This window comes from Pantoea sp. EKM20T (assembly GCF_011800485.1).
Lineage (GTDB): Bacteria > Pseudomonadota > Gammaproteobacteria > Enterobacterales > Enterobacteriaceae > Pantoea > Pantoea agglomerans.
The window spans coordinates 343,541-401,211 of sequence record NZ_JAALFW010000004.1; the positions used below are offsets into that span (position 1 = coordinate 343,541).

General features: G+C 55.2%; 52 protein-coding genes (1 of these 52 cut by a window edge). 19 read left to right on the forward strand and 33 right to left on the reverse strand.

The genetic code is table 11. The features are described from left to right. Positions 1-45 precede the first annotated feature (45 nt). Both HFD94_RS09875 and HFD94_RS09880 read right to left on the reverse strand, forming a co-directional pair. A complete protein-coding gene (locus HFD94_RS09875; RefSeq protein WP_033760282.1) occupies positions 46-1,983 on the reverse strand; it encodes a methyl-accepting chemotaxis protein in 1,938 nt (645 codons plus the stop codon). Between the two features lie 345 nt (positions 1,984-2,328). After that, the gene (locus HFD94_RS09880; protein ID WP_122889343.1) at positions 2,329-3,219 is read right to left on the reverse strand and encodes a LysR family transcriptional regulator; all 891 of its coding nucleotides are present in this window, start codon (positions 3,217-3,219) and stop codon (positions 2,329-2,331) included. 121 nt (positions 3,220-3,340) lie between these two features. On the opposite strand from HFD94_RS09880, the gene HFD94_RS09885 reads away from it, so the two are divergent. Continuing rightward, the gene (locus HFD94_RS09885; protein WP_167433085.1) at positions 3,341-4,882 is read left to right on the forward strand and encodes an MFS transporter; all 1,542 of its coding nucleotides are present in this window, start codon (positions 3,341-3,343) and stop codon (positions 4,880-4,882) included. A 334-nt stretch (positions 4,883-5,216) separates the two neighbouring features. Here the strand turns inward: HFD94_RS09885 and HFD94_RS09890 are convergent, their stop codons facing one another. Both HFD94_RS09890 and HFD94_RS09895 read right to left on the reverse strand, forming a co-directional pair. Then, on the reverse strand, positions 5,217-5,663 hold the full coding sequence (locus HFD94_RS09890; RefSeq protein WP_157353375.1) for a GNAT family N-acetyltransferase: 447 nt from the start codon (positions 5,661-5,663) through the stop codon (positions 5,217-5,219). A gap of 335 nt (positions 5,664-5,998) precedes the next feature. Further along, the gene (locus HFD94_RS09895; RefSeq protein WP_167433086.1) at positions 5,999-7,222 is read right to left on the reverse strand and encodes an MFS transporter; all 1,224 of its coding nucleotides are present in this window, start codon (positions 7,220-7,222) and stop codon (positions 5,999-6,001) included. 108 nt (positions 7,223-7,330) lie between these two features. On the opposite strand from HFD94_RS09895, the gene HFD94_RS09900 reads away from it, so the two are divergent. Beyond that, positions 7,331-8,281, forward strand: coding sequence for an AraC family transcriptional regulator (locus HFD94_RS09900; RefSeq protein ID WP_031592446.1), 951 nt, complete (start codon positions 7,331-7,333; stop codon positions 8,279-8,281). 187 nt (positions 8,282-8,468) lie between these two features. On the opposite strand, the gene HFD94_RS09905 is transcribed toward HFD94_RS09900, so the two are convergent. The 7 genes from HFD94_RS09905 to malT all read right to left on the reverse strand — a co-directional run bounded on the left by HFD94_RS09905 (position 8,469) and on the right by malT (position 15,339). Then, the gene (locus HFD94_RS09905; protein ID WP_167433087.1) at positions 8,469-8,954 is read right to left on the reverse strand and encodes a GNAT family N-acetyltransferase; all 486 of its coding nucleotides are present in this window, start codon (positions 8,952-8,954) and stop codon (positions 8,469-8,471) included. 384 nt (positions 8,955-9,338) lie between these two features. Beyond that, the gene (locus HFD94_RS09910) at positions 9,339-9,695 is read right to left on the reverse strand and encodes a hypothetical protein (RefSeq protein ID WP_167433088.1); all 357 of its coding nucleotides are present in this window, start codon (positions 9,693-9,695) and stop codon (positions 9,339-9,341) included. Between the two features lie 642 nt (positions 9,696-10,337). After that, complete coding sequence (locus tag HFD94_RS09915) at positions 10,338-10,583, reverse strand: hypothetical protein (protein ID WP_232526482.1); 246 nt, start codon at positions 10,581-10,583, stop codon at positions 10,338-10,340. A 152-nt stretch (positions 10,584-10,735) separates the two neighbouring features. Next, the gene (locus HFD94_RS09920; protein WP_167433089.1) at positions 10,736-10,975 is read right to left on the reverse strand and encodes a hypothetical protein; all 240 of its coding nucleotides are present in this window, start codon (positions 10,973-10,975) and stop codon (positions 10,736-10,738) included. 116 nt (positions 10,976-11,091) lie between these two features. Further along, positions 11,092-11,514 (reverse strand): hypothetical protein, encoded by a 423-nt coding sequence (locus HFD94_RS09925; RefSeq protein ID WP_010247334.1) that lies wholly within the window; start codon positions 11,512-11,514, stop codon positions 11,092-11,094. A 48-nt stretch (positions 11,515-11,562) separates the two neighbouring features. Further along, positions 11,563-11,715, reverse strand: a complete 153-nt coding sequence (locus HFD94_RS23015) for a hypothetical protein (protein WP_232526453.1) — start codon at positions 11,713-11,715, stop codon at positions 11,563-11,565. A gap of 921 nt (positions 11,716-12,636) precedes the next feature. Then, a complete protein-coding gene (malT, locus tag HFD94_RS09940) occupies positions 12,637-15,339 on the reverse strand; it encodes an HTH-type transcriptional regulator MalT (RefSeq protein ID WP_167433090.1) in 2,703 nt (900 codons plus the stop codon). Positions 15,340-15,621: 282 nt separating this feature from the next. Between malT and malP the strand changes: the two genes are divergently transcribed. Together malP and malQ are read left to right on the forward strand one after the other, a co-directional pair. Beyond that, complete coding sequence (gene malP / locus HFD94_RS09945; protein WP_167433091.1) at positions 15,622-18,024, forward strand: maltodextrin phosphorylase; 2,403 nt, start codon at positions 15,622-15,624, stop codon at positions 18,022-18,024. A gap of 8 nt (positions 18,025-18,032) precedes the next feature. Then, positions 18,033-20,108 carry a 4-alpha-glucanotransferase gene (malQ, locus tag HFD94_RS09950; protein ID WP_167433092.1) on the forward strand — a complete coding sequence of 692 codons (2,076 nt, stop codon included), beginning with the start codon at positions 18,033-18,035 and terminating at the stop codon, positions 20,106-20,108. 189 nt (positions 20,109-20,297) lie between these two features. Here the strand turns inward: malQ and HFD94_RS09955 are convergent, their stop codons facing one another. From HFD94_RS09955 to malK, 6 genes are all read right to left on the reverse strand, one after another. Further along, the gene (locus HFD94_RS09955; protein ID WP_064690735.1) at positions 20,298-20,768 is read right to left on the reverse strand and encodes a type II toxin-antitoxin system YhaV family toxin; all 471 of its coding nucleotides are present in this window, start codon (positions 20,766-20,768) and stop codon (positions 20,298-20,300) included. A 6-nt stretch (positions 20,769-20,774) separates the two neighbouring features. Then, a complete protein-coding gene (locus HFD94_RS09960) occupies positions 20,775-21,119 on the reverse strand; it encodes a type II toxin-antitoxin system PrlF family antitoxin (protein WP_033773852.1) in 345 nt (114 codons plus the stop codon). 99 nt (positions 21,120-21,218) lie between these two features. Beyond that, positions 21,219-21,434 carry a type II toxin-antitoxin system Phd/YefM family antitoxin gene (locus HFD94_RS09965; RefSeq protein WP_167433093.1) on the reverse strand — a complete coding sequence of 72 codons (216 nt, stop codon included), beginning with the start codon at positions 21,432-21,434 and terminating at the stop codon, positions 21,219-21,221. Between the two features lie 188 nt (positions 21,435-21,622). Further along, positions 21,623-22,561 (reverse strand): maltose operon protein MalM, encoded by a 939-nt coding sequence (malM, locus tag HFD94_RS09970; protein WP_167433094.1) that lies wholly within the window; start codon positions 22,559-22,561, stop codon positions 21,623-21,625. A 102-nt stretch (positions 22,562-22,663) separates the two neighbouring features. Next, a complete protein-coding gene (locus HFD94_RS09975) occupies positions 22,664-23,965 on the reverse strand; it encodes a maltoporin (protein ID WP_033760237.1) in 1,302 nt (433 codons plus the stop codon). A gap of 43 nt (positions 23,966-24,008) precedes the next feature. After that, entirely contained in the window at positions 24,009-25,118 is a 1,110-nt protein-coding gene (gene malK / locus HFD94_RS09980) for a maltose/maltodextrin ABC transporter ATP-binding protein MalK (protein WP_010247360.1), read from the reverse strand. A gap of 362 nt (positions 25,119-25,480) precedes the next feature. Here malK and malE point away from each other — a divergent pair, with 362 nt between their 5' ends. The 3 genes from malE to malG all read left to right on the forward strand — a co-directional run bounded on the left by malE (position 25,481) and on the right by malG (position 29,293). Beyond that, the gene (gene malE, locus HFD94_RS09985) at positions 25,481-26,671 is read left to right on the forward strand and encodes a maltose/maltodextrin ABC transporter substrate-binding protein MalE (RefSeq protein WP_167433095.1); all 1,191 of its coding nucleotides are present in this window, start codon (positions 25,481-25,483) and stop codon (positions 26,669-26,671) included. Between the two features lie 57 nt (positions 26,672-26,728). Beyond that, on the forward strand, positions 26,729-28,252 hold the full coding sequence (malF, locus tag HFD94_RS09990; protein ID WP_167433096.1) for a maltose ABC transporter permease MalF: 1,524 nt from the start codon (positions 26,729-26,731) through the stop codon (positions 28,250-28,252). A gap of 150 nt (positions 28,253-28,402) precedes the next feature. After that, positions 28,403-29,293 (forward strand): maltose ABC transporter permease MalG, encoded by an 891-nt coding sequence (gene malG / locus HFD94_RS09995; RefSeq protein WP_158149937.1) that lies wholly within the window; start codon positions 28,403-28,405, stop codon positions 29,291-29,293. An 86-nt stretch (positions 29,294-29,379) separates the two neighbouring features. On the opposite strand, the gene HFD94_RS10000 is transcribed toward malG, so the two are convergent. From HFD94_RS10000 to HFD94_RS10050, 11 genes are all read right to left on the reverse strand, one after another. Next, positions 29,380-29,988, reverse strand: a complete 609-nt coding sequence (locus HFD94_RS10000; RefSeq protein WP_022624730.1) for a TetR/AcrR family transcriptional regulator — start codon at positions 29,986-29,988, stop codon at positions 29,380-29,382. Beyond that, positions 29,978-30,580 carry an NAD(P)H-dependent oxidoreductase gene (locus tag HFD94_RS10005; protein WP_050679403.1) on the reverse strand — a complete coding sequence of 201 codons (603 nt, stop codon included), beginning with the start codon at positions 30,578-30,580 and terminating at the stop codon, positions 29,978-29,980. Before HFD94_RS10005 ends, HFD94_RS10000 begins: the two co-directional genes overlap by 11 nt. A gap of 97 nt (positions 30,581-30,677) precedes the next feature. Further along, positions 30,678-31,748 carry an iron-containing alcohol dehydrogenase family protein gene (locus tag HFD94_RS10010; protein WP_167433097.1) on the reverse strand — a complete coding sequence of 357 codons (1,071 nt, stop codon included), beginning with the start codon at positions 31,746-31,748 and terminating at the stop codon, positions 30,678-30,680. A gap of 9 nt (positions 31,749-31,757) precedes the next feature. Then, entirely contained in the window at positions 31,758-32,426 is a 669-nt protein-coding gene (locus HFD94_RS10015; protein WP_022624728.1) for a methionine ABC transporter permease, read from the reverse strand. Continuing rightward, entirely contained in the window at positions 32,414-33,202 is a 789-nt protein-coding gene (locus HFD94_RS10020) for a methionine ABC transporter ATP-binding protein (RefSeq protein WP_050498567.1), read from the reverse strand. The genes HFD94_RS10015 and HFD94_RS10020 overlap by 13 nt, the downstream gene beginning before the upstream one ends. Continuing rightward, a complete protein-coding gene (locus HFD94_RS10025) occupies positions 33,195-33,998 on the reverse strand; it encodes a MetQ/NlpA family ABC transporter substrate-binding protein (protein WP_010670746.1) in 804 nt (267 codons plus the stop codon). The genes HFD94_RS10020 and HFD94_RS10025 overlap by 8 nt, the downstream gene beginning before the upstream one ends. Before the next feature lie 22 nt (positions 33,999-34,020). Further along, complete coding sequence (locus tag HFD94_RS10030) at positions 34,021-35,040, reverse strand: isopenicillin N synthase family oxygenase (RefSeq protein ID WP_167433098.1); 1,020 nt, start codon at positions 35,038-35,040, stop codon at positions 34,021-34,023. A gap of 131 nt (positions 35,041-35,171) precedes the next feature. Next, the gene (locus tag HFD94_RS10035) at positions 35,172-37,487 is read right to left on the reverse strand and encodes a molybdopterin-dependent oxidoreductase (protein ID WP_167433099.1); all 2,316 of its coding nucleotides are present in this window, start codon (positions 37,485-37,487) and stop codon (positions 35,172-35,174) included. A gap of 3 nt (positions 37,488-37,490) precedes the next feature. Beyond that, positions 37,491-38,159 (reverse strand): methionine ABC transporter permease, encoded by a 669-nt coding sequence (locus tag HFD94_RS10040; protein WP_010670743.1) that lies wholly within the window; start codon positions 38,157-38,159, stop codon positions 37,491-37,493. Beyond that, a complete protein-coding gene (locus HFD94_RS10045) occupies positions 38,143-39,177 on the reverse strand; it encodes a methionine ABC transporter ATP-binding protein (RefSeq protein WP_167433100.1) in 1,035 nt (344 codons plus the stop codon). The genes HFD94_RS10040 and HFD94_RS10045 overlap by 17 nt, the downstream gene beginning before the upstream one ends. Continuing rightward, positions 39,174-39,986 carry a MetQ/NlpA family ABC transporter substrate-binding protein gene (locus HFD94_RS10050; protein WP_010247400.1) on the reverse strand — a complete coding sequence of 271 codons (813 nt, stop codon included), beginning with the start codon at positions 39,984-39,986 and terminating at the stop codon, positions 39,174-39,176. Before HFD94_RS10050 ends, HFD94_RS10045 begins: the two co-directional genes overlap by 4 nt. Positions 39,987-40,205: 219 nt before the next feature. Between HFD94_RS10050 and HFD94_RS10055 the strand changes: the two genes are divergently transcribed. Continuing rightward, a complete protein-coding gene (locus tag HFD94_RS10055; RefSeq protein ID WP_167433101.1) occupies positions 40,206-41,384 on the forward strand; it encodes an aminotransferase class I/II-fold pyridoxal phosphate-dependent enzyme in 1,179 nt (392 codons plus the stop codon). Positions 41,385-41,693: 309 nt separating this feature from the next. Continuing rightward, on the forward strand, positions 41,694-43,160 hold the full coding sequence (gene proP, locus HFD94_RS10060; protein WP_010670739.1) for a glycine betaine/L-proline transporter ProP: 1,467 nt from the start codon (positions 41,694-41,696) through the stop codon (positions 43,158-43,160). 53 nt (positions 43,161-43,213) lie between these two features. Here the strand turns inward: proP and HFD94_RS10065 are convergent, their stop codons facing one another. Next, entirely contained in the window at positions 43,214-43,801 is a 588-nt protein-coding gene (locus tag HFD94_RS10065; RefSeq protein WP_010670738.1) for an ABATE domain-containing protein, read from the reverse strand. 176 nt (positions 43,802-43,977) lie between these two features. Here HFD94_RS10065 and HFD94_RS10070 point away from each other — a divergent pair, with 176 nt between their 5' ends. After that, positions 43,978-44,844, forward strand: a complete 867-nt coding sequence (locus HFD94_RS10070) for an alpha/beta fold hydrolase (protein ID WP_010247407.1) — start codon at positions 43,978-43,980, stop codon at positions 44,842-44,844. Between the two features lie 50 nt (positions 44,845-44,894). Here HFD94_RS10070 and HFD94_RS10075 read toward each other — a convergent pair whose 3' ends face one another. After that, positions 44,895-45,443, reverse strand: a complete 549-nt coding sequence (locus tag HFD94_RS10075) for a YbhB/YbcL family Raf kinase inhibitor-like protein (RefSeq protein WP_010247409.1) — start codon at positions 45,441-45,443, stop codon at positions 44,895-44,897. 257 nt (positions 45,444-45,700) lie between these two features. Between HFD94_RS10075 and HFD94_RS10080 the strand changes: the two genes are divergently transcribed. Continuing rightward, positions 45,701-46,579, forward strand: a complete 879-nt coding sequence (locus HFD94_RS10080; protein WP_010247411.1) for a LysR family transcriptional regulator — start codon at positions 45,701-45,703, stop codon at positions 46,577-46,579. A 5-nt stretch (positions 46,580-46,584) separates the two neighbouring features. On the opposite strand, the gene HFD94_RS10085 is transcribed toward HFD94_RS10080, so the two are convergent. After that, entirely contained in the window at positions 46,585-48,222 is a 1,638-nt protein-coding gene (locus HFD94_RS10085) for a dihydroxyacetone kinase subunit DhaK (protein ID WP_060679055.1), read from the reverse strand. Between the two features lie 258 nt (positions 48,223-48,480). Between HFD94_RS10085 and fucO the strand changes: the two genes are divergently transcribed. From fucO to glsB, 5 genes are all read left to right on the forward strand, one after another. Beyond that, positions 48,481-49,629 (forward strand): lactaldehyde reductase, encoded by a 1,149-nt coding sequence (fucO, locus tag HFD94_RS10090; RefSeq protein ID WP_010247415.1) that lies wholly within the window; start codon positions 48,481-48,483, stop codon positions 49,627-49,629. 320 nt (positions 49,630-49,949) lie between these two features. Further along, positions 49,950-50,123, forward strand: coding sequence for a GhoT/OrtT family toxin (locus HFD94_RS10095; RefSeq protein WP_010247416.1), 174 nt, complete (start codon positions 49,950-49,952; stop codon positions 50,121-50,123). Positions 50,124-50,227: 104 nt separating this feature from the next. Continuing rightward, on the forward strand, positions 50,228-50,398 hold the full coding sequence (locus HFD94_RS10100; RefSeq protein ID WP_010247418.1) for a hypothetical protein: 171 nt from the start codon (positions 50,228-50,230) through the stop codon (positions 50,396-50,398). A 175-nt stretch (positions 50,399-50,573) separates the two neighbouring features. Further along, positions 50,574-51,773 carry an MFS transporter gene (locus tag HFD94_RS10105; RefSeq protein ID WP_167433102.1) on the forward strand — a complete coding sequence of 400 codons (1,200 nt, stop codon included), beginning with the start codon at positions 50,574-50,576 and terminating at the stop codon, positions 51,771-51,773. An 82-nt stretch (positions 51,774-51,855) separates the two neighbouring features. Then, entirely contained in the window at positions 51,856-52,782 is a 927-nt protein-coding gene (gene glsB / locus HFD94_RS10110; protein ID WP_010247422.1) for a glutaminase B, read from the forward strand. Between the two features lie 138 nt (positions 52,783-52,920). Here glsB and HFD94_RS10115 read toward each other — a convergent pair whose 3' ends face one another. Both HFD94_RS10115 and HFD94_RS10120 read right to left on the reverse strand, forming a co-directional pair. Beyond that, positions 52,921-53,850 carry an Rpn family recombination-promoting nuclease/putative transposase gene (locus HFD94_RS10115; RefSeq protein ID WP_010670735.1) on the reverse strand — a complete coding sequence of 310 codons (930 nt, stop codon included), beginning with the start codon at positions 53,848-53,850 and terminating at the stop codon, positions 52,921-52,923. Between the two features lie 214 nt (positions 53,851-54,064). Further along, positions 54,065-55,003, reverse strand: coding sequence for a D-2-hydroxyacid dehydrogenase (locus HFD94_RS10120; RefSeq protein WP_167433103.1), 939 nt, complete (start codon positions 55,001-55,003; stop codon positions 54,065-54,067). Positions 55,004-55,224: 221 nt separating this feature from the next. Here HFD94_RS10120 and HFD94_RS10125 point away from each other — a divergent pair, with 221 nt between their 5' ends. The 3 genes from HFD94_RS10125 to HFD94_RS10135 all read left to right on the forward strand — a co-directional run. Next, positions 55,225-55,644 (forward strand): DUF2946 domain-containing protein, encoded by a 420-nt coding sequence (locus HFD94_RS10125; RefSeq protein WP_033768568.1) that lies wholly within the window; start codon positions 55,225-55,227, stop codon positions 55,642-55,644. Positions 55,645-55,689: 45 nt separating this feature from the next. Continuing rightward, the gene (locus HFD94_RS10130; protein ID WP_167433104.1) at positions 55,690-57,420 is read left to right on the forward strand and encodes a DUF2534 family protein; all 1,731 of its coding nucleotides are present in this window, start codon (positions 55,690-55,692) and stop codon (positions 57,418-57,420) included. Between the two features lie 126 nt (positions 57,421-57,546). Continuing rightward, a protein-coding gene (locus tag HFD94_RS10135) for a pirin family protein (RefSeq protein WP_158132261.1) crosses the window boundary here: on the forward strand, positions 57,547-57,671 show its 5' portion. 553 nt of this gene lie beyond the right edge of the window; only the first 125 of its 678 coding nucleotides appear in the window; it begins with the start codon at positions 57,547-57,549; the stop codon falls past the right edge of the window.

Consider the following 57,671-nt stretch of genomic DNA (forward strand, 5'->3'; position numbering starts at 1 on the left):
AGCACGCCGTTTACAGACATATAAAAGAAGCACTTAACGGAAATTTTAACCAGCGTTTGTGCGGAACACGCTAACAGCGTCCCTCAGATTAGCGGCTCGACTTGCAAGTTCATCAGCAGACGATGCTGACTCTTCAACGAGCACGGCATTCTGCTGTGTGACCTGATCCATCTGAGTAACGGCAATATTTATCTGCGATACGCCTGCACTTTGCTCTTCTGAAGAAGATGAAATTTCTCTCACCAGCTGTGCTGTCTGTTCAATCGCATCCATACTCTCCTTCACTTTTTCACCTGCATCCCGGGCCATCGAAATGCCCTGCTCAGCATTCTCCACAGACTTTTCGATCAGTCCTTTAATTTCTTTCGCCGCGCCAGCCGAGCGCTGTGCCAGCGACCTGACTTCCGCCGCAACAACGGCAAAGCCTTTACCGTGCTCACCGGCCCGGGCAGCTTCAACAGCCGCGTTTAACGCGAGAATATTCGTCTGAAACGCAATCCCATCAATGACAGAAATGATTTCCTTAATCTGCCCTGCACTGCTGCTGATTTTCTCCATGGAACCCAGCACTGATTCCATTGCCTGACCGCCACGCAATGCCGCGCTGGTAGCCGAGCTGGCCATTTCTGCAGCATGGCGGGTGTTTTCAGCATTGTTGCCGATGATCGAAGAGAGCTGTTCCATACTGGCGGCTGTTTCAGCCAGTGATGCAGCCTGTTCTTCCGTCCTCGCAGAAAGATCGCCGTTACCGCGGGCAATCTCCTCAGATGAGGTGGCAATGGTGACGGCATTAGATTTAATGTTTTCTACCGTCACCGTCAGGCGCTGACTCATCTGCAGTAATGCCTTAAGCAGACCGGCTGTTTCATTGCGTCCTGTCACGGAAAAAGATGCTGTCAGATCGCCTTCTGCTACTTCAAGCGCAAGCTTTGACGCGGCACCGATAGGTCGTGTAACAGAACGGATAATGATCAATGCGAAAAAGACAGAAAGCAGGACCATAAAGAGAAGAACGCTCAGCAAACCATACTGTGCATTCCGGTGGTCCGTAATCTGCTGGTTCAGCATGTCATTCAGTTCATTACCGCCCGCAATCGCGTAGGTGCTGAATCTGTTAATCGCGCTGGTAAAAATTGCGGCATAGTCCTGAGGATTCTGATTCGTCATACTGCGGCTAATAAATAACGCCCCTGCAGTTTTCAGGGCATTTTGGGCTTCCTGCACGGCCGCGTCTGCATCGGCACTGAATTTCTGCTTCAGCCCTGTATCAGACGAAAAAAGCTTCTCTGAGTCCTGAGCAAACATATCCAGATTATAGGCACCCGTGCTGATTAATGATTCCATACGGACAGAGTCAGCCTCACTAACGGCTTCTTTCCTGGCAAGCAGTGAAGTCCCGAACGCACGAATTTTACCCAGACTTTCGGTAAGCTCAGGCAATGATGAGAAATTGCTGATAATCAGGCGGTACGTACTGATATCTGAATCAAGCGACAAACCGTAAAAATCCAGCACGTCGCGGTTTGTGTTAAGAAGTTTGCGGATGAGTTGCGCATGTGCGTCAAGACTGGTCGTTTGATTCAGTTTCGAAGCATCAATGTCCTGCTGCAGCGCGTCCCACTGTGCACGCACCCCATTGATTTTTTCGATTAAACCCGCACTGCCTTCTGTCTGCGCCATCTCTTTCTTGATGGCATCGGTGATAGTAACAATGTCATCTCTAACACTTAGACGCGATGAGGTGGCAGGATTTTTTTGCGCAATAGCGAGGGCTGTTTCAGCGCGATGGCGCTGTATCAGATTCAACAGGGCAAGGATTTTGTTTTCAGCAGGCACTCCTGTTACTTCTTTCTGCTTGTCCTGAATATATTTATTACCTTCTGACACAAAAAGCACGGTAGGAACTGAAAAAAGAACAAGGCAAAACAAGCCCAGAATTGCAAACTTAGCGGTAAGATTAATATTGTTAAGAATATTACTCATTTTTACACCCTGCTGAATTAATTTTTATAAGAACACAAATAATGCAGATTAAAAGCATCTTAATCATCATTATCGGTTAACTATTCATTAACTTTATAGCAGGCGTAAGAAAGAGAATATTTAGGTTGAATCGCAACAAGGTCTAACCTGTTACCCAGTAATTAGACAATACTGATGTTAACAATTACCTCATAAGAGGTAGGAAAGATTGTTAATATCTACTTCTCTCTTAACGAATTTTATACATGATTCATGTCCACTTTGTGCCAGGAGCGGACGTTCATGATTTTGAGATAAACATAAAAGTGCATACGATTTCAGAAAGCATTAACTGCCTGGTACAGATTACAGAGACAGGCCGGACTCACCAATAAAATCGACAAAGCAGCGTATTCTCGGTGAAAGATACCGGCTGGCTGGCCAGAGTGCCGAGAAAACCCCCTGCCTGGTACAGCTACCTGGCAATACCTCTTTCAGTTGCCCCGTGTTCAAAGATTCGCGAACGACAAAACCGGGCACATAGCAAATCCCCATACCTGACAGGCTCAGGCGAACAGAAGCCTCTATATTATTTACGGTCAGAACAGAGGCTGTCCTCAAATCAGCACCCGGGCACATACCGCGCAGTTCCCAGGGCTGGAGCAGCCCCGTTGAGGGAAAACGAAAAGAAATGCACCTGTGCATCGTTAAATCCGCTGGCGAGCCGGGTACGCCATATTCATTCAAATAGGAAGGGCTGGCGCAGAGCACAAAACGAAAATCACCAACCTTTTTAGATTTCAGTCGGGAGTCCGTCAGTTCACCGCTTCGTATGGCTACATCAAATCCTTCATCAATGATGTTTACCAGCCGGTCGCTGAAATCGAGATCGAGTTCTACATGAGGATAACGGCGGGAAAAGTCCGGCAGAAGAGGAAGGATCAACCTGTAGCCAATGACAGGAAGTGAAACCCTGAGCTTCCCGGCAGGCTGCGCTAAGCTGCTCGTCAGTTCTGACTCCGCCTCCTGTAATTGCTCAAGAATCTGCTGGCAGCGGATTAATAAAGCAGCCCCCTCCGCTGTCAGACTCACGTTTCTGGTGCTGCGATTTAAGAGACGTACGCCCAGTTTATGCTCAAGTCTGGCGACATTCTTCCCGACCGCTGAGGCCGAAATCCCAAGCAACCTTGCGGCCTGTACAAAACTCAGCGTCTCCGCTGTCCGGACAAACGAAGTAAGAGAGGTCAGACTGTCCATTAATTATAAACTTAATGTCCGTTAAGAAGAGATTTTCAGTGTATTTATTCACTCTGATGTCTGCAATAACATTGCTGAAGTTTGTTAACCCATCCGCTTTTCGGAAACATAAGGTCACCCAATGGCAACTTCAGCCAGAACACCCAGTCCATATGCCAGGGATATGGCAGCCTTTTCTGTCTATCTGGCGGCTGTATTGCTGCCGTTAAGCTTTACCGGTGGTGTAATCTCCACGCCGGCAATACAACAGGCTCTTGGCGGCTCGCCTGCCGCGCTGTCATGGCTGACGAATGGATTTATGCTGACTTTCGGCAGTTTCTTGTTGTCAGCCGGTGTTGCTGCGGATGTTACTGGCAGAAAGCGCATTTTTACCGCAGGCTCAGCCCTGTTTTGCCTGAGCAGCGTTATGATCTGCCTGACACAGGATATCTTTATGGCTGGGTTGTTCAGGTCACTGCAGGGTCTTGCGGCGGCCTTGATATTGGCCAGCGGCAGCGCTGCACTGGCCCGTCTCTATGAAGGTACGGACAGGACACGGGCCTTCAGCGTACTTGGCACTATGTTTGGCGTGGGCCTGGCGTTCGGCCCTGTGTTGATGGGTTTCATTACGGATGCTTTGGGCTGGAGATGGTTGTATGCCATGTTAGCTCTGCTTTCAGGCATTGTAATTTTGACTGGTGCTGCGTTTCTGCCAGCATCAGAGGAGAGCGGACATCAGAAACCAGACGGCACAGGATTAATCATGTTTACTGCAGCCCTGATGTTATTTACATCAGCGGTGATGCTTATACCTGCCTTTGGGTTTTTATCGTTTCCCACATTCGCCCTTTTCATTTCCGCCATGCTGCTTTTCAGCGGGTTTGTAGTGCGTTGCCTGGGGGTTGAAAATCCTGTTCTGGATATCTCTCTGCTGCTGCGCCCGCGCTTTTCCGGCGTTCTGCTACTGCCGATAGCAACATGCTATTGCTATGTTGTGCTGCTGATTATTATTCCGCTGCATTTTATGGGCGGTGACGGGATGAGTGAGTCCCGGAGCGCTTTTTATCTTATGGCGCTGACGTCTCCAATGCTGGTTTTCCCGTCGATTGCCGCACTGCTGACAAGGTGGTTTTCTCCGGGAACCGTTTCAGCTGCGGGACTTATTATTGCATCAGTCGGGCTGCTTTTCCTCGGATACGCACTACCGGGTAACAGCAGTAATTTTCTTGTGCTTTCACTTATTATGACGGGTACCGGCGCTGCGCTTCCATGGGGACTGATGGATGGTCTGGCACTTTCAGCTGTATCTGTGGAGAAAGCGGGCATGGCCGCAGGCCTCTTTAATACCGTTCGCGTTGCTGGAGAAGGGATCGCTCTGGCGATGGCGTCAGCATTTTTAACAGAAATGAATGATTTGAATCTGAAAAACACCGTTCACGGGTATGCGCCAGAGGTCATTCACCAGGCTGCCGCATGGCTGGGGGGCGGCAGTACTGAGCAGGCCGCTGCGATGTTACCCGGTATTTCACGATTATTGCTTCAGGACAGTTATGACACTGCGTATACGTTTCTTTTTAGAGTTCTGGCTGCTGTCACGCTGATTTGCGCGCTGATGGTCTGGATCACGCTGGGTCGGCAGAGGCAAGGCTGTGCTGCAGGCAATACGCTGGCCAGAGATGAGTGAAAAATCGTGATCGAATAAGGTCGTAAGCGTTCATTTCATCACGTCCGCTTTTCGCTCATAGCGGGTATTATCCGATGTCAGACTGCTCTATGCCAGGAGCGGCCCCTTACAAAGCTGATTCTTTTCACGGGACAAACTTAGTCAAAATCACCCATGAGGTAACGGTTAAACCCGTTGTGATTAAGAGGCCGTTCTTTGCTCAGCGGGTTATGGAGAATAATGCATTGTGTCGTAAAAAATATTTCCTCAAATGTGTATTATGAGGCGCTGCACGGCGGGGTCTTTAAAAAAGATATTCTCTTTGGCTACTGGTAAGAACGCTTTATTAAATTATTTATTTTAAATTTTGAGACATATTGATGCCGGTAATATGAAAGCCATTCTTCTGATACAGTGCTTTGGCTGAGGCATTATTCGGAGCTACCCTAAGTCCGACTTCATCGATGTTCATTATTTTTAGCAATCTTTTCATTTCGCATAAGGCCAGACCACCGAATCCACGGCCGCGCCAGTCAGGATAAATGTAGAAATCACTTATCCAGGCTGATGACCCGGTGATCGACAGCCAGAGGATGCCAATAACGTCCTCTGGTTCATCAGGCTGTTGGATACACCACAGCTGATTAGCCGGGGTCACAACTCCCTTTGTTAACACTGTATCAATAGATTCTATGGCTTTGATTCGTGCTTTTTCGGAAAGATATCCGCGATTGTTTTGCAGATCCTGCGAATATTCATGGATGAAAAGAGAACGATAATTTACGAATTCTTCTTCATTCATATTCCTGAGAGTAATCACACTGTCTTCCTGATTAGGTAGTTATGTGTTGAAGATATCACCTGGAAACTGTTTTTCAAGCTTCTCTGTTAAGGAATGTTTTCTCTGCACGTTTGAATCACCACTGAGAATGGTGATATTTCAGAATAGCGAGTAAACGGCACTTACTGATTATTGCTAAGCTCCGCTCCTCGCTCAAAACGCATTTAACCAGCTTCAGCAGTTAACGCGCCCCTTTACCAACAGACTCAGCCAGCAGGCCCGGAACGCTGTGCGGTCCGGGGATGTTAAGCTGTTCGATTGAGGTGTCCTGACATCTTAAAATGTCACTGAAATGGTCAGTTTTGCGTTCCTTCAGCTGATGACGAGACTCTGACCCGGAATGCAATAACCAGCGCGGCAGTGAGCATGATACAGGCAGCTGTAATGAATACCCCCGTCACCCCGTTGAGGCCATATATCAGACCACCTATTGCTGCACCCGCGGCAATGGAGGATTGAACGGCGGCGACCACCATACCCCCTGCGCTCTCGGCCTCATCGGGAAGAGTCCGGGCGACCCAACCTGACCACGCCACCGGTATGCCACCAAATGCCAGCCCCCACAGCATGACCAGCGCCGTAAGCCCGGCGATTGATAACGGCAGAGTGATCATACCCAGTGCCGCTGCTCCCACCAGAGCAGGCATAATAATCAGCGTAAAACGCAGGCTGCGTTCCATCAGCCATCCTGCCGACAGTGTCCCGATAAAGTTAGCAATGCCAAACACCAGAAGTATTAATGCCAGCCCTTTTGCGTCTATGTGTGCGAGCCCTTCCAGCGCAGGCCGTATATAGGTAAACAGCGCATACTGGCCGGTGTGTGCAAGCACGCACCCCAGCATGCCCACGCTCACGCCCGGCCTCTGGAGCAGAGAAAATACGGATGCCGTCCTGGTCCTGACTACCGGCGGCATTCCGGGCAGCGTCAGCCACTGAAAAATGAAAGAGAGTGCGCCAACCGCAGCAGCGGCAATAAACGCGCTACGCCAGCCAGACATCTCGCCCAGATAACTTCCCAGCGGTACGGCAACAACAGTACCTACCGCGATTCCACTAAAAATGATCGACAGCGCCCGCGGTACCAGCCTCTCCGGCACTAGCCTCATCGCAACCGCCGCTGCCATACTCCAGAATCCACCCAACGCGATACCCAGCAGGATGCGCATTGCCAGCAGCATGACAATACCTGAAGAGAGCGCCACGAGCAGATTTGAGAAGATCATAAGGGCGGTAAAGCTCAACAACACGACGCGCCGGTCCAGCGCACGCGTTAATCGCGGTATCAGTAATCCGGCAAATAACGCAATCACCGCCGTCACTGTTACGGCCTGTCCTGCAAGAGATTCTGACACACCCAAATCCCGTGCAACAGGCGTTAATAAGCTGGCAGGCAGGTACTCTGCGGTGAGCAGGCCAAAAACACCCATGGTTAACGAAAAAACCGCAAGCCAGGCTGGCTGGATTTTCTCATCTCTTTGCACTCTTTCTTTGTGAACCCTGATAGAAGTTTCATCCGTCATTTCTAAGTCTCCTGGAAAGTCGTTTCAGGAGAAGAAGTCTATTCAGGCGCAGCTGGATGATCTATGCTCTAAAACCCTCACTTTTTTACCCAGAACCCGGAAAGGCATATGACTTCATCCTTCGCTCTGTCATCAGAACTCATCAGCGAGTTGCTTTCCGGCCTGCGGCTATACGGCGTGCGATATCAGCGTATCCAGACGGGAGATACGTTTGGCCTGAACTTCGCAAGCAGGCCCGGTCATGCTTATCTGCACTACGTCGCTGTAGGTGAGATGGTGCTCCATAGTGCAAACGGCGAAGTTCTTACGCTTTCAGCCGGAGAGGCTGTATTTCTTCCCCACGGCGAACGGCATCAGCTTTTGTCGGCAACAGCCGCCGACGTGCTGGATATCGACAATATTGAAACGGCACCACTCGATGAAAAAGTGAGTGGGATTGATACCTGCCCGAGTACCCAGGAAACGCCAGGCGCTGTGCTGTTTTTTGGTTGCATGAAAATTGATCTGGGAAGCATGCAACGGCTGGCGGATGTGCTGCCTGAAATTATGCATGCCGATGCAAAGGGGATTCAGTGGCCGGGACTCATGCATATCCTTGATGCGATGAAGCGTGAGATATGCTCCGGACGCGTGGGCTATGCAGGTATTCTCGCCAGGCTTGCCGATGTGGCTGGAGCGATGTTTATCAGAGGATGGGTGGAAGACGGTTGCGGCAATAGCCCTGGCCTGGCTGCAGCACTGCGCGATCCGCGTCTGGCTCAGGCCATCCTGGCGATTCATCGCGAACCGGGCCGGGACTGGAGCGTGGCAGAACTCGCCGCCGAATCGCATATATCCCGCTCCGCATTCGCCGAAAGGTTTCAGACCACTATCGGCGTCCCACCGCTACGGTATGCAACAGAAGTAAAGATGCATCTCGCTGTCCGCTGGCTGTCGTCAGAAAATATTACCGTCGACACCGCATCGCAACGGTTAGGATACTCCTCTCAGGCTGCTTTCAGCCGGGCTTTTAAGCGTGTTACGGGCAAGTCTCCAGGCGCGGTTCGTTTGCTTAGCTAATGGGTTTTATCCCTGGCGGGGATAGCAGTAATCGCAACGTAGCCTGACTTCCTTTGTGCTCCAGCAAAGGCAGCATCAAATAAATAAATCACATTAAAAACAGTGTCCGTTTCTGGCATATAGCGGTCATCAGCCCGATGACAGTTTACTTTTTGACAGGAGCGGACGTCAGTTCCAATTAATATAGTCAGCGCAATGCCTTTGAGAAACAGATAGCTTCTGTCCTGCCTATATATGGGCCGTAATTCTCAATAGGGACATAACCATTTTTCATGTAGAAATTTACAGCACGATAGTTGATGTGGCGGGTTTCCAGCCTAACTTCGATATATCCCATCTCTTTTGCTGATTTTTCAAGGAAAGTGAGTAAAGCACCACCAATCCCTGACTCACTTCGGTCTGAAAACATTCTTTTAAGCTCGGCTATATTTTGGGTAAATGGCCGTATAGCACCGCATCCCACAGCTTTGCCTTGAGAATTCTTTGCTGATGCCCATAAAGCTTTGTCATCACCCATTGCTTGGGTGGTGAAATTGCTTTTGCCGTTATCACCAGTAATAGCGGCAAGTTCTGCTGATAGCATTTCGATTAAACGATGGGATTCTGAAGAGAATGGATCTGATTTTTCTACTTTTATCATGGTTATACCCTGCAGGATGAGTGTGACCAACATAAAGCATCCTGCTAAGAAAAGCATCAGCTCAAAACGGGTAAAGGGATATCACTTATTTAAACCATCCCTGGGGTCATGGCTGCTCCTCACTCATAGCGGACATAAATCTGAACTTAGTCTGGCCCGCCTCATTGCAGTTGCCAGAAATTAATACAAAGGTAATACAGCTTGAACGTTAAACTGGAAGGCATACGGACATGATAGCAGTTTAAATTGCTCATCGGCCGAATAGGTGACAGCAATTTGTCGAAGCATTTTAATCATAACATGGCTGCAAAGATATGAGGTTCACAATCAAGATAATATAGTAAACAGGGACTTTTAAAACACAATTAATTTAAAAGCCATCCTATACTAATGCTTAAAGCATCAGCGGAAAAAATATTAGTTTTTTTTGCAGTTTCTCATTTTATAAAAGAAGCCGGAATGCGCATTTTCGATGATAAAACGATCATCGTAATTAGGACGTCTTACGAAGGTTAATCCGTTAACAGTAGCCTGCTGTTTAATACCACCCATGACACTTTCAAGCGCTGGGGATGCTACCTCATTACCCAGCATTTTCACTTTGTAGTTACTTCCATTGTCTTCAACGACAGCAGCTTTTGGCAAAAGCTGCGTCTCTGTATGAGAGCTGGTTATCCGGACATCACATAAATATGTCCCCAAACCTAAACCTTCAGCTGCGGAACATAAACCGGAAAAACACACAGCAATCATACAATAAACAAATTTATTCATGTCTGTCTTCCAGGACTTTGGATCGTTAAAAAATCGTTATCGGCAAAATATTTTGTGACTTGAGGAATTGGTGATGTCATACGTGTATAGAGCTGATTTATGGATATTAATTTTTGTTGTGGGTAAGGTTGGATGAGCCGGGTGCTATGTTGGATGCAATGGTAACAGTCAGTCATTAAGAACGGAACGTCCGTTCCTCGCTTATAGCGGACACTCACCACATGTATCTTCTTTTTATGTTGCGATCCTTAATATCCTGGCCTGATAAGAACGGCTTTCAGATCTAATGCAACATAACATCCGTGACCAGCATGCCGCGATTCAACCCGTTCCCCTGCAGAAGAGGCTGGGGTTATGTCACAGGAGTCGGCAGAGGCCGGGCGGGAACTGGATGGTTGGGTGGTGCCGGATAAGCTGCCATCACTCAGGCTGACACTATGCCATGTCTTTTAAGGAAGATCGGGACTTGCAGGGACCGGTAAAAACGACTGATATGACTTCACCGGCTTTGCAGTTCAGGCCTGGCAACCCGGTGTCTCCGCATTGCCTTGCTGTCTGCTTAGTCTGTGTTTATGAGGTCGCCGGGGTCATCAACCTCCGGCAAACCACGTTAACTGCATAGGGATAACTATTTAGCTCCACTCATTCCGGGAGAACCATCATGTCCTCCCTCATTCCCGCCACTGCCACCCTGCCCGCCGACGCCGCCAGGACCCGCATCGCCTCCGTTTCCGCCATTACCTGATCCGTCACCATTACCGCCGTTCCCTCCATTTCCTCCGTTTTCACCACCATTACCGCCGTCGCCGCCATTTCCGTTGCTGCCAGAACCAGCATTCCCTCCGTCTCCCCCGTTTCCGTCACCGCCACCGTCACCACCGTCGCCACCGTCGCCGTCTGCCCATGCCGCAGTGCTGAATATTCCGGCCGCCAGAGAAGAGGTTACCGTGAGTACGACCATGAAAGGTCTCAGTAATGCTGAGGTGAGAATAATGAGATATACAGCTTTCATGAGAAGGTTTTTCATATCATCCTCTGCGCTATGACTTATATGCCGCCGCCGCTATCACCGCTATCACCGCCATCACCACCATCACCACCATCACCACCGGATGAGTTGTTCCCGCTTCCTCCGTTGCCACCATCCCCTCCATCGGCTCCGTTAGTGCCGCCATTTCCGCCATCTCCGCCATTTGAGTTGGAGCCTGTACCAGCATTACCGCCGTTACCGCCATCCCCTCCGTTTTCGCCCGGACCAGCGTCCCCGCCGTTTCCACCATCAGAAATCAGTGATAAGGAATCAGGAAAAGGAATCGGGGAGGCCGGAGAGGCATAACCGTAGTGTGTAAAAATCACCAGTATCAGAGTGGAGCACCTTAGTAGGGTACGGTATCGTTTACAGATGTTCTGACTGGTCATTGTTACCTCCATCACCGCCAGCACCTCCGGGCGCATTGTCAGTTGAACCACCATCACCCCCGTTGCCACCATTGGCGCTACCCTGTCCATTTTTATGATGTTTGTGGTGTTTATGGTAGGGTTCAGTCGCGGCGCCTGCCCCATTTCCCCCATTTCCGCCGTTACCACCTGTAGCAGAACCGTTACCGCCGTTACCTCCGTTCAGACAGCCTGTACCGGGCACGCCGTCTTTACCACTTTCTCCATCAGGCGAACTGCCGTTCCCATCTTGTCCGTTCAGGCTCTCACAGGCAGACAGCTGAATAGTGTCCTGCGGGAGTGTCTGACTGAATACCGGCAGGGAAAGGAGCAGCCCTGCAGATAGTGGAAAAAAAATCAGCGTGTTGTGTAGCTTTGACATAGAAGTTTCATCCTTTAATTAATGGCCGCCTTCATGAGGCGACCATTTTTAGTTAGATTCTGCAGCCTGATTACGCACCGCCGCCATCACCACCACCACCATCGCCACCGCTATCACCACCATCACCGCCGCCGTCACCGTCTCCGGAACCATTACCGTTAGCGGAGCCGTTGCCAGTGCCGTTATCATTACCGCTGCCATTCCCGTTACCGCTGGCGCTGTTATTTCCTCCATCGCCGCCAGGGCCACCAGGAGAATTAGAACCAGAACCCCCGTTGCCGCCGTCACCTCCATTAGCATCGCCGACAAGTAAGAAGGTCTGTGGGGAGTGATTCGTAAACGGTTGGTTATGTAACGGTGCAGCGACTGCAAGTCGCGCCGCAGAGAGAACAAAAACAGCCAAAGCAAGCGTTAATTTTTTATGTCTCATAATCCATCCTTAAAGATAATAAATACATGAGATAATCGCTGGCCCACCCCATAGCTAATGAGCTATTTCATTAAAAGTAAATTATCTAAAAAATAAAAACTATGGAGTGTAATGAAACGTTTTTCGTTGTTTTAGAATGTTTTCGTTTAATTTTAAAAAAAATTTTCGGGGATGCTATTTTTTAACTAACTAGTTAATAGCTAATGACATTAAAGGCTAACAATCACCCTGCTAACAATTTACTCTTTTCATGAAATAATACATATTGCATTTTTATTAAGGCACTTTTTTCATAAGCAGGGAATGACAATCCTGAACTCAAAAAAAAGCAAAAGCATATATCATTTTCTATAATTCATCTGACTTTTAAGAGGTATGGTAAGGGGACACTGTTTAACCACTCAGAATTAATTTTCCTGAACCTCAGAAATCCGTAATTTCAGGAAGCACTACCCTAACTGCTGCAGGCGGGACCTCGCGGGGCTGAATAAAGGTGAAGCCCGTAACGCGCTGATGCATGCGATATTTATGCACCGGCTGGAAGAAATCAGGGCCCGAAATCCGGCAAATCAGAGCTGCATGTTGCGCAGTAAAGTAACTGCCCCGCTTCCCATTGATAAAGACCGCCTGTTTCGATGGTGTGCTGACATGCGGCAGAGCGGGCTGAAGCCCGCCCCTGTAAACGCCTGTCGTCAGACATATCCCATCATTTTCAGCAGCGACTGCACCTGATTCATCGCTTCGCTGCGATGGGTGACGCCCAGCTTCTGATAGAGATTACGGATGTGGGTTTTGATGGTGGTGGAGGCCACCGCCAGCTCACCGGCGATTTGATCGTTGCTGTAGCCCGAATAGATCAATCCCAGCACCTGCCATTCACGCTGCGTCAGCGGACTGGTTCGGATCAGCTCCGGCACGTCAGGATGGTTAAGCAACCGGCTGACAAAGCCTTCATCGAAATGAGCGAACTTGTGACGGTGATATTTGTTGATCTCCAGCAGGATGCGCCGGGCGCGGTGGCTGTCCAGCTCATTCAGGGTATTCAGCTGAATCAATTGCCGCAACTGCTGCGCCATCATCTCGCCTTCAATCACAAAATGGCTGATAAAACCGGTGCTGCGCGCCAGTTTCAGCGCCTCAATCAGGACACGCTGCGCCTCCGCTTTTCGGTCGGTCTGCCAGTAGATCTGATTCAGCAGCAGCAGATTACGGTTTAAATCGCTCATCAGGCGCAGGGCACGGGCATTCTCATTCAGCTCCTCCAGCACCACTTCCGCCTGGCTCACATCACCCAGCAGGATCTGCGCGCGGGCGATGTTCCGCCACTGCCCCTGCAGAAAATGGTTGTTGGCGAAGGCGGGTTTAGGCGTCTGCCGCATCCAGTCACGGGCGTTCTGGCTGTCGCCGGTCAACTGCCAGTAAATGACCCGGACTTTGTCGGCATTGGCTATCCAGTCGCTGTGCCAGTTGCCATTGTTCAGCAGGTTTTCCAGCCGGTTCAGGTAGCTGCGGGCGTTATCCAGATTGCCGCGTGCCAGTGAGCACTGCACCAGCAATCCCAGACACTGAATCTGCTGCTGCGGCTGGAAACCGTTCAGCACTTTGATGCCTTCCCGGGCTGCCTGCTCCGCCTCTTCAAGCCGTCCCCAGGCCCACAGCAACTGAGCGCGGATGCGCAGCAGAAACTCATGCAGCGGGAACTGCGCCAGGTGCTGTTCGTCGACCAGCACAAAGGCGCGGCTCTGGATCTCATACGCTGCCTGCAAAAAGCCCTGAGCAAACAGAATCTCGCTCTGCTGAATCAGGCTCCAGAGGGCGTAGTGCCACACTTCATCGCGCCGCGCCATCTGTTCGGTCTGCCGCATCAGTTTGAGTGAATCATCCAGCTCGCCTTTGCAGTGCATCACTTCACCATGCACTGAGGTTGCCACAATGCGGCTGTAGTGACGGCTCGCTGGCAGGGTGTCGAGCGCCACTTTCGCCAGCCGCTCCGCTTCATCGGTATTGCCATCGTTAATCGCCACCTGGGCGCGCAACGCATTAAATTCACCGCGCAGTGCTGCATCGATCTCGCAGCGGCTGGCCTGTTCAAAACGCGCCAGCAGACTGTCGACTTCGGAGAAGCGATGCTGACTCTGCATCAGCCACGCCTGCAGCAGTACCAGCATTGGATTTTCCAGCATCATCTCCCACGGCAGTGCTTTCAGGGAGTTCTCCAGCAGTGGCAGCTCGCTCTGATTAAACAGCGTCCAGGCGTGCTTCAGCAGCACGTCCCGCAGCATGGTGGCGTCGCCAGAGGCGAGCGCATGATGAATCGCCTCGCCGGGAAAGCCCTGCGCCATCCAGCTCTCTGCCGCAGCCCGATGCAGCGCGGGCAGCTCCGCCGCCAGTTCCCACTGACAGCGCTGACGCAGGAAGTTACCAAACAGCGGATGGTAGCTGAACCAGCAGCCTGAATCGTCCATGCGCTGCAGAAACAGACCCTGACGCTCAATCTCTTCCAGCCGCATCTGGCCGTTCTCTTCGCGGGTGACACAGGCGATCAGTTCATCGTTCATTGAACGCAGCAGCGCGGTTTTCAGTAAGAAATGGCGGGTAGGCAGATCGACGTTATCCAGAACTTCCTCAACCAGATAATCGGAGAGGTGGCTGGCATTAATACCAGAGAGACGCCGCGCGGAGTGCTGAGCCGAACTGGCACCCTGTCGCGCCGACAGCACGATCAGTTGCAGCGCAGTGGCCCAGCCCGCTACATCATCACAGAGTCGGCTGCTCTCATCGCTTTCCAGCGGGGCCGCCAGTCGGCAGTCAAAAAACTGTCGCGCCTCCTGGTGGGTAAAAGCCAGCTGCTGGCTGCCCAGCTCAATCAGTTGCTCACGCACCCGCAGGTTGGCGATACCGAGCTGCGGCAGATTACGTGACATCAGAATCAGCGTCAGATTTTCAGGCTGATGGCGCAGGAAAAAGCGCATCGCGTCGTGGATCACCGGATTGGTAATCAGATGGTAGTCATCAACGATCAGCCACAGAGGCTGCTGCCACTCCACCAGCTCGATAAAGAGCTGAGAAAACAGGGCATTGAGATTCACATACTGCCGCTTCTGGGCCAGCAGCTCACTGCGCGGACAGCCACTGTGGGTGGCCTGTTGCAGTGCAGCGATCAGGTAATCGGCAAAGCGCTCCGGCTGATTATCGCCCTCATCTAAAGAAACCCACCCCAGATCGCTTTTCCCTGCCGCCCACTGCGACACCAGTGTGGTTTTACCGTAGCCCGCCGGACTGGTGACCAGCACCAGCCGATAGTTACCGGCAGCGGTGAGTTTTTGCAGCAATCTCTCCCGAATCACAGTGCCTTCAAGACGCACCGGGCGGCTGAGTTTAGCGGGTATTAACATGGGCGCGCGTTTCTCCATTTGTCGAGCGCATCATTATTTTACGCTTCGTAATTATTCCTTACACAGGTTCAGCATTTCGTCAGATGAATGCAAGCAAACCCATTAATTAAACTTTACAAAAGCGTGCGCAATCACACTCCTTCAACGATTTCGGATTAGCCTCATCCTCTCCACCCTCCCCATCCTCCTCCGCTAATTCTTTGCAGGAGGATGAGCGAGGGTTTCCGCGCGGGCAGACTGTCGCCACATTGACCCATTTTCCGTTTTTACAGGACATCAACCATGACACAGCCCGATTTCAACCCGATTCAGTTCAATGCTGCCCTGACCCGTCAGTGGCAGCGTTTTGGCCTGCGCGATGCACAGGAGATGACCACGACACAGTGGTGGCAGGCACTCAGCGGTGCGCTGGCCGATATGCTGGCCGCGCAGCCTGCTCTTCCGGACCCAACAGAACTGCGCCATGTTAACTATCTGTCGATGGAGTTTTTGATCGGTCGCCTGACCGGCAACAACCTGCTGAACCTGGGCTGGTATGACGCGGTCAACGAGGCCCTGGCCGCCTGGGATATCTCACTCACTGACGTGCTGGAAACCGAAACGGATCCGGCGCTGGGTAATGGCGGCCTGGGTCGCCTGGCAGCCTGTTTCCTGGATTCCATGGCGAATGTGGGTCAGCCCGCTACGGGCTACGGTCTGAACTATCAGTACGGTCTGTTCCGCCAGCGCTTCGAACAGGGCGCGCAGATTGAAGGCCCGGATGACTGGCAGCGCGACCGCTATCCGTGGTTTAACCACAACGCCGCGCTTAACGTGCGGGTCGGGCTGGGCGGTAAAGTGGTGACGGTTGCGGGTCAGCCACAGTGGCAACCGGCGTTTGAACTGCTCGGCGAAGCCTGGGATCTGCCGGTGGTGGGTTATCAGAATGGTATCAGCCAGCCACTGCGTCTATGGCAGGCGAAACATGCCCATCCATTCAACCTTGATCGCTTCAACGACGGCGACTTTCTGCGCGCGGAGCAACAGGGTATTGATGCTGAAAAACTGACCAAGGTCCTCTACCCAAATGACAATCATCAGAACGGTAAAAAACTGCGTCTGATGCAGCAATATTTTCAGTGCGCCTGTGCGCTGGCAGACATTCTGCGTCGCCATCATCGGGCCGGACGCAGCATCGAAACCCTGGCCGATCATGAAGTGATCCAGCTTAATGACACCCATCCGACGCTGGCCATCCCGGAGCTGATGCGTCTGCTGCTGGATGAGCATCAGCTGAGCTGGGATCGCGCCTGGCAGATCACACAGCACACTTTTGCCTACACCAATCACACCCTGATGCCGGAAGCGCTGGAGTGCTGGGATGTGCGTCTGGTGCGCAGTCTGCTGCCGCGCCATATGATGATCATCAATACCCTGAACGCGCAGCTAAAAACGGCTGTCACCGCGCGCTGGCCGGACGATGAAGCGAAGTGGGCCAGACTGGCACTGGTGCATAATAACCAGCTGCGGATGGCGAACCTCTGCGTGACCAGCGGGTTCGCGGTCAACGGTGTGGCGGCGCTGCACTCGAAACTGGTGGTGCAGGATCTCTTCCCGGAATATCACCAGATGTGGCCAGAGAAATTTCACAACGTGACCAACGGCATTACGCCGCGCCGCTGGATCAATCAGTGCAACCCGGCGCTGAGTGCCCTGATCACCCGGACATTGCAAAAACCCTGGCTGAACGATCTCGATGCCTTGCAGGGGCTGGAAGCCTTTGCGGATGACGCCGCCTTCTGCGCGGAATATCGCGCCATCAAGCAGCAGAACAAAGTCGCGCTGGCGCACTGGGTGAAACAGCGGACCGGCATTGAGATTGACCCTACCGCGCTGTTTGACGTGCAGATCAAACGACTGCATGAGTACAAACGCCAGCATCTGAGCCTGCTGCACATCATTGCGCTGTGGCAGACGCTGGTCACCGATCCGCAGGCTAACCGGACGCCGCGCGTGGTGTTGTTTGGTGCCAAAGCCGCGCCCGGCTATGCACTGGCGAAAAACATCATCTATGCCATCAACAAAGTGGCCGAGGTGATCAATCAGGATCCCCGTATCGGGGACCGGCTGAAAGTCGTGTTTATTCCCGATTACAACGTCTCCGTCGCCGAGCGGCTGATTCCCGCCGCCGACCTTTCTGAGCAGATCTCCACCGCCGGTAAAGAAGCGTCCGGCACCGGAAATATGAAACTGGCGCTGAATGGCGCACTGACCATCGGCACACTGGATGGAGCGAACGTCGAGATCGCTGAGCAGGTTGGCAGCGAGAACATCTTTATCTTCGGGCATACCGTGGAACAGGTGGTGGCGTTAAAAGCAGACGGTTATGCCCCGGCGCAGTGGCGCAAGAAAGATCCGCAGCTCAATCAGGTCTTACTGGCGCTGGAAGATGGCACCTTCAGCCAGGGCGACTGCCACGCCTTTGATGCGATGTTGCAGAGTCTCGGCCCGGAAGGCGGTGATCCCTATCTGGTACTGGCTGACTTCCAGCCCTACCTTGACGCACAGGCGCAGGTAGAAGCGCTGTGGAGCGATCAGGAGGCCTGGACACGTGCCACCATCCTCAATACCGCACGCTGTGGCATGTTCAGCTCCGATCGCGCTATCCGCGATTACCAGCAGCGCATCTGGCAAGCGAAACGCTAAGGAACGCCATGAAAACAGATCCGGTTATGGACGATTTCTCCCGGGCGGGCATCGCCGCTGAGTATATCAATGCTCACGGCAAGCCACAGGCGATCCCGACCCTGACCCGCCAGCGTTTGCTGGCGGTGATGCAGCCTTCCCATCCGCTGAGCACGCCACTGCCACCGGTGGTGATTTTTCGCAGCGGCGATCTTCTGAGCCTGTCGCCACAGCTCGCTGACGATGCCCACTGGCATCTCACCAGTGAAGCGGGTGAAATCAGCTCAGGTCGCTGCCAGCCCTCTCAGCCGCTGCATCTGCCGCCGCTGCCTGAAGGCTATCATGAGCTGACGCTGCAACAGGGCGCGCAGCAGTGGTCGTGCCGGATAATAATTGCCCCGGCCCGCTGTTATGAACCCCCGGCCCTGCTGGCAGGTGAGTCATTATGGGGCGCCTGCGTGCAGCTCTATACCCTGCGCTCGGCGGAGAACTGGGGAATCGGCGACTTTGGCGATCTGCGCCGGATGCTGCCGGAGGTGGCCGCACGCGGCGGCGCGTTTATCGGTCTTAACCCTATCCATGCGCTGTTTCCCTCCAGCCCGGAGAGTGCCAGCCCTTACAGCCCCTCGTCCCGGCGCTGGCTCAATGTGCTCTACATCGATGTGGGCGCAGTCGCTGATTTCCGGCAGAGCACTGCCGCTCAGGCCTGGTGGCAACGTCCGGAAACAGAACAGGCGCTGGAACAGGCTCGCGCAGCAGATTGGGTGGATTATGCGGCGGTGACCCGGCTGAAAATGGACGCGCTGAGGCTGGCGTGGCCGCAGTTTACTCAGCGTGACGCCAGCGATCCCGAGGTGCAGGCGTTTAATAGATTTATACGTGAAGGAGGCGAGAGTCTTCAGCATCAGGCGCTGTTTGATGCGCTGCACGCCGATCAGATAGCACAGGATAGTGAGCGCTGGGGCTGGCCGGTGTGGCCGGAGGCGTTGCAGGATCCCGGCAGTCCGGCCGTGCAGGCCTTCCTGCAACAGCACGCCGATCAGGTGCGCTTCTGGCTCTGGCTGCAGTGGCTGGCCGCGAAGCAGTTTGCCGACTGCTGGGACATCTGCCAGCAGCAGCAGATGACGATTGGACTTTACCGCGATCTGGCGGTGGGTGTTGCGCAGGGTGGCGCAGAGACCTGGAGCGAGCGCGATCTCTACTGCATGGAGGCCAGCATCGGTGCGCCGCCCGATATTCTCGGCCCGCGCGGCCAGGACTGGGGATTGCCGCCCATGGATCCGCAGGTGATGCGTCAGCGCGCCTGGGAGCCGTGGATCGCCCTGCTGCGCGCCAACATGCGCCACTGCGGCGCACTGCGCATTGACCATGTGATGGCGCTAATGCGGCTGTGGTGGATTCCGGCCGGTGATAGCGCGATGCACGGTGCCTACGTGCACTATCCCATCGACGATCTGCTGGCGATTCTGGCGCTGGAAAGTCAGCGTCATCGCTGCATGGTCATTGGCGAAGATCTCGGTACGGTGCCGGAAGCGATTGTCGATAAGCTGCGGGACGGCGGGGTCTACTCCTATAAGGTGCTCTATTTTGAGCAGGAGTCAGCCCACAGTTTTCGTCCGCCCGCCGAATGGCCACGACAGGCAATGGCGGTCGCGACCACTCACGATCTTCCGACGCTGCGTGGCTGGTGGCAGAGCGATGATTTGACCACCGGCGCACAACTCGGCCTCTATCCCGACAAGGTGGTGCTGGCCGGGCTATATCAGGATCGGCTGCGAGCGAAGCAGGCGCTGCTGCAGAGTCTGCATCGGGTTGGTGCCCTGCCGAAACGTGCCGGACGCGATGCACCTCGCACCGGCATGAGCAAGGCATTAAACCGGGCGATGCAGCGCTATCTGGCTGACAGTCACAGCGCCCTGCTGGGACTGCAACCGGAGGACTGGCTGGATATGGCGGTGCCGGTCAATATTCCGGGCACCAGCGATGAATATCCGAACTGGCGACGCAAGCTCAGCGCCACGCTGGAAACGCTGTTCAGCGATCCTGCCACTGACACGCTGCTGCGTGATCTGACGGCACGCCGGAAGCGACTACTGCGCAATTGAAGGTCAACGCGCGACTCAGACTCGTCTCTGACGCAGCCTGTTTTACATAATTTTCAGTTATTACAGCGTGCGGGCCGGCAACGGCTCGCACTCTGCTACTGTAATCAGCGCCTCTCAACAGTGATAAGATCACCCTGAGCACGAGCGTCTGAAAAAAGCACACCGGATTCTGTTCAGGATTTAATGAACTTAAGAATTTATCTTCGCCCAATCCTGAGATTGCTTTAACAGCAATGCCCAGTCGTCAGGTGGATAGCCGTTATGCAACATTCCTGAAAATACTTTATAGGCGTCACGCTTACTGCCATAAGCACGTTTGGTCTCAGCGTCATTCATCCATGCAAGGATGATGGTTTTATGTTGCTCGCTGAATCTAAAGAACAAACGATACTGCATCAAAAACTTTGCACGGAACCAATGCTTATTTTGTTCTCCCAGCGTATCGCCCTGGCGAAACTTTGCCTGATGTGGATCGGCGCAAATCTCACTATTGATAACTTTAAACACAGCGGCTAAAAGCTTAGTCGTCGCTTTTCGCTGGTAACTTTCAGGATATTTAGCCCTGAGTAACTCCACTTCATTGGTCAGCGCAATCAGCTGCGATTCAAAACAGGGATGAACATAAACGTGCCATCCATTTATAACCGTGCTGTCTTCCATACTTAATTACTCATCGTCCATGAGTGGAGCATCCAAATCAACGTCCATACCTTCGGTCAACGATGTAATGCGAGTTAATAATCCTCGATCCAGCGTTTTAATATTTGCAGGTGTGTTGCGTATGTCAGCAGCAAGAAAACTCAGAAAGCTCGCCATCACTGGATCATCATCAGTCACCGTTTCCTGACGGGTAATAAGGACTTTGCCGCCCGGCAGAACAGCGTATTCGATATTCTCACCAGGCTGCAGATTCATCGCATCACGAACTGCGGCAGGGATAGTGGTCTGGCTGCGCGCTGTCAGTTTTGATGAAGCACGCAGAGAGATGTTTGCATGAGTCAGAGTTCCCATTGCGGATTCTCACTAGAAAAAAACAAGATAGCGCAACAGTAATGCAAGTGCATTGGCAATGCAAATGCATTGATCGCGATAAGAGCGAATGTTTTGTTACTAAGTCTTCATTAAAAGTTTCTGATTACGCTTTTCCGTATCGACTGAAAAATTGGCACCCTGTTTTATTTCCTGCCAGACATCAAACTCTTCGCGACTGATAAGCACAGCAGCAAAACCGCCCCGCCGGGTGATAATCACAGGCTCACCCGCCCTCACGATATCCATGATTTCAGCAAGATATTTTCGGGCCTGTGTTGTCGTGTAACTTCGCATATAGCCTCCAGAAAAGTCATCCCTGAAACAGCTTAGTTAGCCTATATTCATCAAACGCTATTGCCCACAGCATGACTTACGCAATGCGTAAAACCACGCAAAAAAATCATGCAATCAGGATCTCTGCAACAAAAAAAGGTGCGCCGCAGCGCACCAGATGGAACAACATCAGTATTGTCGGGGCAGCTTCACCCCTTGCCTTTAACACTACTGATAAAGGTCTGCCGTGCAGAGGTGGAACCCAGCCGCTCGGCTTCATCCAGCAGTTTCAACGCCTTATCGATATTACCGCTGTTCACCGCCTGTCTGATCTTCTGGTTAAAGTAACTCTCGGTGTCGCTCATGATCGGTTCCGCACGGGCTTTTGGCGCGGGCGCTGCGGCGGGTGCAGGCGCCGGTGCTGCGCTGTACGCTGCCGCAGGTGCGGTGTTGCCGACGGTCACCGCGCTCGGGCCGGATGAACCAAACAGCGGCCCGACCAGAATGGATGAGCCGGAGCTGGTCTGCATCTTCAGCTTGATCGTGCCTTCCCGGCTGTGGCGGGCGACGGGATCGGGGATATCCGGTACCGCATGACCGGTGCCCTGGGCGTAGGCCTTGGCCGGGTCAAGCAGCGTGGTGGTTTGTGTCAGATCGCTGTCGGTGGTGAACACCAGCAGGTAGATTTTTTGCTGACCCAGCGCCGGGGTTAATTTCATCACCCCTTCCAGTCGATCTGCCGCCATCACGCCCGGCTTCTGATAGGTAAAGTAGCGGCTGGGGAACCAGGCCGCGGGACGCAGGTTTTCATCCAGCACCAGCACGTTCGGCGCGAAAACCTGACCGTTCGCCACTTCACTGCTCAGCGTCAGCGTCAGTTCGCCGATATTGGCGGGCAGACTGTAGGCCGCGACCGGACCGGCAATGTGTGGCGCATTCAGCATCTGTCCGCTGTTAGCGAGTTTTGTGGTCTGTGTCTGAGAAGCAGCCAGCGGTTGCCAGCTCAGGCGTTGCAGTGTCTCGGGTGCCACGACCGGTGCGGACGAGAGATCCTGCGGCACCAGATTGACATCCGCCAGGGCGGGAAGCGCGTGTCCTGTCAGTAACGCCGCACTCAGGCAGAGTGCAGCCAGTTTTTTCATTTTCATTATGTCTACCTTATTGCAGGTCGCGGCGTGAACCAGGCAATGGCACACCGCGACCAAAGAGATCCATCAGGCGCAGGCGCGCCTGTCAGAAAAGGTGCTGGCTTACCACCAGATTTCCATCTGCGCGCCGAAGGTCACTTCATCGTCTTTACCACGGCTGTTGGTCAGGATGCCGTTGCCGCTGGTGTCCGCAGAGGCGAAGGTGGTGAGATCGCCTGAGTTATCTTTGTTGTAACCCCACTTTTCATCCCATTTGGCGTAGGTCGCGAACAGACGCAGAGCCGGACGTGACCAGATGCTGTCGCCCGCCTGCCACTGCTGCGCCAGCGTCACTTTGTACTGGCCGTTGCGCTCGTTAGCCTGCTGTGATTTGACGTTGTCGTAGCCCAGTTCCAGCAACGTGCTCATAATCGGCGTCCATTTGTACATCGGACGCACACCCACGGTGTACCACTCGGTGCCGCGGTTGTTGTCCAGATCGATGTTCTGGTACATAGCGACGTACATCAGATCCCAGCGTTCGGCCAGCGAGATCGCACCGTGGTCGAGGATGCGGTACATGTCACCATTGTTATTGAGGCTGGTGCCCTGCGGCACGCCTTTGCCCTGAGAGGTCAGCGCATCGGTGGCATACTGCAACACGAATTTGTTGTAGCCCTTCAGCATGCTCTGGGTATGTTCAGCAGTGAACATCCAGCCATCTTTAGAGGCACCCTCTTCCAGACGATAGTCGTCACGGGCGTTGGCACGACCGTAATCGACACCCAGCTCCAGCACGCCGTTGGTGTTGGTTTCCAGACCGGCCAGACGCACATCAAACACGTCGTTGGCAGTACTGGTGGCGAAGTCACGGATACGATCGCTGGAGAAGGTGTAAGAGCCGCCCGCTTCAGATGAACGGGTTGCGGCGAAAGAGAGTTTACCGAAGCCGAGATCGACATCTTCCAGACCGGCACCCGGACCGGAAATATCCCAGTAGTAGAAGTCGATCATATGGACGTCATGACGCTGATAGAAACGCTTACCGGCCCAGATGGTAGAGCCTGGCAGCGCGTCGATCAGGTTTTTACCTTTTACGTTGGCTTCACGGAAGGCGGGCGATGTGGCTTCCCAGTCATTCTGCTGTGCCACGGAGTAAGCCACGTTGGTGTCGAAATAGAAGCTTTTGTCGCCCTCTTTCCACACTTCCTGGCCTAATTTCAGTTCGGCGTAGGTTTCACATTCGTTGCCCAGACGGTATTTACTTTGGGCACCGGTGGCCTGGAAACATTGCTGTTCACCACCGCTGCCGGTCCAGCCAATGCCGGAACGGGCGTAACCGGTAAAATCAACCGCCATCGTCGGGGCGGAGAGGGTTCCCACCGCGACGGCAACGGCGATGGGAAGTTTGCGCAGAGTTAACATTTTCTATCTCCTGAGGTCATTGCTTTTATTGTTTTTGGCAGGGCTATACACCCGGCTCCTGATACAGCCTGCGGCACGCGCTCCCGTCCTCGCGGAACAGGTGACAACGCTCGGGCGGCAGGCCAATACCGAGGATGGCGCCCTCTTTTACCAGCACGACGTCCTCCTGGCGGTAAACCAGGTTCTGACGGATAGCGGGAATCTCGATGTGGATCTGTGTTTCATGCCCCAGCTGTTCCACCACCTGCACTTCCCCTTCCAGGGTGACGTCGGCGATATCGCTGGAGAGCAGATGTTCCGGGCGAATACCCAGTGACATGTTGCTGCCGACCTGCACACCGGCGCTGTCAACCGGCAGCCAGACCAGCTGCTGATTCGGCAGCCGCACCTGAACCTGATCGATGGCGGTGGCGGTCACTTTGACCGGCAGGAAATTCATTTTTGGTGAGCCGATAAATCCGGCGACAAAGCGGTTGGCGGGATAGTGGTACAGCTCAAGCGGCTTGCCGACCTGCGCAATGCGTCCGGCATCCAGCACCACGATTTTGTCGGCCAGCGTCATCGCTTCGATCTGATCGTGGGTCACGTAAATCATGGTGCGCTTCAGGCGCTTATGCAGACGGGAGATCTCAATGCGCATCTGAACGCGCAGCGCGGCGTCAAGGTTCGACAGTGGTTCATCCAGCAGGAAGACGCGCGGTTCCGCCACCAGCGTGCGGCCAATCGCCACGCGCTGACGCTGCCCGCCAGAGAGAGCTTTAGGACGGCGATCGAGCAGATGCGCCAGTTGCAGAATCTCCGCCACCTGATTAACCCGCTGCTGGATCTCCGCTTTTTTCACCCCGGCCAGTTTGAGGCCAAAAGACATGTTCTCCGCCACCGACAGATGGGGATAGAGCGCATAGGACTGAAACACCATGCCGATGCCGCGTTCGGCGGGTGGCACTTCATTCATGCGCCGGTCGCCGATTAACAGCTCGCCGCTGGTGATGGTCTCCAGTCCGGCAATCATGCGCAGCAGCGTCGATTTGCCACAGCCTGATGGGCCGACGAAAACAACAAATTCCCCTTCACGAATAGTGAGATCGATATCTTTCGACACCACCGTATCGCCCCAGGCTTTCGTGACATTGCGTAACACAACGCTCGCCATGATCCCTTCCCTCTTAGCTGCATAGTCGTGTCTGCCCAGCGGCAGACGAGTTCCGGGGCTCACTATGCGAGAGGAAACTGACGGTAACATCCTCCACCGCAATGCATTCCGCTGGGGGAGGAGGCGGGAGGAGGAGAAACGCGGGCTGACGCCGCGGCCCGCACGCTGACGCGCTTTTTTGTGATCGCTAACGCAGACCCGCAGGAATTTTTGCCGCGTAAGCGCCCGCTTGAGGGGCTTTTTGCCAGCGCGATCACAGCGGCAAGCCGAGGGGCGTAGAGCAGAGGAGGATGAGAAGCCGTGGCGGATAAGCACAATGATGCCGGTACAGCATTCACCACTTCCGCTAACAGGATGGATTTATGACGATGAAAACCGGAGCAAGAATTCTGGCCCTTTCTGCCCTCTCTGCCGTGCTCTTTTCGGCCAGCGCGATGGCAAAAATTGAGGAAGGTAAACTGGTCATCTGGATCAACGGTGACAAGGGCTACAACGGCCTTGCCGAAGTGGGTAAGAAATTTGAGCAGGAGACCGGCATCAAAGTCACGGTCGAACATCCTGACAAAATGGAAGAGAAGTATCCGCAGGTCGCAGCGACCGGCGATGGCCCGGATATTATCTTCTGGGCACATGACCGTTTCGGCGGCTACGCGCAGTCCGGCCTGCTGGCTGAGATCACGCCGGATGCCAGCTTCCGCGAGAAGATTTTCCCGTTCACCTGGGACGCGGTGCGCTTTGACGGCAAGCTGATTGGCTACCCGATTTCCGTTGAGTCGCTGTCACTGATCTACAACAAAAAGCTGCTGCCGAACCCGCCAAAAACCTGGGAAGAGATCGCCGGTCTCGACAAGCAACTGCGCGCCAAAGGCAAAAGCGCCATCATGTTTAACCTGCAGGAACCCTACTTCACCTGGCCGCTGCTGGCCGCAGGCGGGGCTTACGCCTTTAAGCTCACCGACGGACATTATGACGTGAAGGATGTCGGCGTCGATAACGCCGGAGCTAAAGCGGGCATGCAGTTCCTGGTCGATCAGGTTAAAGCCAAAACCCTGAATGCGGACACCGATTATTCGATTGCTGAGGCCGCCTTTAACAAGGGCGAAACCGCCATGACCATTAATGGTCCGTGGGCGTGGGGCAACCTCGACAAAAGCGGCATCGACTATGGCGTCACCGAATTGCCAACCCTGAACGGTAAACCGTCGAAAGCCTTTGTCGGCGTGCTGAGTGCCGGGATCAACGCCGCCAGTCCTAACAAAGAGCTGGCGAAAGAGTTCCTGGAGAATTATCTGCTGACTGACACCGGTCTGGATGCGGTCAACAAAGATAAGCCGCTGGGTGCCGTGGCGCTGAAATCTTTCCAGCAGACGCTGGAAAAAGATTCGCGTATCGCCGCCACCATGAACAACGCCCGTCAGGGTGACATCATGCCGAATATCCCGCAGATGGCGGCATTCTGGTATGCGATGCGCACCGCTACCCTGAACGCGCTTAGCGGTCGTCAGAGCGTCGACGCCGCACTGAAAGATGCTCAGGCCCGTCTGAAGAAGTAATTCTCCCCTTGCAGCCGGGGCAACCCGGCTTGAGTGACCGTTAAGGAAAACCGCATCATGTCAGGAAAACCGAAAACGCGCAGTGTGCTGTTGAAAAGCGTTCTCATCGGGATCTGCTGTCTGCTGGTCGGCTATCTGCTGGTGCTGATGTACGCGCAGGGCGAATATCTGTTTGCGCTGCTGACGCTGATCCTCAGTGCGACCGGACTGTGGATTTTTGCTAACCGTCGCGCCTATGCGTGGCGTTATGTCTATCCCGGCGTGGCGGGAATGGCGCTGTTTGTACTGTTCCCTCTCGCCTGCACGATTGCCATTGCCTTTACCAACTACAGCAGCAGCAACCAGCTCACCTTTGAACGGGCGCAGCAGGTTTTGCTGGGCCGCACTTTCCAGTCGGGTGAAGCAGTCAGTTTTTCTCTGTTCCCGGCCGGCGAGCGCTGGCAGCTGGTGCTGAATGATGGCAAAAACTATGTTTCACCGCCGTTTCAGTTTGGCGCTGAACAGACCCTGAAAATGGCCCCTGCTGCTGCACCTTCAGGTGAACGGGCGAACTTCAGAGCGATCACGACCCATCGTCAGGCACTGAGCCAGATCCGGGCGGAACTGCCGGATGGTCGTCAGTTGCGGATGACTTCACTGCGCCAGTTCTCCGGCACCCAGCCGCTCTATCGGGTGGGTGTGCAGGATGAGCTGATCAACCAGCAGAGTAACGCGCGCTATCGTGCTAATCCGCAGACTGGTTTCTACCAGGCGATTAACGCCGACGGCAGTTGGGCGAACGAAACCCTGAGTCCCGGCTTTACCGTGAATACCGGCTGGAAAAACTTCGTGCGGGTGTTTACTGACGAAGGGATTCAGAAGCCGTTCCTGGCGATATTTGGCTGGACGCTACTCTTCTCGCTGATCACCGTGGTGCTGACCGTCGCGGTGGGGATGGTGCTGGCGTGTCTGGTGCAGTGGGATGCGTTGCGCGGCAAAGCGGTCTATCGGGTGATGCTGATTCTACCTTATGCCGTGCCGGCGTTTATCTCGATCCTGATTTTCAAAGGACTGTTCAACCAGAGCTTTGGTGAAATCAACGTGATGCTCAGCGCGCTGTTTGGTGTGAAGCCGGCCTGGTTCAGCGACCCGACGCTGGCGCGCACCATGCTGATTATCGTCAATACCTGGCTCGGCTACCCCTACATGATGATCCTCTGCATGGGCCTGCTGAAGGCAATTCCGGACGATCTCTATGAAGCCTCGGCGATGGACGGTGCGGGACCGCTGCAGAACTTCTTCCTGATTACTCTGCCGCTGCTGCTGAAACCACTGATGCCGCTGATGATCGCCAGCTTTGCCTTTAACTTTAATAACTTTGTGCTGGTGCAGTTACTCACCAACGGCGGGCCGGATCGCCTCGGCACCACCACGCCAGCCGGTTACACCGATTTGCTGGTGAACTACACCTGGCGTATCGCCTTTGAAGGCGGCGGCGGGCAGGACTTTGGGCTGGCCGCCGCTATCGCCACGCTGATCTTCCTGCTGGTGGGTGCGCTGGCGGTGATTAACCTGAAAGCCTCGCGGATGAAATTCGACTAAGCGCCTGGCCCGACAGGCGTCATGGTTGCAGGCAGTCCGGACGCGAAGAGCGTGGAACAACCGCAACCTGGGAGGTGAGGATTGTGAGCACTGCCCGGGTTCAGACTGACAAATAAAATAGCCTGATGGACCAGGCTCTGAGGAGTTGTTATGGCTATGGTACAACCGAAATCGCAACGGCTGCGTCTGTTCACCACGCATCTGCTGCTGCTGTTATTTATCGCGGCGATTCTCTTTCCCCTGCTGATGGTGATTGCGATTTCGCTGCGTGCCGGGAACTTCGCCACCGGCAGCCTGATCCCGGAGCAGATCTCGTGGGAGCACTGGCGTCTGGCGCTGGGTTTCAACGTGGAACATGCGGATGGCCGGGTGACACCGCCGCCCTTCCCGGTGCTGCTCTGGTTATGGAACTCGATCAAGATTGCAGCTATCAGTGCGCTGGGCATTGTGGCGCTCTCAACCACCTGCGCCTATGCCTTTGCCCGTATGCGCTTTACCGGCCGTGCCAGCCTGCTGAAAGGAATGCTGATATTCCAGATGTTCCCGGCGGTGCTGTCGCTGGTGGCGCTCTATGCCCTGTTTGATCGTCTCGGTCAGTATCTGCCCTTTATCGGGCTGAATACCCACGGTGGGGTGATCTTCGCGTATCTGGGCGGTATCGCGCTGCATGTCTGGACCATCAAAGGCTATTTCGAAACTATCGACGGGTCACTGGAAGAGGCCGCCGCGCTGGATGGCGCAACGCCGTGGCAGGCGTTCCGGCTGGTGCTGCTGCCGCTGTCGGTGCCGATTCTGGCGGTGGTGTTTATTCTGGCGTTTATCGCCGCGGTGACTGAAGTGCCGGTCGCCTCGCTGCTGCTGCGCGATGTAAACAGCTACACCCTGGCGGTCGGGATGCAGCAGTACCTCAATCCGCAGAACTATCTGTGGGGCGATTTCGCCGCTGCGGCGGTGCTCTCCGCGATTCCGATCACCCTGGTTTTCCTGCTGGCGCAGCGCTGGCTGGTGAGCGGTTTAACCGCGGGCGGGGTGAAAGGCTAAAACGATCATCATTGTACGTTGCCACTACTTACACAACGCCTGTTGTGGTTGAAGGATTCGGCGGCCTGCGGGCCGCCTTTTTTATGCTAATCCGATTCCGACGCACGGCTGCCTGCCACCAGCGCCACGACCATGGCAGTGATCGCCTGTTCTCCTTCCCGTTTGCTGACATCGCCGCGTGCCACCGCACCTGCGATGGCATCCGCGCCCCCCAGCAAGCCCCACATGCCTGCTTCCGGAATACCGCTGCTGCCTGCCAGAGGGACAAACCAGCGCTGACAGCGGGCGATAAAGTCGAGCTGATAGTGGCGTTTGACGGCAGCCAGTTCCGGTGAGGTGCTGAGCGCTGACAGCAACTCCGGAATCTCACGCCCTTCCGTCATCACACAATCCACATAACAGGCCGCAAGCACTTCCGCTTTTTGTTGCATCACCATCGGTGCGGCATTCATCGCCGCTTCCATCTTTTCGGTCTGGCGACGATCAAAATCGTCATACAACGCCGCCAGCAATCCATGACGGGTGGTGAAGTGGTCATAAACCACCGGTTTACTGACCCCCGCCGCGTCGCCGACTCTGGCCAGCGTCAGTGCCTCGCTGCCTTCGGTTTGCATTATCTGCCACGCGACGTCTGACAACTGCCTGCGTCGTGCTTCGCGTGACAGACGCTTACGGGGTGTTTTTTCAACGGTCATGTTTTTCCTGATGGGCGAACAGACGCTGGCCCAGTTGATGCGCCAGCTGATAGTGTGACTCAGGATAACCTTCATCGCCGCTAAGCAACAGTTCACTGGTCACCACCGGCGCACCGCAATAGTCAAAGATGCCGTGATCGATCTGATTCCGCATGCTGGCGAAATAGCCGCGCCGCAGAAAGGTTCGGGTGTCAGCCGCGCCAATCGCAACCAGATGCACGGGAAGATGGCCGAGGCGTTTTACGATATGGCCATCCTGCTCATCAAAGGCCCAGCCCGCGATGAAGACGCGGTCTATCCAGCCTTTAAGCTGTGCCGGAAATGACCACCAGTAGACCGGATAGACCAGCACCAGCGCATCGGCACGATCCAGCCGCTGCTGTTCTGCCAGCACATCGGGCGGCGTCGGTGCCAGACCGTTGAAATGTCTGTGATCGCTGAGCGTAAAACGTGGATCAAACCCTTCTGCCGCCAGAGCGGCCTTTTCAGCCGTATGATGGCCTGTCGCGATAATGCCCTGCGCCAGCTGGTCCGCCACGCGGTGGGTGTGAGCGTCCTGATTGGGATGAGAAGTCACTATTAATGCATGCATCGTCGTCACCTTACCTGATTAGCCATTAAGCTACTAAAGGTAAGTTACTATTGGTAGGTTAGCAAGCAGCGACCACTGATCGATTCGCTGACCGCACTTACTGTTTAAACGCAGAAGTCGCCAGCAAGGCCTGCTCCAGCAGAGGGTGATCGAACGTAAAGGGAAGGTGCGCCAGGCTGGCGGAGGGGAAATGGATCTGCTGCGCAATCTGTCTCATCCTGTCCGCGTTAATCGCCGCAGGCAGCGTCAGGGGAGAGTGGAAACGGCGCAGCAGCGCCAGCAGTTCAGGCTCCACCTGCTTACCCTGCTGTTCAATCCAGGATTGTACCAGCAAGCTAAAGCCGACCTTTTCACCATGCAGCCAGTTATGCAGCTCTGGCTGGTGAGTCAGGCGATCGTGGATGATATGGGCAAAACCGGGAGTCGCCATCGCATCCTGAATACTGTTAGCCAGCCCCGCCAGCACAATGTTGGCTTCAATCACTTTCTCCAGCGCCGGGGTGACCTGCTGCCTGATGTTATCGGCCACCGCCGTGTCTCCCCAGCGTTTCAGCACCGTCACCGCCTGCCAGGCGGCTGCGACTTTAAGATCCAGCGCCAGCTGGTGCGGCGTCTGTCGCTGATAAGGCTCAAATTCAAACCATTTGGCCAGCGCATCCACGATCCCGGCCCGCAGATAGCGTACCTCGCTGCGGGCGATGACCTCGCTGTCCACCAGAATCCGCTCAGGCATGGCATTCAGTGGCTGGCTGCGCAGATGGCCGCCGCGCTCATCATAGATAATCGCCAGCGGAGACCAGGCGGCACAGGTGGCGGCCAGCGTGGCGAAGTTAACCAGCCGGATATCCGGCAGCGCATCATTGACCGCTTTGGCGCAGTCCAGAACCCGCCCGCCGCCGACTGCCAGAATCAGGGTAGCGCCGTGCGTCTGCACCTGCTGTTGCAGGGCAGCAATCGCCGCATCGGTACACTCACCGGTCAGCGTGTCGAGCTGCCAGCGGATCCCCGCCCGTTCCAGACTTATGCTCATGTCAGGATTCACCGCCTGCCAGGCCCGCGGCGAGGTGAGGATGTGAATATGCGAGGCAAGCGGCCGGATAATTTCTCCCACCCCGGCCCGCAGCCCTGGCCGTTGCAGATAGCCTTTCGGCGACATCACGCGAAACATGGTTGCTCCTTATCGACGATAAGCCAGCGAGCGTACCAGCCGGTCGCCGAGTTTCTGAATAAGCATCACAAGCGCCAGCAGCACCACAATGGTGGCCGCCATGATTTGGTTATCGAAACGCTGATAACCGTAGCGAATCGCCAGATCGCCCAGCCCGCCACCGCCAACCACGCCTGCCATCGCCGAGAAGCCAATCAACATCACAATCGTCAGGGTAACGCCCGCCACCAGCGCGGGAAGCGCTTCCGGCAGCAGCACACGGCTGACGATATGCCACAGGGTACCGCCCATTGATACCACCGCTTCTATGCGGCCGCGGTCGACCTCATCCAGCGCGTTCTCCACGATGCGGGCGAAAAAGGGAAATGCCCCCAGCGTAATCGGCACAATGGCGGCAGTGCTGCCCAGCGTGGTGCCGACCAGCAGACGGGTAAAGGGGATCAGCGCAATCAGCAGCACCACAAACGGCAAGGCGCGTCCGGTATTTACCAGCGTATTCAGCAGCAGTGAAATCGCGCGATTGGGCAGAATGCCTTTTGGCCGGGTCAGAAACAGCAGCACGCCTACCGGCAGCCCTATCGCGACCGTGAAAAGGGCCGCCAGCAACACCATATACAGTGTTTCGCCAGTGGCGTTCAGCAGCAGTTCCTGAAACCGCTCACTACTCATGCTACGCATCGGGTTAACGCCTCGTGCTGATATTTTTCGATAAACGCCCGGTCTGCTTCGCCATCCTTCAGCAGCATTTTGCGCAGGCGTCCCTCTTCACGTCCCATGATCTGGCTCAGGCTGCCGCTCTCAACCAGCTGGCCATTCTCAAGCAGCGCCGCCCCGTCACAAATCCGCTTCACCACCGCCATTTCATGGGTGATCAATACAATGGTGATATTGAGCTGCTGCTGAATATCGGCCAGCAGATCGAGAATCGAAGTGGTGGTTTCGGGATCCAGCGCGCTGGTCGCCTCATCGCACAGCAGATAACGGGGTCGGGCGGCCAGCGCGCGGGCGATGCCGACGCGCTGTTTCTGTCCACCGGAGAGCTGCGACGGCCAGGCCGCCGCAAAGGAGGCCAGCCCCACCAGTTTCAGCAGCGATGCGACCCGCTCGCGACGTTCAGCCGCAGGCACACCGGCAATCTCCAGCGCCAGATCGACGTTGTCCTGCACGTTGCGCGAATGCAGCAGATTGAAGTGCTGGAAGATCATCCCCATCTGCTGTCGCTGCTGACGCAGTTGCGCCAGGCTCATCGCAGCGAGATCCTGCCCGTCAATTTCAATCAGGCCGCTGGTGGGACTCTCCAGCCGATTGAGGCAGCGCAATAGTGTACTTTTTCCCGCTCCGCTCCGACCGAGGATGCCAAAGATGGTCCCCTCTTCGATGGTGAGTGAGATGTCGTCTAACGCTGGCGCAGATGCGCCAGGATACTGTTTGCTGAGATGACTGAGTTTAATCATGCTGCTGGTCCGCGACCGGAATCACTGAGCCCTGATAATTTTTACGGATAAACTCCGCTACCTGCGGCGAGCGCAGATCTTTCGCCAGCTGTAACACGCGGGGATCTTTCGCCAGTTCTGGCGTCGTTACCAGCAGGTTGGCGTAGGGATTATGTGCTGCAGACTCCAGTCCCAGCGCATCTTTCGCCGGGGTCAGACCGGCTTCCAGCGCGTAGTTGCCGTTGATAATTGCGGCATCCACATCATCCAGCGAGCGTGGCAGTTGCGGCGACTCAATCTCAACGATCTTAATTTTCTTCGGGTTTTCACTGATATCTTTTGGCGTCACCAGCGTCGAACCCGTTTCACCCTGCGCGTTAAGTTTGATCACCCCTTTGTCCTGCAGCAGCCAGAGTGCGCGGCTCAGGTTAGTGGTATTGTTCGGTACCGCAATGCTGGCCCCTTCAGGTAGCGCCGCTAAACTTTTCACTTTCCGCGAATAGATACCCAGCGGCTCGATGTGAACACTGGCGGCTACGGCAAAGGTTTTCCCCAGCGCCTTCTCCTGATCTTTCAGGTAAGGCAGATGCTGGAAGTAGTTGGCATCCACATCCCCGGCGGCCAGCAGCTCATTGGCATTCACGCCCCCGCTCAGCTCAACAATTTTGAGATCCAGTTTCGGATCCAGGGTTTTGACATACTCCAGGATTTCCGCATGGGGCAGCGGATCGGCCGCTACGCGCAGCGGCGCGGCCTGTAAACTCTGGGCAATCAGCAGTGAAAGACCGGCAAGGGCCAGAAAGCGCTTTTTAATCATCATCATTTATCTCTTATCGTTATCAGTGGGTGTTGTGTTCGGGGTAGAAACGCTGGGCAACTTCCGGATGCGAACGCAGCCGGCCTTTAAGGTAGTTCCAGCCCACTTCGCGCAGCAGCGGATTAAGCGGATCGCTGCTCGGTCCCTGTGCCAGTTCAGCCAGCTGAGGAGGCAGTTGATAGATCGGCACCACGGCGTCGAGTTGCGCGCCAAGGAAAAAGGCGATGGATAAGCGCTCGCTGCTCTGCGGTGGCGACACCACACGGTGCACCGTTGCGCGAAGATAACCGTTGGTTGCCAGCTCCAGCAGCTCGCCAATGTTCACCACAAACGCGCCCGGCAGTGGTGAGGCATCGATCCAGTTGTCCGGCGTCACTTCCACCTGTAAGCCCGGCTGATCGTCCTGCAGTAACATCGTCAGGAAGCCTGAATCTTTGTGCGCGCCAACACCCTGGCGTGATTCGCCCTCCGTGCGGCCCGGATAACGGATCAGTTTGATATGTTCGTTGGGATAGTCGCCATAGAGGTTATCGAAGGCGTTGCGCGGCAGATTCAGTGCCCCGGCAAAGGCGCGCAGCAGCTCCAGCGCCACCGCTGTCATCTGCTGCTGCCAGCGGGTGACCACCATTTGCAGTTCAGGTAAAGCTTCAGGCCACTGATTCGGCCCCTGCATCCGTTGCCAGGTGGGTGAATCGGCAGTAACGGGCAGCGCTTCCCGTTCCGCACCAATATCAAACTGCTCGCGATAGTCGGGCTGGCTGCGGGTTATTTCCACGCCCGCCAGGTTATAGCCACGAAAATGCGGCGAGTTCGCCATCGCCACTGCGGATTTATCCGCCTGTGGCAGGGCAAAAAATTTCCGCGCGACGTGCTGAACCTCATCTAATAATTCACGGTCGATGCCGTGATTGATTAAATAGAAGAAACCGACATCACGCGCGGCCTGGCTTAATTTTTCCAGGACCTGTTGCTGCTGCTGTTGATTACCTGACAATAATGCGAAATCAATTACCGGCAATTCTGCTGTGGTTAACGCGCTCATGATTGACACTCTGTTGGCATGGAATCGCTTTACACTGCCATTTCATTTATGCGTTAACTACCAACTAATCCTGCTATGTATATGCGACGGATGGGAATATCCCACCACGCCGCGGGCTTTAAACCCGCAGATTACTCTGCGCTCCACGCCACGAATGCCGGCGGTAACCATGCCGTAATCTCAGGCAAAGGCTGTTGATAAAGCGCAATCTCGACAAAACAGGTCTGCGCACTGCACCCCTGGCCGAGTCGTGAACTGCCGCTATCCTGGGTCAGCACATTGGGATTGCCGTGTTTATCCAGCGGCTGGCCCTCCTGCTGATCGAGCGGGTCATACCAGGCGCCGGTCGACATCTGTACGACACCCGGCAGGATATCCTGCGTCAGATGCACACCCGCCAGCAGCGCGCCGCGTCCGTTAAAGACTTTTACGATGCTGTTCTCCTCAATGCCGCGCGCAGCAGCATCTTCAGGATGCATCCAGAGTGGCTCACGCCCGGCAATTTTGGTGGCCCGGCTGACCCGTCCATGATCGTACTGACTATGCAACCGGGTCCGTGGCTGGCTGGAGAGCAGATGCAACGGCCACTGCTGCTTTTCCTGCTGTTGCGCCTGGTATTCCGGCGCATACCAGCAGGCAAATCCGGGCGCTTCGTCATACCCGAAATCGGCCACCTGCTGAGAAAAAAACTCGATTTTCCCCGACGGCGTGCTGAGCGGGGCTGACTCCGGGTTATCGCGAAACGCTTTTAGCAGGATCTGCGGCGTCTCTGGCGCCGGATACTCCACCACTCCCTGTGACCAGAACGCCTCAAAGGGCGGCAGTTCGATGCCCTGCGCTGCCGCGCGTGGCCGGGAATCTTCATAGAGTGACTGAAGCCACTGGCGCTCATCACGCCCCTGCGTAAAGGCGTCAGCAAAACCGAGCCGCTGCGACAGAGCGGCAAAAATTGCGTAATCCGATTTTGCAGCTGCAAACGGCGGCAGATGCTGCGGCATGGCGATGATAAAACCGTCGTTGCTGGCGCTGCCAATATCTTCACGCTCCAGCGACGTGGTCGCAGGCAGCACGATGTCGGCAAATTTTGCCTGCGCCGTCCAGAACTGCTCATGCACAATTACAGTGTCCGGCCGCTGCCAGGCGCGTATCAGCTTGTTGATATCCTGATGATGATGAAAGACATTGCCGCCCGCCCAGTAGACCAGCTGGATGTCGGGATAGACCCGCTGTTGCCCATCAAACTCATAGTGCCCTCCGGGATTGAGCAACATGTCGGCAATGCGTGCCACCGGAATCGTCTCCTGCATCGGATTATGACCGGCGGGCAGACGAGGCCCGGAAAACTGTCGCCGGGCGGCACCGGCCAGATTGGTTGAGGCGTAACCAAAGCCCAGCCCGCCGCCGGGCGTGCCGATCTGACCCAGCAGAGCAGTAGTCGCAACGGTGGCCCAGAAAGCCTGCTCGCCCTGCCGCGCCCGCTGCACTGACCAGGCAATATTCACCATCGTTTTATGCGCCGCCATCTGCCGTGCCAACGCACGGATTTCCGCGGCCGCCAGCCCGGTCAGCGGAGCGGCCCATTCTGGCGTTTTAGCTATCCCGTCGCGTTCACCCAGCAGGTAGGCGGCATAGTGGTCAAAGCCCACCGTGTAACGTTTTGTGAATGACGCATCGTAAAGAGATTCAGTAATTAACACCTGCCCGATTGCCAGTAACAGCGCCGTATCGGAGCCGGGCTGTATCGCCAGCCACTCTGCATCCACCACCCCAGCAAGATCGTTTCTGACCGGACTGATATTGATAAATCGGGTGCCATTTTGCCGCAGCGTGGTTAACCAATGAGAAAGCGCATGGTCATTAGCCCCGCCGCCATTGACCTGCGCATTGCGCAGCGGCAAACCCCCGATAGCCACAAACAGTTCGCAATGCTCTGCAAGAACCGGCCAGTGGGTATGGTGACGTTGTAACTCATCGAGGTTACCGATGATGTGCGGCAGCGTGCGTTCACCGGCCGCAATGCTGTAGGTGTTGGTGCTGGCGGTGTAGCCGCCATAGTGGTTAAAGAAACGATGAAGCTGGCTCTGGGCATGATGGAAACGTCCGGCACTCGACCAGCCGTAAGAGCCGGCGTAGATCGCCTGATTGCCGTGCTCTGTTTTGACACGCTCCAGCTCCTCCGCCACCAGCTGCAACGCAACATCCCAGCTCACCTCCACAAACGGCTCTTTGCCGCGCCCGTTGCGGGATGCGCTTCTGTTCTGGAGATAACCGAGCCTGACGGCCGGATTTTTGACCCGGGTTTCGCTTTGCACCGCGCTCGGTAACGACTGCCCGATCGCAGAGGGATTACGGTCCCACGCCACCGGCCTGACCGACGTCAGCGTGTCCCCATCGGTGGTGACGTGATACGTGCCCCAGTGCATAACGGCTAAATCATTCTTTTTCATGGCTCACTCGCGTCGGATACGGCGCGAGAGACGCGTACCCAGGGTTTGCAGTAGCTGGACAATGACAATCAGCACCAGCGCAGTCGAAATCGTGGCAAAGGCATCAAAGCGCTGATAGCCGTAAGTAATGGCAAGGTCGCCAATGCCGCCGCCGCCCACCGTGCCCGCCATCGCCGTCGCACCCAGCAGGCCGATAGTGGCGGTGGTCAGGGCTAACACCAGCGACGAGGCGGCTTCCGGTATCATGAAATACCAGATAGTCTGCAGCGTGGTGGCACCCATCGCATTGGCTGACTCCAGAATGCCCTCATCCACCTCCAGCAGGGCATTCTCCACCAGCCGCGAAATATAGGGCGCAATAAATATCACCAGCGGCACAATGGCCCCCGCCGTACCGATGGTGGTGTTCACCAGCAGGCGCGTCAGCGGCAGAATCGTGATCAGCAGAATAATAAACGGCAGTGAACGGATGATATTCACGATCGGGTTCAGCAACTGATGTACCAGTCGATTCGGCTGTATCCCACCCGGACGACAGATCACCAGCACAATGCCAAGCGGCAGGCCCAGCAGCGAACCAAAGCCCAGCGACAGCGCCACCATGATCAGCGTGTCCTGCATCGCCGTCAGGAACTGATCGCCGGTAACGGCGGTTTCAAAGAGTTCTGACATCACTGATTTTCACTCCGGTCGCGATGAGAAACTGGATGGCCGCCTCGCGTCGGGCGGGCTCGCCTTTGATCTGCACAATCATGAAACCCAGAATGGTACGCTGTACTTCCGTCATGCTGGCGAACAGGATATTCACTTCAACCTCATGTTCACGGATCAGGCGATTGATGATCGGCTGTTGTGCCGTGCTGCCGACAAACTCCAGCCGCAACACGTCGACAGCCGGATGCTGGCTTAACAGCGCAAGGGTCTGCTGTGGCAGACGATCGTGGATGACGGACTGCACAAAGCTGGCGCTCACCGACTGTTGCGGTTCAGCAAACAGCGACAGGACATCGCCCTGTTCAACGATACGGCCCTGCTCCATCACCGCCATCCGGTTGCAGATCTTCTGGACCACCGACATCTCATGGGTGATCAGGACAATGGTGATGCCGTAACGCTGATTAATCTCCTTTAACAGCAGCAGAATCTGCACCGTGGTCTGGGGATCCAGCGCGGAGGTCGCCTCATCACACAACAGAATTGCGGGATTGGTTGCCAGCGCGCGGGCAATTCCGACGCGCTGTTTTTGACCGCCAGAAAGTTCGTCCGGGTAGCTGTGAGCTTTGTCGCTGAGGTTAACAAACGCCAGCAGCTCCGCCACGCGGGTGGCGATAAAATCTTTATCCCGGCCCTGTAAAATCAGTGGGATGGCGACGTTGTGAAACACCGTTCGGGCATTGAGCAAATTGAAGTGCTGGAAGATCATGCCAATCTGCTTTTTGACCTGAATTAAGCGCTTTTTGCTGATCCCTTGTAACGCTTCACCCTGCACCTCAACCGAGCCGGTTGTGGGGGTCTCCAGGTGATTAATCAGTCGCAGCAGCGTACTTTTTCCGGCTCCACTGGTGCCGATGACGCCAAAGATGTCACCCTGGCTGATGCGCAGATTAATCTCCTTCAGCGCCTGCACTTCTGCACCGTTACGCGCAAACGTTTTGCTGACATGGCGAAACGCAATGGCTAACTGACTCATTTGAAATAATCTGGCAGCAGATAGCCCGCATACTGCGCATTACCGGTGATATAGCTTTTAAATTCTGCTGAGTGGTAGCCGGCAATAATGTCACGGGCAAACTGAGCCTGCTTATTTTTACCGGCTACCGTCACAACGTTAATAAACTGGCTGGTTGCCGCTTCCAGTTTCAGTGCCGAATTGAGTTTCATGCCACTGGATACCGCGAAGTTGCCCTGAATGACTCCATAGTCAACGTCGGGGAGTGCACGCACCTGCTGAGCGTTATCCATCTCTTTGAGCACGATTTTGTAGGGATTTTCCGTGATATTTTTCTGCGAAAAAGTGGCAGCATCGCTATCGGGGCTGATTTTGAGCCAGCCGATGCTCTGGAGTAACAGCGCCGCCCGGTACTCATTTGAGGGCTGATTGGGCACAGAGACCGTGCTGCCTGGCGCGGGTTGAGTCAGCGTTTTCACGCGCCCAGAGTAGAGCCCCATTGGCGGGGTCGGCACCTGCACAATCCCAACGTTATCAATGCCAAGCCGGTCATTAACCGACTTAAGATAGACGGGATGCTGCATGATATTGGCGTCAATCGTCCCGCGATGAACAGCATCATTAACCTGAATTCCATCACTGAAATCTTTATACTCCAGAGTATACCCCTGCCTGATTAATAAGGGCGCGACGCCTTTTTCAAATTGCTCTTTATAAGGCCCTGGATTAAATCCAATCCGTATTTTCTTCTGGTCGGCTGCCTGAGCGGCAGAAATAAAAAGGCTGGCGGTGGTCAGTGCCAGAATAATTCCCCGGGATGTGATCTGCATTGTTTGCCCTGATTCATTATTGTGAGAGCGATCGATTTAATCACAGCCATCGCGGAGAGGAACAGGCAAAACCCAGCCCCGACTTTGGCTTATTTATGCTAACGATAGTCACATGCTGGATATTCGAATCCTTGCAAAGAACAGCGTTATTTCTGCTAAAGATTTTAATGTCAGCTGTGTCATTCTTCCTCGCTTAACACTGTTTATTGCGGGAGAGATATGGCGGAGTTTGCAGCTTCAGAGATGGTCGCAGGGCTCGAAGAGAACCTCTTCAGCATGCTGGAAAAGCAGGCAGCACAACTGGATGATGCGCTGTTACCGCTGATCGATCTCTCTTCCGGCAGTCCACGTCAGCCAACGCCGCCTGCGGTAATCGCTTCATTACAGGCTGCGGCAGCGAAACCGGAGAACCATGAGTATCCCTCGTTCTGGGGCAAACCCGCGCTGCGACGTGCTATCGCAGCCTTTTACCAGCGTCACTACGGCGTCACGCTCGATCCTGAAACTGAAGTGGCGCTGTTCCAGGGCGCGCACATTGGCGTCAACGGTTTTCCCCGCGCCCTGCTCAATCCGGGGCAGGTGTTGATCTCTACCGATCCCTGCTATCCGCTCTACCGCTCAGCGGCCCGTCAGGCAGGTGCCGATTTTTATGGCATTCCGCTGGAGGCGTGCAATGATTTCCTGCCCGATTTCACCCAAGTGCCAGACGATATCGCGGCGCGTGCCGGTCTGCTGCTGCTCAATTATCCCCATAACCCCACCGGCGCACTGGCGACACCCGCGCTGTTCGCCGACGCGCTGGCCTTCGCCCGCCAGCATCATGTTCCGCTGATTCATGACTTCGCCTATGCCACGCTAGGCAGTGAGTCGGGCGAACAGCCGCTGAGTCTGCTGGCACAGCCCGATGGCAAAGCCTGGGGCGTGGAAATCTACACGCTGTCAAAAAGCGCACTCATGGCAGGCTGGCGGGTGGGATTTGCGGTGGGAAACGCCTCGATGATTGCAGCATTTAAAAAACTTCATACTCATAGCTACAGCACGGTGTATGGCGCGGTGCAGGATGCCGCCATCACCGCGTTGTCGCTGCCCGCTGAACAACTCAGCTTGCTGGCAGAGCATTACCATCAGCGCCGCAGAGTGATTTTAGCCAGGCTGGCAGCGATGCACTGGCCGGTACGCGCCCGTCAGGGCACCTTTTTCCTCTGGCTGGCAGCGCCAGCTGGTTTCACCGGGGAGCAGTTCGCCGCCCTGCTACTGGCCCAGTGTCATCTGCTGGTGGCACCGGGTAACGGGTTTGGCGCAGCGGGTCGTGATTATATTCGCATCAGCCTGACAACCGGGACGGAGCAATTACTGCAGGCGCTGGATCGCATCGACGAACTGAAACTGTTTAAGTAGCGCATCAGCACCGGGAAAATCAGTTCCAGATATAACCAGAGCACCAGCTGCAAGTTATTACCAAATGTTCAGGCCCGTAAGCAGGCGTGAATAAGTTCACTATGCTGGGTTTGTCAGTAAATGCAGTTATTTCGGCTGAAAACTTGCAAAAACTTACAATCGTAGTCTAGAGTTTACCGGCTGCGGTTTCTGCCGCTTCACTTAAAACTTATTCGGCTTCTTATAGCTTTCATTTCCACGGTTTCTTCTGAACATTGTTTGCGGCTGCGAAAGCTATAAGACTCCTTCATTGATGCACCTGAGGAGAATATGGACACCAGAAACTCATCGTCTGAACACCCAAAGAAACATTTCTGGAACAGGAAGCCAAAAGAGCTGACTGTTGACGACATTACCGTAATCGACAACGACATGCTGAAGCGTGCAGTTGGCGCAGCTGCGTTAGGTAATGCGATGGAATGGTTCGACTTTGGCGTATACAGCTATCTCGCCGTGATCATCGGCAAAGTCTTCTTCCCGGATGCCAACAACGCGGTGCAGCTAATCGCCACCTTTGGTACGTTTGCCGCGGCCTTCCTGGTACGTCCGATTGGCGGCCTGGTATTTGGCCCGCTGGGTGACCGCATCGGACGACAGAAAGTGCTGGCGATGACGATGATCATGATGTCGATTGGTACGTTCTGTATCGGTCTGATCCCGGCTTACTCGTCAATAGGCATCATGGCACCGATTCTGCTGCTGGTGGCACGTCTGATTCAGGGCTTCTCAACCGGCGGTGAATATGGTGGCGCAGCGACCTTTATCGCGGAGTACTCTACCGATAAACGCCGGGGCTTTATGGGCAGCTTCCTGGAATTCGGCACCATCGGTGGTTACCTGCTGGGTGCCAGCCTGGTCACGGTGATGACCACCGTGATGTCGAATGAGGCGATGATGTCCTGGGGCTGGCGCGTGCCGTTCTTTATCGCCGCGCCGCTGGGCCTGTTTGGTCTCTATGTGCGACTGAAGCTGGAAGAGACTCCGGCTTTCCAGCAGCACATGGAAAAACAGGAAGCACTGGAGCAAAGCAAGCCGCGTCTGACGCTGATGCAGATGCTGAGCAAATACCGCGCACCGATGATGAAATGTATCGGTCTGGTGCTGCTGTTTAACGTCTCTAACTACATGCTGACCTCGTACATGCCGAGCTATCTGACCGGGGTGCTGGGTCTGCCAGAGTTAAGTGGCCTGCTGCTGGTGATGGTGGCGATGTTCGTGATGATGCCGCTGACGCTGCTGTGGGGTCGCTGGACTGACCGCATCGGTCGTCGTCCGGTGATTGCCTTTGGTGCGGTGGGTCTGATCCTGCTCGCCATCCCGAGCTTTATGCTGATCGGGTCCGGTAATATGTGGGCGGTATTTGGCGGCCTGATGATTCTGGGTGTACTGCACACCTGCTTCAGCGGCACTATGCCTTCGACGCTGCCTGCGCTGTTTACTACCGATATCCGTTACAGTGCGCTGGCCATCGGCTTCAACCTGTCGGTATCGCTGTTTGGGGGTACGACACCGCTGATTACCGCGTGGCTGGTGGATACCACTAAAAACAATATGATGCCGGCTTACTACATGATGGGCGCGGGCGTGATTGGCCTGCTCACCATTCTGACGGTACGTGAAACAGCCCGTCAACCGCTGACCGGTTCATCCCCTGCGGTAGCGACCAAAGCGGAAGCGCATCGCCTGATCGACAAGCTGCGCAAGCGGCACAAGCCATCAGCGACCACCGCGAAATAACTGTTCTGACACCCTGCTCTGCAGGGTGTTTTTTTATCTGCCATCCGATCTGTTTACCCAGCTGATTTAACTGCCCTGAAACGCGCCACTTTCGCCCGATTGCCACACAGCGCCATGCTGCACCAGCGACGGCGATGCGCTTTGGTGCGATCGTAAAACCACAGTGTACAGGCGGGATGTTCACAGCCACGGACTCTGCTGAAGTCCTCCTGCGCCAGCAACATCGCGGTCTGTTCCGCAACCTGTCCCAGCCGCTGCATCACACTCTGGCCCGCATAGACCCGCCTGATTTTTAAGGCACCCGGCTCCCCGGTCATTTGCAGATGGCTGGTCGCTTCACCCAGCCAGGCGTTCAGCGCCTGAATATCAACGCCCTCTCCCGCTTTGTGCTGCTGCACGTTATCACGAATGATCTGACGTAAGTGACGCGCTGCTTCCAACAGCGCACCCGGTTCATGCTGCGGAGCCGGGGCGTCTGGTGCCAGTCCGGCCTGGTGTAGCCAGGCTTCAACATCCTGATCGGTTTGCCAGAAGTCGTGCGGCTGGCCTTCCACGATGGCCAGGGTATTGATGAAATCCAGCGCCGGATGATCGGCCAGAAACCACGGTCCCTGGGCGGTGTGTGATTGCGTTTCCGCCATGATATTGCCTCCCTTGTTAACTCTGCTGATGCCACTGTAACCGACAAAGGATTATTTGAATAGTTACACCGCCCTTATTGTAACCGTTATAAATTGATTTGACAGGTTACATTCTGGCTGCATAATGACTCTTAGTAACCCCATAAATACCACTTAACCAGTTACAGGAGTTCAGCATGCGTGATCAATCCATTTCGTATCGTTACCAGCAGGCCGATGGCGTCAATATTTTCTATCGCGAAGCGGGCGATCCTTCCCTGCCGGTACTGCTGCTGTTGCATGGCTTTCCCACCTCTTCACATCAGTTCCGCAATCTGATCCCGCTTCTGGCCGATAAATTTCATCTCATCGCACCCGATATGCCGGGCTTTGGCTTCACTGAAGTGCCTGCTGAGCGCAACTATTCCTGGACCTTCGACGCGCTGGGCCAGACGCTGACCGCCTTTGTCGATGCACTGGGGCTGGAACGTTATGCGATGTATGTTTTCGACTATGGCGCACCTGCCGGTCTGCGACTGGCACTGGCTTACCCCGATCGCGTCAGCGGACTGATATCACAAAACGGTAACGCCTATCTGGAGGGATTAGGAGAGGCCTGGGCGCCGGTCCGCGCCTACTGGGACGATCCCAGCGAAGCAAATGGTCAGGTGATCCGTGACGCCATCCTGACGCTGGAAGGGGTGAAGTGGCAGTATCTGCATGGGGTGAGCGATCCGCAGCAGATCGCCCCGGAAACCTATACCCTGGATACCCTGCTGATGGAGCGCCCCGGTAACAAAGATATTCAGCAGGCCCTGTTTCTCAATTACGCCAGTAACCTGAAACGTTATCCGGAATTTCAGGCGTTCTTTCGCCAGCAGCAGGTGCCAACGCTGGTGATCTGGGGCAAGCACGATCCGTTCTTTATTCCACCGGGCGCAGTGGCCTGGCAGCGGGATAATCCACAGGCGGTGGTCGAGATGCTGGATAGCGGCCACTTCGCGCTGGAGACACACACGCATCACATTGCGTCGCGCATCCGCGAGATGTTCAGTGGCGACTGACCCGCTGCGCAGAGGCAGGCTGTTCAGCGCTGCCTCTGCAAGCGTGCAGGTCACTCATTGCTAAAGCGGCCAACGGTGCTGGCCGCGCCCAGCGCATGGCCTTTCAGCTGTGCCACCAGCTCTGCCTGGGTTAACCCCGCTTTCAACTGACCCACCGGCAAATCGGTGGCGATCAGCACAAAGTTATAGTGATGCAGCCCACTGCCTGCAGGCGGACAAGGGCCATAATAGTGCAGCGTCCCTGGGGTATTTTTTCCGCCGGTGTAGTCCTTGCCCTTTGTCAGAGCCCCCTGCGCAAATGACGAGCGGCTGGCGGGAATGTTATAGGCCACCATGTGGGTAACGCCGAGCCCTTTGGCCCCGACCGGATCGGTCATCAGAAGAGCCAGACTGCGGGTGCCCGCCGGAATCGCAGACCAGTTCAATTCGGGAGAGATATTCTCACCGGTACAGGAAGGATTACTTTTATTGGCACCGGCAAACTTTTTATCCAGTAGCGCATTATCGCTGAAGTCTTGTGATTGCAGCGTAAATACCGACGCTGCCAGCGTGGTCATTGGCAAAACGGCCAGCACCGTCGCGCAGAGTAATTTTTTCACCAGCCACTCCTTATCAGATTACTCAAGAGATTATGTTCCGTATGGATTGCGTCACTGCCTGATTACTATAACGGCTTTAACGCGATTGACCCGACTGACCGCCTGTTCAGGGGTAAGGAAACGGCAAATCTATGATCTCCGTCGCGCTGGCTGAGAGAGCTGACGCGTTGCCCTGTGACGCATTACCCGATATAAGTTAACGCATCTGGCTGAAGTTTCGCCTGAATCATCGTCACTGTCACCGATAAGTGGACACTATGCAGATTGAAGATCTCCGGATTTACGTTGCGGTAATGCATGCTGGCAACTTTACTGCAGCAGCTGAGCATCTGATGCTATCGAAACAGTATGTCAGCCGCCGTATGGCTGCGCTGGAGGCATCATTAGGGGTACGACTGTTGATCCGTAACACCCGTAAGCTGTCTGTAACGGATGCAGGTTTACTGTTCGCGCAACATGCTCAGCGCATTCTGGATGAGATTCAGGAAGCGCAACTGGCGGTGTCAGAGCAGCAGCAGGCGCTGCGCGGCACCTTCCGAATCAATCTGCCGATGTCCTTTGGCATGAGCCACCTCTCCCCCCTGATTGCCGAGTTTCTAAGCCACCATCCGTCATTGCAGTTTCATATTGAGCTGGCTGACCGCTATGCCGATGTGATTGGCGAAGGCGTTGATATGGCGATTCGCATCGGTACGCTGGCTGATTCCACGCTGATTGCCCGTCCGCTCGGCGAGCTGAAGCGGGTTATCTGCTGCAGCCCCCGCTATCTGGAACGGGCAGGCGTGCCGCAGCAGCCAGAAGCCTTGCTGCAACATGCCTGTCTGCGCTACGGACGTGAAGGTCAGAATGGCTGGGAACTGCAGGTCAATGGTAAACCGAAGTGGCTGGCGGTTCAGGGCCCGATGGTGAGTAACAATGGCGAGGTTCTGCGTGATGCCGCACTGGCAGGCTTAGGACTGGTATTGTTACCCGCCTTTATCGTTGAGACAGCCCTGCAACGCGGTGAGCTGGTGACCGTGCTGGACGACTATCTGCCGCCCCCGCTCTCCCTGAATGCGGTTTACCCGCAGCACCGTCAGCGCAGCGAAGTAAACCGCCAGTTACTGGCCTTTCTCCAAACGCGTTTAGCGTCGTGACAGCACTAAAGTTTTTTTAATGCCGCAAAGACCCTGGCGACAGCGACGGCACCCGGATCAGACACGCCGTTGAGGTTAGCACTGTTAAGATAAGATGATCGGCCCGCTTTTGCTTTCCCCATGCTGGCGGTTGCATCACTGCCCTGCTGTGCCGCATCAGCCGCCTCTGCCAGCGATTTACCCGCCACCAGCGCCTCGATTGCCGGTTGCAGCGCATCAATCAGCGTGCGATCTCCTGGTTGTGCCCCGCCATACTGCTTCATCTTCTCCAGACCCTGTTGCAGGGCCGCGGGCAGCGCATCCTCTTCAGCCAGCTGCTGCGCAGCAGCGGTGAAGAAGATCGCCATCAGTACGCCGCTGGAGCCGCCCATCACGGTCGCCAGTCGCTCACCCGTCACCGCGAGCAGATCGGGCAAGGCATTTAACGGCAGCTGATTATCTGTACATTCGCGCTGGATCTGGCGTGCGCCAGCAGCAAAGGTCGAACCGGTATCGCCATCACCGACCTGCGCATCCAGTTTGTTCAGCTCGCTTTCGCTGGCGATCAGGGTTTCACAGATGCTGTTAACAAACGCAGCGACGGTCGGGTTATCTGAGGGTTGCGCCGGATGCGCTGTTGCCTCTTTTGTCGCGTTTACCGGCTGCAGCGGTGCGATTTTAACCGCCTGAACCCAGCCGGTGACCTCAACCGGCGCACAGATCGCCTCTTCGAACAACGGCGTCAGCGTCATGGAGGTGACGGAAAAGCCCTTCATGTCCAGCGCGGTCATCAGCGGAGCCGGGCCAATCAGATAATCACTGCCCCGGCTGAGCGGCGACTCAATCAGGTCGCGTGTGACCAGACTCATTTCCAGCGCGGACATGCCGCCAAGATTATTGATTAACAGCGCGCGTGGCTGATCGTTGTCCGGCATCACTTTCTCCAGCAGATGCTGCACAATCTGCTGACTGTTTTGCGTCTGCATGACGTCAACACCCGGTTCGCCATGAATCCCCAGCCCCATTTCAACGCTGCCGTCTGGCACCCGCTGGCCGGTCTGTTCATCCGGCAGATGGCAGCTTGAGAGCGCAACGCCCATGGTGGCGATAGCACGACTGGCTGCCTCTGCTGCCTCGGTCACCGCCGCCAGGTCATCACCCCGCTCTGCGACGAAGCCCGCCACTTTATGCACCAGCAACGTGCCCGCGACGCCGCGTGGCTGAGGGTTATCGGGCAACGCAACATCATCACCGACAATCACCATATTGACGCTGAATCCCGCTTTGCGCGCTTTTTCTGCCGCCAGACCGAAGTTGAGGCGATCTCCGGTGTAGTTTTTCACAATCAGCAGACATCCCGCCTCACCGGTAATATTGATGATGGCGTTGTAAACCGCGTCAACGCTGGGGGAAGCAAAAACATCGCCACAGACGGCAGCCGTCAGCATCCCTTTGCCGATAAAGCCGACATGGGCCGGTTCATGGCCTGAACCACCACCGGAAATCAGCGCGACCTGCTGTTTTTGCCAGTCATTACGCATCACGATGCGAATGCGCGGATCGACCTGCAACCGGACCAGATTGCGCCACGGGCTGGCGTAAATCATGCCATCTAACGCGCTGTCGACGAGATCATCCTTTTTATTCATTACGAATCGGGTCATGTCTTCTTTCCTCATAGGCATGCGGGTTTGCTGATGACCCAGTGTTACATACCACTGACGACAGTGAGAAATCCATCAACAGGTCTGTAGTCTGATTTCAGACATACCGCACGAAAACCAGCTGACACAGGCGCAGTGATTTTTACTAATTGATTGATTTTTATCAAATGTCTTTACCTGAAAGTGAGAGGTTCTGCGCAGAACATGAACCGGGGATCACGGATGGTAAAAATTCATTTGTTAACAGAGGATGTTTTAATGACCCAACGTATGATTCTCAATGAAACCGCCTGGTTTGGTGCTGGTGCATTGCGCCATTTGCCGGAAGAGGTACAACGTCGCGGGATGCGAAAAGCATTGATCGTCACTGACAAAGCGCTGGTCGCGGCGGGTGCGCTGAAGCGGGTGACCGATCTGCTGGCGCAACATCAGCTTGACTGGGCGGTGTATGATGAGGTGGTGCCGAATCCTACCATTCGGGTTGTGCAGCAGGGTGTTGCGGTGTTCAGAGAGTCAGGTGCCGACTACCTGATCGCCATTGGCGGGGGCTCACCACAGGATACCAGCAAGGCGATCGGCATTATTATTAATAACCCTGAGTTTGAAGATGTGCGCAGCCTGGAAGGCGTCAGCCCCACCCGTCATCCATGCGTGCCGATCATCGCTATCCCGACCACGGCAGGCACCGCCGCAGAAGTGACGATTAATTACGTCATTACCGATGAAGAGAATCGCCGTAAGTTTGTCTGTGTCGATCCCCATGACATTCCGAAAGTGGCGATCATTGATGCGGAGATGATGGCGAGCATGCCCGCGTCGCTGAAGGCTGCGACCGGTATTGATGCCTTAACCCATGCCATTGAAGGCTACATCACACGCGGAGCCTGGACCCTGACCGATATGCTGCACCTCAAAGCCATTGAGATTATCAGCCAGTCACTGCGCGAATCGGTGGCAGGAAATATTGAGGCGGTTGAGCAGATGGCGCTGGGACAATATGTGGCCGGTATGGGTTTCTCTAATGTCGGCCTTGGTCTGGTGCATGGCATGGCACACCCGCTGGGCGCTTTTTACAATGTCCCGCACGGCGTAGCCAATGCCATTTTGCTGCCGCAGGTGATGGCGTGGAATGCCTCAGGCACTGGCGAAAAATATCGCGACATTGCCCGTGCAATGGGTGTGAAACAGGTTGAGTCATTGTCGCTGGATCAGGCACGGGAAGCGGCGGTCGCCGCGGTGCGTCAGCTCTGTCGCGATGTGGGTATTCCCCGCTCGCTGCGTGAAGTGGGCTTAAAAGAGGCGGATATCCCTGCACTGGCACAGGCCGCGCTGGATGATGTCTGTACCGGCGGCAACCCACGTACGCCGGACCTGGAGGACGTGATGGCGTTATACCGCCAGAGTTAAAGCGCATATCCTGTAGTGATGCACTGCCGATAACAGGCCCGTCCTCGCTGGCGGGCTTTTTTACGTCATGGCAACGCTTAATCCGGGAGCCTTCGCCAGAGGTTGTTCAGTCTGACTTACGGCATCAGCCAAGGTTTTAGCCGCGTTTATCCTGCCTGGTTTCAGCCTGAAATCGCCGGCTGTTACGATGAAGTTCAGCGAGCGAACCAACTGCCCTTACCCATGATTTCTTTAGATGCTAAACCCTGATTCACTTGATCTGGATCACAAAAATCCGCATCATGCGCAGCGAAAACCTTAATGACGCTGCGGAGATATCAATGACACTGTACCAGGGTATGCTAATTTTCTATGCCGTTGTTGCATTGATCGCTACGCTGATCACGTTCTTCATCGCCAAAGATAAGCTGAGCATCAAACTGCTGAGCGCCTTTCTGGTGGGGGCCACCTGGCCGATGAGTTTTCCTGTCGCGCTGATGTTTGCTCTGTTTTAATTGACATTATCCCCTTAGATACCACACTCAGGTAAGACGTCCCTGACCTGCAAACCGCTGATCACCGACGTGGCCTTGTTCATGACGGTTAATAAGGAGCGGATATGCGCGTTATCAGTGTGATGATTCTGGTTTCTCTTCTCAGTGCCTGTAGTGCCCCGTGGCACGCTGAAAAACCGGTTCCGGCGGCCGAAACCCGCCAGCAGACCTGCCAGCCAGGCTCCAATCCCAGCCAGAACGACTGCGGTCATTTCCCTGAACCTGAATTCCATTGATCCTGTCACAAGGCGATCGCTGCTGTGAGATCTCAATTACGCTATTTCATCGCATAACAAGGCTTTACACGCTGCTAACCGGTCAGTAAAGTAGCGCCCAGACATCAATTCTGATGCGTAAGCGTTAACGTCAACCAACGCCCCCGCAGCACTGCTGCATGTGATGATCCCTGCCATGATGCCTGTACAACACCCAGCTAAACCTCTCGCTGCGTATTCCAGCGCCACATTTTTTTTGTTCGTCCTGCTGCTGACCGCGGCTAATCTTCGTGCGCCCATTACTGTCATCGGCCCGGTACTACAGGATATCCGCCAGACCTTTGGCCTGAGTGTCGGTGAAGCGGGCCTGTTTAACTTTATTCCACTGATGCTGTTTGCCCTGCTCGCCCCACTGGCCGCCTGGCTGGGAAATCGCGTCGGGCTTGAGCGCAGTTTATGGGGCGCGCTATGCCTGATCACTGCCGGTTCGCTGTTGCGCTGGCAGCCTGCTGAAGCGGCGTTGTGGAGCGGAACGCTGTTGCTCAGCGCAGGTATTGCCGCCGCCAACGTGCTGCTGCCGCCACTGATTAAACGCGATTTCACCGCCCACACCGCTAAATATATTGGCCTTTATGCCGCCACCATGTCGATTACTGCCAGCCTGGCATCTGGCATTGCCGTTCCGCTGAGCCAGCTTTCAGCGGCAGGCTGGCGACTCTCGCTGGTTGTCTGGGCGCTACCGGCGCTGATTGCGCTACTCGTCTGGCTGCCGCTGTTACGTCAACGGCGGTCAACCGCAGCGTCCGCCGACGCGCCCGTTGCATATCGCCATCCGTGGCGAACGCCCGGCGGCTGGCAAATCGCACTGTTTATGGCGCTGCAATCGCTGGCGTTTTATACCCTGATTGACTGGTTTACGCTGTTTGCCCAGGATAACGGCTTCAGTCAGGCCCAAGCAGGCTGGCTGCTGTTCTGGTATCAGGCAATTGCGATCGTCGCTAACCTGGGCTGCATGGTGGCGCTGAAGCGCGTAAAAGATGCCCGGCTTACCGCGTTCATTGCTTCATCAGGCATTTTCCTCGGCATGCTGGGCCTATTGTTCAATCCGCAGTGGGCCGTCATCTGGCTGACACTGGCCGGACTGGGCGCAGGCGCATCACTGGTGCTCTGCCTCTCACTGTTTAATCTTCGAGCCACCCATCACCGTCAGGCGTCACAGCTGTCGGGCATGGCACAGTGTGTCGGATATGCGCTGGCGGCACTCGGCCCTTTGTTCTTTGGCGTGCTCCATGAGCAGAGCGGTAACTGGACGCTGCCCTTCAGCGTGCTGGCAATGCTGAGCCTGTTACAGATGCTGTTGGCTCCGCTTGCAGCGCAGTCAAAACCCATTAGCTGAAAATGCGGCGGAGCCGTTAACAATAAATGACTCGCCGATCGCGGATGCTTAGCATCACGGGTCGGCGGGAATCGACGGGAGAATGTGCGTGTCTGAACTGAATAATGCTCTGCTGCAGGAGATCCTGGATCAGGTGCGTCCGCTGATCCATCAGGGAAAGGTGGCTGACTATATCCCTGCGCTGGCGGATGTGGCTGCCGATCATCTGGCAATAGCGGTTTGCCTGCGTGATGGCACCCTCTTTCAGGCGGGCGATGCTGAGACGCGCTTTTCGATTCAGTCGATCTCCAAGGCGCTTTCTCTGACCGTAGCACTGACCCGCTATGAGGACAGCGAAATCTGGCAGCGGGTCGGCAAAGAGCCTTCTGGCCAGCCATTTAATTCATTGGTTCAGCTGGAGCTGGAACAGGGCAAGCCGCGTAATCCGTTTATTAATGCCGGTGCGCTGGTGATTTGCGATCTGCTGGAAACCCGACTGACCGCCCCGCGTCAGCGAATGCTGGAAATTGTGCGCCAGCTGAGTCAGCAGTCCGATATCAATTATGATCGCCACGTTGCCCGCTCTGAGTTCGAACATTCGGCCCGCAATGCAGCGATCGCCTGGCTGATGAAGTCGTTTGGAAATTTCGATAACGATGTCACCAGCGTGATGCAGACCTATTTCCACTACTGTTCGCTGTCGATGAACTGCGTTGAGCTGGCCCGCACGTTTATCTATCTGGCGAATCAGGGCAAAACGCTGGATGGCAGCCAGATGATTACTCCACGTCAGGCGCGGCAGATTAACGCACTGATGATCACCAGCGGGATGTACGACGGCGCTGGCGAATTCGCGTGGAGAGTCGGGATGCCCGCAAAATCGGGCGTGGGTGGCGGGATTATTGCCATCATCCCAGGTGAGATGAGCATTGCCGTCTGGTCGCCTGGGCTGGATAGCGCGGGCAATTCTCTGGCCGGTACCGCTGTGCTGGAATTGCTGACCGAGAAGCTGGGGCGATCGATATTCTGAGTCTGAGCGCGCAAGTCACAGGCTCGCCGTGGTGAAATGCGGCGGGATTCCCATGATTTCGGGAAGCTGATTTTGCATTTTCCGTGTAGTCCGCTGGCGATTTGAGTCGTTAGCGATAATCAGAACTCAAAAAACTAATTAGTGCGAAATCTGCGCCAGATCGTCTTCATTCAGACCAGTCATCCGCATAACGGTATTGCGATCCATGCCACTCTTCAGCATGGTGTGGGCAATTCTGAGGCTTGCTCCACGACTACCTTCTGTCCGTCCCTGTTCAATACCCTGTTCAATGCCTTTCTCAAGCCCTATCTGCTCAAGCTGTTGTGCGATAGTCATAAGTGCGTTCTCGTGTTGGGGCACACGCTGTGCCAGCTCCCGTACAAAGGCTTTGGCGTCCGATGTTTCACCCGCCTGTACAATGTAGTGTACCAGCGTTATCACCTGTGATGAAGAGTGATAACCAGCCTGCAAAATGGTTACCAGCCTGTCCATCATTTCAGCCAGATCACGCTGCCGGATATGCTTCTGCAACAGGGTCAGAGCCGCCATGCTGCGATGTTGCATGATCTCATCGTCAGGAATCACCGTGACATCGACCAGCGGAAAACTACGGCTGTAAAGCCTGTCCGCCAGCGCCGGGGCGTCGAACTCATCCAGCCACCGGGTCGAATAGGGATAGGGAGTGCGTCTGCCAGTGTAAAACAGTACGGGAATTACCAGCGGCAACCGCTTATGCCCTGCTTCAAGATGGCGCTGCATGGCAGCCACTGCATAGCGCATCAGCCGAAATGCCATATGTTTGTCTGGCACAGACTGATGCTCAATGAGTACATGGATATATCCATCGCCAGCGGTTGTTTTAAGACTGTAAAGCACGTCGCTAAAGTACTGCCGAAGGTCATCCTCGACAAATGACCCCGACTCCAGTTTCAGCGTGCTGAGATCACAGCATATGCGCAGCTCTGGCGGCAAATGCAGCTCCATGAAATCCCGGGCAATATCCGGCTGAGTCAGAAATTGCCGGAATGTGGCATCATGAGGCACAGGCGTGCTGTTCTTCTTTTTCACTGGCCAGAATCCTTTCTGTTCCTGAAGCGCTTACAACGGCTGATTCAGCCAGTAAAAGGCTCTAATTCCTGTAGCGCACGAACGTTTAAAGTCCTGATGGAAATAACGAAATTAATACCCTGATGACTAAACAGCGTAAAACGCTTTTCCTGAAATCTACGAGGTTGCTCTGAATATCAACCCCTGTCGGGCATTAAAAACTATTCCATCTGACTCAGCTCACCACATTAATTGGCTCGCCCTGAATAAAGGCCGCGATATTGGTCATCACGCCAGCCACCAGATTCTCTACGCCGCTGCGACTTGCCCAGGCGATGTGCGGTGTCAGCAGCAGCGTTGGCAGATCCGCCAGCAGCGGATTATCCGGAGCGGGCGGCTCGCTGCTCAGCACATCCAGCGCCGCACCACCAATCTGCCCCTGCTTTAACGCGGCAGCAAGATCGGCTTCGTTAATCAGTCCGCCACGAGCCGTGTTTATCAGCAGCGCCTGTGGCTTCATTTTATCCAGCGCCTCGCGATCAATCATCTGGCGGGTGCTGTCACTCAGCGGGCAGTGCAGCGAAATGATGTCGCTGGTCGCCAGCATCTGCTCAAAGCTGACATAACCGTCACGCACCCTTTCACTGCCTTTTCGCTCGGCGTACTGCACCTGCATTCCCAGCGCCTGGGCCAGCCTGCCGACCGCCTGGCCGATGTCGCCTTTGCCCGCGATGCCCAGCGTGGCACCGCCAATATCCCCTATCGGCTGATGATGCACACAGAAGTGCTTAGCCTGGGGCCAGTCGATGCGGGTATTGCTGGCATAAGCCATCAGCTGACGGCGCAGGGCAAAAATCGCGGCTATCACCGCCTCTGAAACGCTCTGAGTTGAATAGCCTGGAACATTACTGACCACGATGCCGCGTGCGCGGCAGGCATCAAGATCGATACAGTCATAGCCCGTCGCTGCGACACAGATAAAACGCAGTTCAGGCAGTTGTTGCAGTGTGTCAGCCCGCAACGGCACTTTATTGGTGATAGCGACCGTTGCGCCCGCCAGAGAAGATACAATGTCATCAGCCGGAGTCTGCGCGCGCATCTCCCAGTCAGCCTGCTGTTGACCGGTCGGCAGGGGTACCGGCAGCGTGTCACCATCCAGCATTACAATTTTCATTTTTTATTCCTTCATCAGGTTTGGTTAAACCGCAGGCGAATGATTAATGTTATTTGTATGTGCACCGCGAGTAACAACTAAGTTAAATGATGCTGAAATTAAAGTGAAAATGTTCAAAGAGTGCGAAATTTTTCGGAACAAATGCCACTTTATTTAACTCTTTTATTCCCTTCGCGTTACACTGCCGCCCTGAATTCTGACCTCATACGACCGTTGAAATCATGCCGGGATCTTCACTCAGACAACGACTCACCGCCGGTATTGCGATACTGGCCGTGCTGCTGTTGTTTGTTGCACCGATGATCTCAAAGAATCTCGCTGAACATCATGCCAGGATGCAAGGCGCTTCGATCATGAGCGCAGAGATGCCGATGATGGATCATCACAGCGAGATGTCGATGGCGGATCACGGGATGATGATGGGCCCGGGCTTTGCCTGTGGCTACTGCGATCTGCTGGTGCATGTTCCGCTGATGCTCTGGGTTTTTATCCCGTTTATCTGGTGGATGTGCCTGATCAGCCGCGCCCCGCCGCCAGCGGCTATCAATCCACCCCAATGGCGACGGCTGTTGCGTCTTCATCGACCGCGCGCGCCACCCTTTATCGCGTCACACTCACTGCTTACTAATCCGATTGCGTGACAACGTCACCTGATCGTCTTTGTCTTTTGAAAAGTGTGGAATGCTATGTCCTCTTCTCAGGAAATGTCCCCTGCACCGCGCGGCACGGTGTTTAATCTCTTTCGTCGCCTGCATTTTTATATCGGCCTGTTTATTGCGCCGTTTATTTTTGTCGCGGCACTCACCGGCACGCTCTACGTTCTGACACCGCAACTGGAACAGGCTATCTACCATGATGCCCTGACCACCGACGCGCAGGGTGTGGCACAACCGCTGTCCGCCCAGATTGCCGCTGCGCGAGCCCGTGCCGGTGAATCAGCACGCATTTACGCTGTGCGTCCGGCACCCGGCCCGCAGGATACAACCCGCGTGCAGTTTGCCGAGCCACAGCTTGGCCCATCGGAATCACGATCGCTGTTTATTGACCCCTACACCCTGCAGGTGAAAGGCGATATGACGGTGTATGGCACCAGCGGTGTGCTGCCGCTGCGCATGTGGCTGGATCAGCTGCATCGCGGCCTGTTGCTGGGTGATTTTGGCCGAAACTACAGTGAACTGGCAGCCTCCTGGCTGTGGGTCGCTGCGCTGGGTGGGATTGTCTTATGGTCCGGCACCCGGCCGCCGCGCATCCGCAGTAAAGCACGGAGCGGCTTCGCGGCAACCCGTCACTGGCATGTCACGCTGGGGCTGCTGCTGGCAATCGGACTGGTGTTCTTTTCAGTAACCGGGCTGACCTGGTCACAGTGGGCGGGCAATAATATTGAAAAGATGCGCAGCGACTTTGGCTGGAAAACGCCGCAGGTCAATACTGCACTGAACGGTAACGCGCCCGCTGAAGCCGCCGATCCCCATGCTGACCATCGCGGCGCGATGGAAGGGATGACGATGTCCGGAATGACTATGCCGGCCAAAACCGCCGCACCGGCGATTCTCAATCAGCCGAATGCCAGCTGGGATCAGGCGCTGGCAGCGGCGCGTCAGGCCGGACTGCACGCAGCGAAACTGGAACTACGCCAGCCTAAGAACGCTGAACAGGCGTGGACGGTTTCGGAGATTGACCGCAGCTGGCCAAGCCAGGTCGATGCGGTTTCAATTAATCCGACTGATTTTAGCGTGGTCGACCGCGTTGAGTTTGCCAGCTTCCCGCTGGTGGCGAAACTGACCCGCTGGGGCGTGGATGCGCATATGGGCGTGCTGTTTGGCCTGCCTAATCAGCTGATTCTGGCGCTGTCTGGCTTTGGACTGTGCACAATGATTGTGCTGGGCTACCGCATGTGGTGGATTCGTCGCCCGGCTGTTCCGCAGCTCAACCCCTCGCAGACGCTGTTATCCGCCTGGCTGGCGCTGCCGCGCTATGCGCAGGGCACCAGCCTGATAGTGATGCTGGCGCTGGGATATGCTCTGCCCGTTATGGGAATCAGCCTGCTGGTGCTGGTGCTGCTGGATATTCAGCGCTGGCGCAGCGCACAGCGCGCCGCAGTCGTCCGCGTGGATGTCGCTCCGGACAAACAGTCGCCGCTGGCCATCGTCCAGTCGCGTTTTGCCGGGAAGCGCAAAGAGATGCGCTATTTTCTGCGCAGCGTGACGGTGCTGGCGCTGATTGTCATTACGGTGATGGCGAATGCGATGATTGGCGGAGTGATTGATCAGTATCAGATCCCCTTCAGTCACTGGTCGCTGACCATGTATATCACCCAGGCGATGATGATCCTGCTCTACTCCACGGTCTTTACCGGGCTGTTGTCGATTCCACTCTGGTATTTCTTCCTCGGTGAGAGCGACGAACAGGGCAAGTAGGCTGGCAAGACACCCTAAACTCTGTTATTCAAAATAACTGACGAAGCCGGGCAAAACTCCCGGCTTCTCATTCTCCGCCTGAGGTCTATGATCGTTGTTATGAGTCACTTTATTTGAGAGCAAATCATGAACATTGTGCGAGCTAATCCTGAACAACTGTTTGAGTACGGTCCTTTTACCGTCCGTCGCCAGCGTCCTGGCGAGGCGTTAAGCCCGCTGGTCAGTGTTGATCTGATGTCGCTAAAACTTGA

What these genes read in the sequence shown, in the direction of transcription:
- HFD94_RS09890 (WP_157353375.1), bottom strand. Translation starts at nt 5,663, where the DNA reads ATGAATGAAGAAGAATTCGTAAATTATCGTTCTCTTTTCATCCATGAA.
- HFD94_RS10095 (WP_010247416.1), top strand. Translation starts at nt 49,950, where the DNA reads ATGACACTGTACCAGGGTATGCTAATTTTCTATGCCGTTGTTGCATTG.
- HFD94_RS10065 (WP_010670738.1), bottom strand. Translation starts at nt 43,801, where the DNA reads ATGGCGGAAACGCAATCACACACCGCCCAGGGACCGTGGTTTCTGGCC.
- HFD94_RS10030 (WP_167433098.1), bottom strand. Translation starts at nt 35,040, where the DNA reads ATGAGCGCGTTAACCACAGCAGAATTGCCGGTAATTGATTTCGCATTA.
- glsB (WP_010247422.1), top strand. Translation starts at nt 51,856, where the DNA reads ATGTGCGTGTCTGAACTGAATAATGCTCTGCTGCAGGAGATCCTGGAT.
- HFD94_RS10045 (WP_167433100.1), bottom strand. Translation starts at nt 39,177, where the DNA reads ATGAGTCAGTTAGCCATTGCGTTTCGCCATGTCAGCAAAACGTTTGCG.
- HFD94_RS09920 (WP_167433089.1), bottom strand. Translation starts at nt 10,975, where the DNA reads ATGGTGGAAACGGCGGGGACGCTGGTCCGGGCGAAAACGGAGGGGATG.
- HFD94_RS10000 (WP_022624730.1), bottom strand. Translation starts at nt 29,988, where the DNA reads ATGACCGTTGAAAAAACACCCCGTAAGCGTCTGTCACGCGAAGCACGA.
- HFD94_RS10080 (WP_010247411.1), top strand. Translation starts at nt 45,701, where the DNA reads ATGCAGATTGAAGATCTCCGGATTTACGTTGCGGTAATGCATGCTGGC.
- malP (WP_167433091.1), top strand. Translation starts at nt 15,622, where the DNA reads ATGACACAGCCCGATTTCAACCCGATTCAGTTCAATGCTGCCCTGACC.
- HFD94_RS10055 (WP_167433101.1), top strand. Translation starts at nt 40,206, where the DNA reads ATGGCGGAGTTTGCAGCTTCAGAGATGGTCGCAGGGCTCGAAGAGAAC.
- HFD94_RS09880 (WP_122889343.1), bottom strand. Translation starts at nt 3,219, where the DNA reads ATGGACAGTCTGACCTCTCTTACTTCGTTTGTCCGGACAGCGGAGACG.
- fucO (WP_010247415.1), top strand. Translation starts at nt 48,481, where the DNA reads ATGACCCAACGTATGATTCTCAATGAAACCGCCTGGTTTGGTGCTGGT.
- malG (WP_158149937.1), top strand. Translation starts at nt 28,403, where the DNA reads ATGGCTATGGTACAACCGAAATCGCAACGGCTGCGTCTGTTCACCACG.
- HFD94_RS09965 (WP_167433093.1), bottom strand. Translation starts at nt 21,434, where the DNA reads ATGCGAAGTTACACGACAACACAGGCCCGAAAATATCTTGCTGAAATC.
- HFD94_RS23015 (WP_232526453.1), bottom strand. Translation starts at nt 11,715, where the DNA reads ATGGCAGCGGTAATGATAACGGCACTGGCAACGGCTCCGCTAACGGTA.
- HFD94_RS10125 (WP_033768568.1), top strand. Translation starts at nt 55,225, where the DNA reads ATGCCGGGATCTTCACTCAGACAACGACTCACCGCCGGTATTGCGATA.
- HFD94_RS09900 (WP_031592446.1), top strand. Translation starts at nt 7,331, where the DNA reads ATGACTTCATCCTTCGCTCTGTCATCAGAACTCATCAGCGAGTTGCTT.
- HFD94_RS09910 (WP_167433088.1), bottom strand. Translation starts at nt 9,695, where the DNA reads ATGAATAAATTTGTTTATTGTATGATTGCTGTGTGTTTTTCCGGTTTA.
- HFD94_RS09975 (WP_033760237.1), bottom strand. Translation starts at nt 23,965, where the DNA reads ATGTTAACTCTGCGCAAACTTCCCATCGCCGTTGCCGTCGCGGTGGGA.
- HFD94_RS10085 (WP_060679055.1), bottom strand. Translation starts at nt 48,222, where the DNA reads ATGACCCGATTCGTAATGAATAAAAAGGATGATCTCGTCGACAGCGCG.
- malE (WP_167433095.1), top strand. Translation starts at nt 25,481, where the DNA reads ATGACGATGAAAACCGGAGCAAGAATTCTGGCCCTTTCTGCCCTCTCT.
- HFD94_RS10040 (WP_010670743.1), bottom strand. Translation starts at nt 38,159, where the DNA reads ATGTCAGAACTCTTTGAAACCGCCGTTACCGGCGATCAGTTCCTGACG.
- HFD94_RS10035 (WP_167433099.1), bottom strand. Translation starts at nt 37,487, where the DNA reads ATGAAAAAGAATGATTTAGCCGTTATGCACTGGGGCACGTATCACGTC.
- malQ (WP_167433092.1), top strand. Translation starts at nt 18,033, where the DNA reads ATGAAAACAGATCCGGTTATGGACGATTTCTCCCGGGCGGGCATCGCC.
- HFD94_RS10070 (WP_010247407.1), top strand. Translation starts at nt 43,978, where the DNA reads ATGCGTGATCAATCCATTTCGTATCGTTACCAGCAGGCCGATGGCGTC.
- HFD94_RS09905 (WP_167433087.1), bottom strand. Translation starts at nt 8,954, where the DNA reads ATGTTGGTCACACTCATCCTGCAGGGTATAACCATGATAAAAGTAGAA.
- HFD94_RS10010 (WP_167433097.1), bottom strand. Translation starts at nt 31,748, where the DNA reads ATGTTTCGCGTGATGTCGCCGAAAGGCTATCTGCAACGGCCAGGGCTG.
- HFD94_RS09955 (WP_064690735.1), bottom strand. Translation starts at nt 20,768, where the DNA reads ATGGAAGACAGCACGGTTATAAATGGATGGCACGTTTATGTTCATCCC.
- HFD94_RS09885 (WP_167433085.1), top strand. Translation starts at nt 3,341, where the DNA reads ATGGCAACTTCAGCCAGAACACCCAGTCCATATGCCAGGGATATGGCA.
- HFD94_RS09960 (WP_033773852.1), bottom strand. Translation starts at nt 21,119, where the DNA reads ATGGGAACTCTGACTCATGCAAACATCTCTCTGCGTGCTTCATCAAAA.
- HFD94_RS10015 (WP_022624728.1), bottom strand. Translation starts at nt 32,426, where the DNA reads ATGCGTAGCATGAGTAGTGAGCGGTTTCAGGAACTGCTGCTGAACGCC.
- malM (WP_167433094.1), bottom strand. Translation starts at nt 22,561, where the DNA reads ATGAAAATGAAAAAACTGGCTGCACTCTGCCTGAGTGCGGCGTTACTG.
- HFD94_RS10020 (WP_050498567.1), bottom strand. Translation starts at nt 33,202, where the DNA reads ATGATTAAACTCAGTCATCTCAGCAAACAGTATCCTGGCGCATCTGCG.
- HFD94_RS09875 (WP_033760282.1), bottom strand. Translation starts at nt 1,983, where the DNA reads ATGAGTAATATTCTTAACAATATTAATCTTACCGCTAAGTTTGCAATT.
- HFD94_RS10050 (WP_010247400.1), bottom strand. Translation starts at nt 39,986, where the DNA reads ATGCAGATCACATCCCGGGGAATTATTCTGGCACTGACCACCGCCAGC.
- HFD94_RS09895 (WP_167433086.1), bottom strand. Translation starts at nt 7,222, where the DNA reads ATGACGGATGAAACTTCTATCAGGGTTCACAAAGAAAGAGTGCAAAGA.
- HFD94_RS10025 (WP_010670746.1), bottom strand. Translation starts at nt 33,998, where the DNA reads ATGATTAAAAAGCGCTTTCTGGCCCTTGCCGGTCTTTCACTGCTGATT.
- HFD94_RS10005 (WP_050679403.1), bottom strand. Translation starts at nt 30,580, where the DNA reads ATGCATGCATTAATAGTGACTTCTCATCCCAATCAGGACGCTCACACC.
- malT (WP_167433090.1), bottom strand. Translation starts at nt 15,339, where the DNA reads ATGTTAATACCCGCTAAACTCAGCCGCCCGGTGCGTCTTGAAGGCACT.
- malF (WP_167433096.1), top strand. Translation starts at nt 26,729, where the DNA reads ATGTCAGGAAAACCGAAAACGCGCAGTGTGCTGTTGAAAAGCGTTCTC.
- HFD94_RS10100 (WP_010247418.1), top strand. Translation starts at nt 50,228, where the DNA reads ATGCGCGTTATCAGTGTGATGATTCTGGTTTCTCTTCTCAGTGCCTGT.
- HFD94_RS10120 (WP_167433103.1), bottom strand. Translation starts at nt 55,003, where the DNA reads ATGAAAATTGTAATGCTGGATGGTGACACGCTGCCGGTACCCCTGCCG.
- HFD94_RS10130 (WP_167433104.1), top strand. Translation starts at nt 55,690, where the DNA reads ATGTCCTCTTCTCAGGAAATGTCCCCTGCACCGCGCGGCACGGTGTTT.
- HFD94_RS09925 (WP_010247334.1), bottom strand. Translation starts at nt 11,514, where the DNA reads ATGTCAAAGCTACACAACACGCTGATTTTTTTTCCACTATCTGCAGGG.
- proP (WP_010670739.1), top strand. Translation starts at nt 41,694, where the DNA reads ATGGACACCAGAAACTCATCGTCTGAACACCCAAAGAAACATTTCTGG.
- HFD94_RS10105 (WP_167433102.1), top strand. Translation starts at nt 50,574, where the DNA reads ATGATGCCTGTACAACACCCAGCTAAACCTCTCGCTGCGTATTCCAGC.
- malK (WP_010247360.1), bottom strand. Translation starts at nt 25,118, where the DNA reads ATGGCGAGCGTTGTGTTACGCAATGTCACGAAAGCCTGGGGCGATACG.